Genomic DNA, 57,671 nt, shown 5'->3' with positions numbered 1-57,671 from the left:
CGACGGGCACCAGACCCACCGCGGGACGCGCCCTGCCGGGGCGCGCGGAGCGGCGCAGGCTCGCCCGTAAGGTGAAACGGCGCCGCCGCCGCTCCGCGATGACGGAGATCCCACTCCTGATCACCGTGGCGCTCCTGATCGCCCTCGTACTGAAGACCTTCCTCGTCCAGGCCTTCGTGATCCCCTCCGGATCCATGGAGCAGACGATCCGGATCGACGACCGGGTGCTCGTCGACAAGCTGACGCCCTGGTTCGGCTCCCGCCCCGAGCGTGGCGACGTCGTCGTGTTCAAGGACCCCGGCGGCTGGCTCCAGGAGGAGACAGAGGTACCCCAGGACGACCCCGTCGTCGTCAAGCAGGTCAAGCAGGCCCTCACCTTCATCGGGCTGCTGCCGTCCGCCGACGAGCAGGACCTGATCAAGCGCGTCGTCGCCGTGGGCGGCGACACCGTGAAGTGCTGCGACAAGGACGGGCGCATCGTCGTCAACGGCGTACCGCTGACGGAGCCGTATCTGAATCCGGGCAACCCGCCGTCGACGCTCGACTTCGAGGTGAAGGTGCCGGCGGGGCGGATCTTCGTGATGGGCGACCACCGGTCGAACTCGGCCGACTCGCGCTTCCATCTCGACGAGGAGTTCCGCGGCACCGTCTCGGAGGACGAGGTCGTCGGACGGGCCGTCGTGATCGCCTGGCCGCTGGGCCACTGGCGGCGTCTGGAGGAGCCGGAGACGTACGCCTCGGTACCGGACGCGCGCGCCGCACCGACCACGGCGCTCGGCCCGTCGAATAGTGTGTCCTCTCAGGATCCGAACGGAATAATCCTGCTCCCGACCCCTGCGGAACTCCCGCTCGTTATGGGAGTAGTGGGCCTGCTCCGTCTCCGGAGCGGGCAGTTGCACGGAGTGAGGAGTGGATGTGGGGGATTTGGCCGTCGGCGCACGATCCGGACACGGTGAGCCCGAGGACAGGCCCGAGCAGCTCGCCGAGCCTTCCGTCGGTTCTGCCGGTTCCGCCGCGGAGACCCCATCCGCAGGGGCGTACGCAGAGACGAAGGACCACACGGTGGAGCGGCCGGACAGCGAACCGGACGACGACGGGGCTTCGAACGTGCGGAAGCAGCGTTCCTTCTGGAAAGAGCTGCCTCTGCTGATCGGTATCGCGCTGCTGCTCGCGCTGCTGATCAAGACCTTCCTGGTGCAGGCGTTCTCGATCCCCTCTGACTCGATGCAGGACACCCTGCAGCGTGGCGACCGGGTGCTCGTGGACAAGCTCACGCCGTGGTTCGGCGCGGAGCCCGAGCGCGGCGAGGTCGTGGTCTTCCACGACCCGGGCGGCTGGCTCGACAGCACGGAGGCGCCCGAGCCCAACGTGGCGCAGAAGTTCCTCAGCTTCATCGGCCTCATGCCGTCGTCCGAGGAGAAGGACCTCATCAAGAGGGTCATCGCGGTCGGTGGCGACACGGTGGAGTGCAAGAAGGGCGGCAGCGTCCAGGTCAATGGGAAGGCGCTGGACGAGAAGTCGTACATCTTCCCCGGGAACACCGCCTGTGACGACGAGCCGTTCGGACCGATCAAGGTGCCCGACGGCCGGATCTGGGTGATGGGCGACCACCGGCAGAACTCGCTCGACTCCCGCTACCACCAGGAGCTGCCCGGTCACGGCACAGTCTCCACCGACGAGGTCGTCGGCCGCGCGATCGTCATCGCCTGGCCCCTCGACCGGTTGGCGACACTTCCGGTGCCGGACACGTTCGACCAGCAGGGCCTCAACGCGGCGGCCGTCGCGACGGCGGCTGCTCCGCCCGTGCTCGGCGTAGCCGGCGCCCTGCCGCTGGTGTTCTGGCGCAGGCGAAGGCTGACCGGCGGCCGTACCGCCGGGTAGGGTGCCGTCCCAGATCGCCGATCCGGCGATGATCATTCTCCGGAACGGGGGACGGCTGGGATGAGCGGGACAGGACGTACGAACGGCGGCCACGGCCGCCTCGGCAGTGTGCTGTCGGGGCTGGCCGTGGCCGTCGGCTGTGTGCTCTTCCTCGGCGGTTTCGTCTGGGGAGCGGTGGAGTACCAGCCCTACACGGTGCCGACGGACTCGATGGACCCGACGGTGAAGGCCGGCGACCGGGTCCTGGCGCAGCGGATATCCGGCGACGAGGTGCGGCGCGGCGATGTCGTGGTCTTCAAGGACGCGCAGTGGGGCGACATGCCGATGGTGAAGCGGGTCGTCGGTGTCGGGGGCGACAAGGTCGCCTGCTGCGACGACAAGGGGCGCCTGAGCGTCAACGGGAAGTCGATCGAGGAACCGTATGTGGGGCGGATGCCGGGCGGGCTCGCGTCGACCACCGGCTTCGGGGCGACGGTCCCGAAGGGACAGCTGTTCCTGCTCGGTGACGAGCGCAGTGGCTCGCTCGACTCGCGGGTTCACCTCCAGGACCAGGGGCAGGGCTCGGTGCCGCGCTCGACGGTGACGGCGCGGATCGACGCCGTCGCGTGGCCGCCGGGCGGCCTGATCGAGCGCCCGGACGCGTTCGCGGCGCTGCCCGGCGGGGTGTCGGAGCCGGGGCCCGTGACGTTGGTGCTGGGCTCCGTGGTCCTCGGTGCGCTGCTGATCCTGGGCGGCGCGGCGTACGGGCCGGTCGCACAGCGGCTGAGCCGACGGCGGCGTACGGGGCCGACGGGGCGGACCGACGGGGAGGTGTCGACCGTTGCCCGGTGACGCGCTGCGGAAGGTCTCGCGGGTCGTGCTGCTCGACCCGGACGATCGCATCCTGCTGATGCGCGGGTACGAGCCGGACGACCCCGCGAACAACTGGTGGTTCACGCCCGGCGGCGGCCTGGAGGGCGACGAGACGCGGCAGGAGGCCGCGCTGCGTGAGCTGGCCGAGGAGACGGGCATCACAGAGGTCGAGCTCGGGCCGGTGCTCTGGCGCCGTACCTGCTCCTTCCCGTTCGACGGACGGCGCTGGGACCAGGACGAGTGGTACTTCCTGGCACGTACGGCGCAGACCGAGACCAGCGTCGAAGGGCTGACGGAGCTGGAGCGGCGCAGTGTCGCGGAGCTGAGGTGGTGGACCTCCGCCGAACTGTCGACGGCCCGTGAGACGGTGTATCCGACCAGGCTCGCCGGGCTGCTGCGCACGCTGCTCGACGAGGGTCCTCCGGGTGCACCGGTGGTTCTCGCCTCTGAAATCGTCTAGGGGCGCACGGGGCCGGAGCACAATAGGGGGACGTACGGCTGAAGGGGAACATGCCATGAGCGCCGAGGACCTCGAGAAGTACGAGACCGAGATGGAGCTGAAGCTCTACCGGGAGTACCGCGATGTCGTCGGTCTTTTCAAATACGTGATCGAGACCGAGCGACGCTTCTATCTCACCAATGACTACGAGATGCAGGTGCACTCGGTGCAGGGCGAGGTCTTCTTCGAGGTCTCGATGGCGGACGCGTGGGTCTGGGACATGTACCGGCCGGCCAGGTTCGTCAAGCAGGTGAGGGTGCTCACGTTCAAGGACGTGAACATCGAGGAGCTGAACAAGAGCGATCTGGAGCTGCCGGGCGGCTGATGAGGGTGGCGTGTGCCGATCAGGGCGGCGCGGTTGGCGTGGGCGGTGTGGGGGCTGGGCTGGCTGGGGTTTTCGTGGCGGTTGCGGCCTGTGTGACTCCTGGTGTGCTGGTGGGTGACGGAGTTATCCACAATCGGTGAGTTGTCCACAATGATCCGCCCGCTTCTGGTCTTCGCCTCAGAGTCGGTGCCGGAGGTGGTGCCGACATGAACGCGACGGGGGCACTCGGGCGGTACGGCGAAGGGCTGGCCGCGCGGCGGCTGGCGGCGGCGGGAATGACCGTGCTGGACCGCAACTGGCGGTGCGGCAGGACGGGCGAGATCGACATCGTCGCCCGCGACGGCGACGTGCTGGTCGTCTGTGAGGTGAAGACCCGCCGGGGAGGCTCCTTCGAGCATCCGATGGCAGCGGTGACGCCGGTGAAGGTGGACCGGCTGAGGCGCCTCGCGGCCTGCTGGCTGGAGAAGAGCGGCGGACCGCCCCCGGGCGGTGTGCGTATCGACCTGGTCGGGGTGGTGCTGCCCAGACGCGGCGCTCCGGTGGTCGAGCACGCCCGAGGGGTGGCCTGATGGGATTCGCGCGTGCGTGCTCCGTGGCGCTGGTGGGTGTCGAGGGCGTGGTGGTGGAGGTCCAGGCGGATCTCGAACCGGGCGTCGCGGCCTTCACCTTGGTCGGGCTGCCCGACAAGAGCCTGGTGGAGAGCCGGGACAGGGTCAGGGCGGCGGTGGTGAACTCCGGCGCGGAGTGGCCGCAGAAGAAGCTCACGGTGGGCCTCAGCCCCGCCTCCGTACCGAAAAGCGGATCCGGATTCGATCTCGCTGTGGCCGTCGCCGTGCTGGGAGCGGCCGAGCGCATCGAACCGCGGGCCATCGCCGACCTGGTGCTGATCGGTGAGCTGGGGCTCGACGGCAGGGTCCGTCCGGTACGAGGCATCCTCCCGGCCGTTCTCGCGGCCGCCGAGGCCGGCTACCACCAGGTGGTCGTGCCGGAGCAGACCGCGGGCGAGGCGTCCCTGGTGCCGGGGGTGTCCGTGCTCGGCGTACGGAGCCTGCGCCAGCTCATCGCCGTACTGACCGGTGAAACAGTGCCGGAGGAGCCAACGGTCAGCGACGAGGGGCGTCCGGATCCCATGCTCGCGGGCCTGATGGTGCCCGGCGCCGGGGTGGGGACGGGACTGGCTCCCGGCTTCGGCCGGCAGGGCACGCACCGCCCGGACCTCGCCGACGTGGCGGGACAACGGGGAGCCCGGACAGCCCTGGAGGTCGCTGCGGCGGGCGGACATCACCTGCTCCTGCAAGGGCCGCCGGGCGCGGGCAAGACGATGCTGGCCGAGCGGCTGCCCGCACTGCTCCCGGCGCTGACGCGACAGGAGTCCGTCGAGGTCACGGCGGTGCACTCGGTCGCCGGGATCCTGCCGCCCGGCGAACCTCTCGTACGTACGGCGCCCTACTGCGCACCGCATCACTCGGCGACCATGCAGTCCCTCGTCGGAGGCGGCAACGGGCTGGCGAGACCGGGCGCGGTCTCCCTGGCACACAAGGGTGTGCTTTTTCTGGACGAGGCGCCGGAATTCTCCGGCAAAGCTCTCGACGCGCTGCGCCAGCCCCTCGAATCGGGACAGGTCGTCATCGCGCGCAGCGCCGGAGTCGTACGGCTGCCCGCCCGCTTCCTGATGGTCCTCGCCGCCAACCCGTGCCCCTGCGGACGCCACACCCTGCACGGCGCCGGGTGCGAATGCCCGCCCTCGGCGATCCGCCGCTACCAGTCGCGTCTGTCCGGCCCCCTGCTCGACCGGGTCGATCTTCGGGTGGAGGTCCAGCCCGTGCACCGCGCGGATCTCATGGGCCAAGGCGGCAGGGGCGAGACGACGGAGGTCGTCGCCGAGCGGGTCGCGCGGGCCCGGCTGCGGTCGGCCCAACGGCTCGCGGGGACGCCATGGACGGTCAACAGCGAAGTGCCCGGTCATGAACTCCGTACCCGGTGGCTCACCGCACCCGGAGCTCTCGACGCCGCAGAGCGGGACCTCGAACGGGGACTGCTCACGGCCCGCGGTCTGGACCGGGTCCTGCGAGTCGCGTGGACGGTCGCGGACCTCGCCGGACGGGACCGTCCCGACGGCCGGGACGTGGGTCTGGCGCTGGAACTGCGCACCGGCATCGCCCGCGGCGCCGTGGCCACGATCGGAGAGGTGTCATGACCGCGGGGGTCGACGCCGACGAGCGACTCGCGCGGGCCGCCCTGACACGAGTGCTCGAGCCCGGCGACGAGAACGGCGGGCGGTGGCTGCGCGAGTACGGCGCCCGAGGGCTGATGGATCTACTCACCTCCCCCGCCAGGAGCAACGGCGAGGCCCTGGGGGAGGTCGGTCCACGCCGTATCAGCGGCCTCCGGGCGCGCGCGACGGCAGCGGCCCCCGATCGAGACCTGTCGGTCATCGCCGGGATCGGCGGCAGGTTCGTGTGCCCGGGAGACCAGGAGTGGCCGACACAGCTCGACGACCTGGGCACGGCACGCCCCATCGGGCTGTGGGTGCGCGGCAGGCCCGACCTGAGGCTCTGGTCCCTGCGCTCCGTCGCCATCGTGGGAGCCAGAGCCTGCACACCGTACGGGGCGCACATGGCGGGGAGCATCGCCTCCGGCCTGGCCGAGCGGGGCTGGGTGGTGACATCGGGCGCGGCGTACGGCGTCGACGGAGCCGCTCACCGGGGCGCACTCGCCTCCGGTGGCGCGACCGTCGCCGTCCTGGCCTGCGGAGTCGACGTGGTCTATCCGCCCGGACACGCGGAGCTGGTGCGCCGCATCGCCGAACAGGGCCTGGTCGTGGGGGAGCTGGCGCCCGGTGATCACCCGACCCGCAGCAGGTTCGTCCTCCGTAACCGGGTGATCGCCGCGCTCACGCGGGGGACGGTCGTGGTGGAGGCCGAGTACCGAAGCGGCTCGCTGGTCACCGCGCGCAGCGCACAGCGGCTCGGGCGGTTCACCATGGGAGTGCCGGGCCCGGCGACGAGCGGACTCTCGGCCGGGGTGCACGAACTGCTGCGAGGCGAAGGCGTGCTGGTCACGGACGCCGCCGAAGTGGCGGAACTGGTGGGGGACATGGGCGATCTCGCACCCGCCCGGCGCGGACCCGTCCTGGCCAGAGATCTGCTCGATCCTCTCGGCAGACGGATTCTCGACGCGCTCCCCGGTCGCGGCGCCCTCGTTACGCGGGACGTCGCGCGGGAGACCGCGACGACGGCCGACGAGGCCCTCGGCAAGCTGTACGAACTTCACTCCCTCGGGTTCGTACAACGGCACGGTGACGGCTGGCAGTTGACGCCGCGGACCACAAGCGCGGACGGTACGCGGCGAGCCGGTACTTGACCTGGGGCATTCGGGTGAAAAGGTGAGACAGGTGACCATCCCAGCTCTCCCGGCGGTGCGACAGCGGCCGATACGCGCGGTGTAGGCGGCGGTTCGCGACCTCGCGGCGCCGGCCCGGCCGTGCCTGTTCGGACAGGCGCTCTCCCCGTCTTCTCGCGCGCCGCGACCGCGCTGTCACGCTACGCTCACCAGGAATCCGGCCCAGACGTACTTTCCCTCACTTCACGGCAGAACGGCTCAAGGCAACGCATGCCCCAGCACACCTCCGGGTCCGACCGCGTGGCGGCGCCACCCCCGGCGCCCCCAGCGGCCCGCGGCGAAGTGCGACCCTCCGCCCCCTCGGCGCTCGACACCTTGTGGCGGTCGTACAAGTCCACGGGTAACGAGCGGCTGCGTGAACAGTTGATCCTGCACTACTCGCCGCTGGTGAAGTACGTCGCCGGCCGGGTGAGTGTGGGACTGCCGTCCAACGTCGAGCAGGCGGACTTCGTCTCCTCCGGGGTGTTCGGGCTCATCGACGCGATCGAGAAGTTCGACATCGAGCGGTCGATCAAGTTCGAGACCTACGCGATCACGCGTATCCGCGGCGCGATGATCGACGAACTGCGCGCGCTGGACTGGATCCCGCGCTCCGTACGCCAGAAGGCCAGGGCCGTCGAGCGTGCCTACGCCACCCTGGAGGCGCAGTTGCGGCGCACCCCCTCGGAGAGCGAGGTGGCCGCCGAGATGGGCATCGCCGTCGAGGAACTGCATGCCGTCTTCAGCCAGTTGTCGCTGGCGAACGTCGTGGCGCTGGAGGAGCTGCTGCATGTCGGCGGGGAGGGCGGCGACCGGCTCAGCCTGATGGACACGCTGGAGGACACGGCGGCGGACAACCCCGTCGAGGTCGCCGAGGACCGCGAACTGCGCCGGCTGCTCGCCCGCGCCATCAACACCCTTCCCGAGCGCGAGAAGACCGTGGTCACGCTCTACTACTACGAGGGGCTCACGCTGGCGGAGATCGGCAACGTCCTCGGTGTCACGGAGAGCCGCGTCAGCCAGATCCACACCAAGTCCGTGCTCCAGCTCCGCGCCAAACTCGCCGACGCGGGACGCTGAATCGTCACTGCCCCGCCTGCGCGAGCGGTCTCCGCCGTAGAGTGGGCGCGTGCCCAGGATTCGAGCGGCCTCCGTGGCCGAGCACCGGACCATGCAGCGCGGCGCCCTGCTTGACGCCGCACGCTCCCTCTTGTCCGAAGGCGGCACGGAGGCGCTGACCTTCCCCGCCCTCGCCGAGCGCACCGGCCTCGCCAGGTCGTCGGTCTATGAGTACTTCCGCTCGCGCGCGGCCGTTGTCGAAGAGCTCTGCGCCGTCGACTTCCCTGTCTGGGCCGCCGAGATCGAATTCGCCATGGCGGAGGCGCCGACCCCCGAGAGCAAGATCGAAGCGTACGTACGCAAGCAGTTGAGCCTCGTCGGCGACCGCCGCCACCGCGCGGTGGTCGCCATCTCCGCGAGCGAACTCGACGCGGGCGCCCGGGAGAAGATCCGGGCGGCGCACGGCGGCCTCATCGCGATGATCGTCGAAGCCCTCGGGGAACTGGGCCACGAGCAGCCGAGGCTGGCCGCGATGCTGCTCCAGGGCGTGGTGGACGCCGCCGTGCGGCGGATCGAGTTGGGCGCGGCCGAGAACCCCGTGGTGATCGCCGAGGCGACGGTGTCCATGGTGCTCCAGGGCGTACGCGGTACCTGACGCCCGTACGACTCTGCTGCCGCACCCACGCGGCGGCCGCCAGCAGGGCCACGGCGTGCAGGGCGTCCCCCGCCGCCGCCGCGGCGGCGGTCTCCTCGGCCACGATCGCCGCACTTTCTGGGAGATCTTCCGGCAGCGAGGGCGGTCGCGATCCTGTCGGCGCGTCCGTGGAAGTCGGCTCGGGGACCCCGAACACCGGCAGCAGGCGCGCCGGGCCGCCGTCGAGCAGATTGTCGGGTAGCAGGGACAGCGGGTCGAGATAGGTCTCGCCCCGCAGCAGCCCCCAGTGCAGACAGCCGCCCGCGCAGTGGAACGGGCCCGGTCCCAGGACGGCCACGACCTGGCCCGCCGCCACCTCGTCGCCCTCGGCGACAAGGGCCGTCACCGGTTCGTAGGTGGTGCGCAGCGGCGGCTGTCCGGTGCCGGTGAGCGTGATCGAGAGCACGCCGCGTCCGGCCACCATGCCGGTGAAGGACACGCGGCCGGGGGCGGCAGCGCGGACGAGGGTGCCCGCGGGGGTGGCGATGTCCACTCCCCGGTGGCCGGGGCCGTACGGCGAGGCGGGCGGCTCCCACCCCCGTACGACGGTCGGCCGCGGCCCCACCGGCCAGGCCCGGTCGCCGCTGACGCCGTTGGCGGCAGCACCGTTACCGGTCCCGTCGCCCGTGGCGGTGTCGGAGGCGGCACCTTTACTCCCTCCGGGAGCGGCCGTGGTCGCCTCGGAGCGGGCGTCGGCGCCCGTACCCACCTCCTCGTCGTCCGCCGCCCGCGCGTCGGACGAGGGGGCGAACAGGGCGGCCGCCACCACCCCCGCGAGCGCGGCGACACCGGCGCGGACGCACAGGGAGATGAGCCGCCGCCGACCCCGGCGGCCGGGTCGGGCGGAGACGCGGATGAGTAGTTCGTCGACAGTGATCATGCGGCTCACGCTGCCGCAGTCGGCCGATTCAAGTGGATCATGCTCGGATCCTGTGGATAACCGGGCCATTGTGTATATCTCCGTCACCCTCGCACTCCGTCGCCGGGCGCTGTGCGGGTCCCGTACACTTCCTGTGGCGATCCGGGTCACCGGATCGACTTCGCACGCCCCGCCGCCGGCCTTCTCGCCGGTGTCCGCGCTTCTCGGTCCCTAGTGGCAAAGCGTTCCGGGGCGTCAGGCGCGACCGCCGTCCGGCGGACGCGACAACCGAGTACCTCAAGGAGTACGGCCATGGCCGTCGTCACGATGCGGGAGCTGCTGGAAAGCGGCGTCCACTTCGGTCACCAGACCCGTCGTTGGAACCCGAAGATGAAGCGCTTCATCTTCACGGAGCGCAACGGCATCTACATCATCGACCTGCTCCAGTCGCTGTCGTACATCGACCGCGCCTACGAGTTCGTCAAGGAGACCGTCGCGCACGGCGGCTCCATCATGTTCGTCGGTACGAAGAAGCAGGCCCAGGAGGCCATCGCCGAGCAGGCGACGCGCGTCGGGATGCCGTACGTCAACCAGCGCTGGCTGGGCGGCATGCTCACCAACTTCTCCACCGTCTACAAGCGCCTTCAGCGTCTGAAGGAGCTCGAGCAGATCGACTTCGAGGACGTGGCCGCCTCGGGCCTCACCAAGAAGGAGCTCCTGGTCCTCTCGCGCGAGAAGGCCAAGCTGGAGAAGACCCTCGGTGGTATCCGCGAAATGCAGAAGGTGCCCAGCGCCGTCTGGATCGTCGACACCAAGAAGGAGCACATCGCCGTCGGTGAGGCGCGCAAGCTCCACATCCCGGTCGTCGCGATCCTCGACACCAACTGCGACCCCGACGAGGTCGACTACAAGATCCCGGGCAACGACGACGCGATCCGCTCCGTCACCCTGCTCACCCGCGTGATCGCCGACGCCGTCGCCGAGGGCCTCATCGCCCGCTCCGGTGCCGCCACCGGCGACTCCAAGCCGGGCGAGAAGGCCGCCGGCGAGCCCCTCGCCGAGTGGGAGCGCGACCTCCTCGAAGGTGACAAGAAGGCCGACGCGGAGAAGTCCGCCGACGCCGACGCGGCCCCGGCCGACGTCCAGACCTCCGCCGAGACGGAGAAGGTCGCCGACGCCGAGCAGGCCGACGAGGCCGCCGCTCCGGCCGAGGCCCCCGCCGCCGAGGTCACCGAGGCTCCGGCCGCGGACGCCGACAAGGCCTGACCTCAAAGGTTCGGTTGCTGACGGCGGGGGCCACGGCCCCCGCCGTCCACCCGTAGATCTTCGACTTCCGAGAGAGACTTACAGACATGGCGAACTACACCGCCGCTGACGTCAAGAAGCTCCGCGAGCTCACCGGCGCCGGCATGATGGACTGCAAGAAGGCCTTGGTCGAGGCCGACGGCGATGTCGACAAGGCCGTCGAGGTACTCCGCGTCAAGGGCCAGAAGGGCGTCGCCAAGCGCGAGAGCCGCAGTGCCGAGAACGGCGCGGTCGTCTCCCTCGTCTCCGACGACAACACCTCCGGTGTCCTGCTGGAGCTGAAGTGCGAGACGGACTTCGTCGCCAAGGGTGACAAGTTCCAGGCCGCCGCCAACGCGCTGGCCGCGCACGTGGCCGCGACCGGCCCCGCCGACATCGAGGCACTGCGCGCCTCCGAGATCGAGCCCGGCAAGACCGTCCAGGCATTCGTCGACGAGGCCAACGCCAACCTCGGCGAGAAGATCGTCCTGGACCGCTTCGCCCAGTTCCAGGGCGACGGCAGCTACGTCGGCACGTACATGCACCGCACCATGCCCGACCTCCCGCCGCAGGTCGGCGTCCTGGTCGAGCTGGACAAGGGCAGTGCCGACGCCGCGACGGCCGCCGCCGTCGCCAAGGACGTCGCGCAGCACATCGCCGCGTTCGCGCCGAAGTACCTCACCCGTGAGGACGTTCCGGCCGACGTCGTCGAGAACGAGCGCCGCGTGGCCGAGGCCACCTCCCGCGAGGAGGGCAAGCCCGAAGCCGCGCTGCCCAAGATCGTCGAGGGTCGCGTCAACGGCTTCTTCAAGGAGGTCACCCTCCTCGACCAGCCGTTCGCCAAGGACAACAAGAAGTCCGTCAAGAAGGTCCTGGACGAGGCCGGTGTCACGCTGAAGCGCTTCGCGCGCATCCGCGTCGGCGCCTGACGTTCCGGTCATCGTCCCGGGGCCGAGCACCCGGGACAGCGCAGTCGTACGCGATCGACGGTGGACCCCGCTAGGGTCTACTGCAGCCGCCGGCCGAACACGCGCCGGACGGCCGCAGATCTGACGAGGAGGCCATTGCCGCTAGGGACACAGACCCACCGGCAATGGCCTTCTTCGTATGTGCACGAGGAGATCCCCATGAACAAGGGCGCGGACGCCACCCAGTCCACCGACGACAACAGCGACCCCGGCAAGAAAGCCGGGCGCTTCATGCTGAAACTGTCCGGTGAGGCGTTCGCCGGCGGGGGAGCGCTCGGCGTCGACCCCGACGTCGTACACGCCATCGCCCGCGAGATCGCCGCCGTCGTGCGGGACGGGGCGCAGATCGCCATCGTCATCGGCGGAGGCAACTTCTTCCGCGGCGCCGAACTCCAGCAGCGCGGCATGGACCGGGCCCGCTCCGACTACATGGGCATGCTCGGCACGGTCATGAACTGCCTTGCCCTCCAAGACTTCCTGGAGAAGGAAGGCATCGACTCGCGCGTGCAGACCGCCATCACCATGGGGCAGGTCGCGGAGCCCTACATCCCGCTGCGCGCCGTGCGGCATCTGGAGAAGGGACGCGTCGTCATCTTCGGCGCGGGCATGGGGATGCCGTACTTCTCCACCGACACCACCGCCGCCCAGCGCGCCCTTGAGATCGACGCCGAAGCGCTGCTGATGGGCAAGAACGGCGTGGACGGGGTGTACGACTCCGACCCCAAGACCAACCCCGACGCGGTGAAGTTCGACGCGCTGGAGTACGGCGAGGTGATCACCCGCAACCTCAAGGTCGCCGACGCCACTGCCGTCACTCTCTGCCGCGACAACGCGCTGCCGATCCTTGTCTTCGAACTCCTCACGGAGGGCAATATCGCGCGCGCCGTCAAGGGTGAGAAGATCGGCACGCTCGTGAGCGACCAGGGCACCCGGGCCTGAACTCGGGCTGCCCCGCACGGGGATGGACAAAGCCCTGCCGGTCGGACACCGTGCAGGAAAGAAGACGCGACGCAGGTTCCGCCGGCCCTGTAAGCACACCGGGCCCACTCAAGACACGCAGGAGCAAGTGGTGATCGAAGAGACCCTCCTCGAAGCAGAGGAGAAGATGGAGAAGGCCGTCCTGGTCGCCAAGGAGGACTTCGCCGCGATCCGCACCGGTCGTGCGCACCCGGCGATGTTCAACAAGATCGTGGCGGACTACTACGGTGCGCTGACCCCGATCAACCAGCTGGCCTCGTTCTCGGTGCCCGAGCCGCGTATGGCCGTGGTGACCCCGTTCGACAAGAGCGCGCTGCGCAACATCGAGCAGGCCATCCGCGACTCCGACCTCGGGGTGAACCCGAGCAACGACGGAAACATCATCCGGGTGGTGTTCCCCGAGCTCACGCAGGACCGCCGCAAGGAGTACATCAAGGTCGCCAAGACCAAGGCGGAGGACTCGAAGATCTCGATCCGCTCCGTGCGCCGCAAGGCCAAGGAGACGATCGACAAGCTGATCAAGGACGGCGAGGTCGGCGAGGACGAGGGCCGCCGCGCCGAGAAAGAGCTCGACGACACCACGGCGAAGTACGTCGCCCAGGTCGACGAGCTGCTCAAGCACAAGGAAGCCGAGCTGCTCGAGGTCTGATGAACGACTCTTCCTGGGGGGCCCCGCCGACCGCCGGCTACTGGGGACCGCCTGACCAGGGGGCTGCCCCGGCGGGTCCCGCATACGATGAGCTTGACGCACAGCAGACTCGGCCCATGCCCATCGTGCCCGACGTACCCGCGAACGGCGGGGCCCAGGATGACGACCGGGGGGCTGCTCGGCCGGGCGGCCCCCTGTTCCGTGACGAAACGCCGCAGGAGCCCATGTCCGCCACTCCGCCACCTCCTCCGAAGAAGCGGGCGGGCCGCGACCTGCGTGCGGCCATAGGGGTCGGTGTGGGGCTCGGCGCGGTGATCGTGGCATCCCTCTTCATCGTGAAGGCCGTGTTCATCGGCGTCATAGTGGTCGCCGTCGTCGTCGGGCTGTGGGAGCTGACCTCCCGTCTCAACGAGAAGAAGGGCATCAAGGCGCCTCTCGTCCCACTCGCGGTCGGTGGCGCCGCGATGGTCGTCGCCGGCTACGTACGGGGCGCGGAAGGCGCCTGGGTCGCGACCGCGCTCACGGCACTCGCCGTGCTCGCCTGGCGCATGACGGAGCCGCCCGAGGGCTATCTCAAGGACGTGACGGCGGGCGTCTTCGCGGTGTTCTACGTGCCCTTCCTCGCGACGTTCGTCGCGATGATGCTCACGGCGGACGACGGCGCGCAGCGCGTCCTCACCTTCCTGGTGCTGACCATCGTCAGCGACACCGGGGCGTACGCGATCGGCTGGCGCTTCGGCAGCCACAAGCTGGCGCCGCGCATCAGCCCCGGCAAGACCCGTGAAGGTCTCTTCGGCGCAGTGGGATTCGCCATGGTGGCGGGCGCACTGTGCATGCAGTTCCTCATCGACGGCGGCACCTGGTGGCAGGGCCTGCTGCTCGGCCTCGCCGTTGCGGCCAGTGCCACGCTGGGTGACCTGGGCGAGTCGATGATCAAACGGGACCTCGGGATCAAGGACATGGGCACGCTGCTGCCCGGTCACGGCGGCATCATGGACCGCCTCGACTCGCTCCTGCCGACGGCACCGGTCGTGTGGCTGCTGCTGGTGGTGTTCGTCGGCTCGGGCTGAGCCGTATCCGTACCGGTTACCCTGGTAAGGCCCGCCGTCCTGGACGGCGGGCCTTACTGCGCTCCGCGGTCGCGGAGCCCGTCACATGAGGTCTCCTGGCACCGGCAGCGTGCCCGCGTCCCTCCCGCGGTCGGCGGGGAACACCGGCCTCGTCGTACCGAGGAGAAAACAGCTCATGGCACCGCCCAATCCCGGAGAACTCACCTTCGTCGCGCCCCGTGGCGCCAAGAAGCCGCCGAGGCACCTCGCCGACCTCACACCGGAGGAGCGCCGCGAGGCCGTGGCGGCGCTGGGCGAGAAGGCGTTCCGTGCCAAGCAGCTCTCGCAGCACTACTTCGCGCGGTTCGCGCACGACCCCGCCGAGTGGACGGACATCCCCGCCGCCGCACGCGAGAAGCTCGCCGCGGAGCTGCTGCCCGACCTGATGTCCGTGGTGCGGCACATCTCCTGCGACGACGACACCACCCGTAAGACGCTGTGGCGGCTGCACGACGGCACGCTCGTCGAGTCCGTCCTGATGCGCTACCCGGACCGCGTCACCATGTGCATCTCCTCGCAGGCCGGCTGCGGGATGAACTGCCCGTTCTGCGCCACGGGGCAGGCGGGTCTCGACCGCAACCTGTCCACGGCGGAGATCGTGCACCAGATCGTGGACGGCATGCGCGCGCTGCGCGACGGTGAAGTTCCCGGCGGCCCCGCGCGGCTGTCCAACATCGTCTTCATGGGCATGGGTGAACCGCTCGCCAACTACCGCCGCGTCGTCGGGGCGATCCGCCGGCTGACCGACCCCGAGCCGGACGGCATCGGACTCTCGCAGCGCGGCATCACTGTCTCGACGGTGGGCCTGGTGCCCGCGATGCTGCGATTCGCCGACGAGGGCTTCAAATGCCGCCTCGCCGTCTCGCTGCACGCGCCCGACGACGAGCTGCGCGACACCCTCGTGCCGGTCAACACCCGTTGGAAGGTGCGGGAGGTGCTGGACGCCGCCTGGGAGTACGCGGAGAAGTCCGGCCGCCGGATCTCCATCGAGTACGCCATGATCCGCGACATCAACGACCAGGCGTGGCGGGGCGATCTGCTGGGCCGGCTGCTCAAGGGGAAGCGGGTGCACGTCAATCTGATCCCGCTCAACCCGACTCCCGGATCCAAGTGGACGGCCTCCCGCCCGGAGGACGAGAAGGCATTCGTCGAGGCGATCGCGTCCCACGGGGTGCCGGTGACGGTGCGTGACACCCGCGGTCAGGAGATCGACGGGGCGTGCGGTCAGCTGGCGGCGACGGAGCGCTGAGCGCGGCGAAGGGCCCCGACGGGGCCCATGTACGCTGGGTTCGAACGAATTACATATTCCGACAGGGGAGCGCCACAGCGCTGAGAGTGCGGCAGAGGCTCGGACGAGCCTCACGGTCGCAGACCCTCTGAACCTTGCCCAGGTCATTCTGGGTAGGAAGTTCGGACATCACTCAAGCTGTTGCGCCCTGCCCTGCTCCGGTCCGCCGGTGCGGGGCAGGGCCGCGTCTTCTCCTGGACATCCCAGGAGGAATTCAGTGCGTACCACGAAGAGAATGGCGGCCGGCGCCCTCGCCGCCGCGCTGGGCGTCTCCGGGCTCGCCGCGTGCGGCGGCGAGTCCGACGACTCCACGTCGTCGGACGGCGCGAAGTCCAAGAATGTGACGCTGGTCGCCCATGACTCGTTCGCCGCCTCGGACTCCGTACTGAAGGAGTTCACCGAACAGACCGGTTACACCGTCAAGGTGCTGAAGAGCGGCGAGGCGGGCGAGGCGCTCAACAAGGAGATCCTCACCAAGGGTGCGCCGCAGGGCGACGTCTTCTTCGGCGTCGACAACACCCTGCTCTCCCGCGCCCTCGACAACGGCCTGTTCACGCCGTACGAGGCGAAGGGCCTCGACCAGGTCCGCGCCGACGTACGGCTCGACGACGCCAAACACCGTGTCACGCCCGTCGACACCGGCGACATCTGCGTCAACTACGACAAGAAGTACTTCACCGACAAGAAGCTGGCCCCGCCGCAGTCCTTCGCCGACCTGACGAAGCCCGCCTACAAGGACCTGCTCGTCGTCGAGAACGCGGAGCAGTCCTCACCCGGCCTCGGCTTCCTCCTCGGCACCGTCGCCGCGTACGGGGACGACGGCTGGCAGGGCTACTGGAAGCAGCTCAAGGCCAACGGCGTCCAGGTGGTCGACAGTTGGGAACAGGCCTACAACGAGGAGTTCTCCGGCTCGGCGGGTGGCAAGAAGGCCAAGGCGGAGCGCCCCCTCGTCGTCTCGTACGCGTCGAGCCCGCCCGTCGAGGTCCTGTACGCCGACCCGCAGCCCAAGGAGGCGCCGACCGGCGTCGCCACGGGCACCTGCTTCCGGCAGATCGAGTTCGCGGGACTGCTCCAGGGCGCGAAGAACGGGGCGGGTGGCAAGGCCCTGCTGGACTTCCTGGTGAGCAAGACCTTCCAGGAGGACATGCCGCTCAACATGTTCGTGAATCCGGTCGTCGACGGTGCGAAGCTGCCCGCGCTCTTCACCGACCACGGCGCCGTGGTCGACAAGTCGGAGACCGTGGCCCCGGAGAAGATCGCCAAGAACCGTGACGAGTGGATCCAGTCGTGGTCCTCACTCGTCGTCAAGTAGTCGCGAAGGGCGCCTTGGAGGGCGACACGACCACGCGTACGGACGCGGGGCCGGTCGTCCGGGGCCCGGGCGGAGGGGCGGGGCGAGGACGGGGCCGGGAGGCGGGCGCCGCGGTGCGCGCCGCACGGCGACGGGGCAGCGTCGTACGGCTCTGCCTCATGGCCGTCCCCGTCGCGTTCTTCGCGGTCTTCTTCGCGTACCCCGTCACGGCGATCGTCGCCCGCGGGCTGAAGGTGGACGGCTCCTGGCACTGGGGCCGGTTCGGGGACGTGCTGAGCCGGCCCGACATCCGCCAGGTGCTCTGGTTCACGACGTGGCAGGCCGCGGTCTCCACCGCCCTCACTCTGCTGATCGCGCTCCCCGGTGCCTACGTCTTCGCGCGCTTCGAGTTCCCCGGCAAACAACTCCTGCGCGCAGTCGTGACCGTGCCGTTCGTCCTGCCGACCGTCGTCGTCGGCACGGCGTTCCTCGCGCTGCTGGGGCGCGGCGGCCCGCTCGACGAGCTGTGGGGTGTCCGGGCGGACACGACGGTGTGGGCGATCCTTCTCGCGCATGTCTTCTTCAACTACGCGGTGGTCGTCCGCACCGTGGGCGGCCTCTGGGCGCAGCTCGACCCGCGTCAGGAGGAGGCCGCGCGGGTGCTCGGCGCCGGCCGGCTCGCGGCGTGGTGGCGAGTGACGCTGCCCGCGCTCGGCCCCGCGGTCGCCGCCGCGGCGCTGATGGTCTTCCTCTTCACGTTCACCTCCTTCGGCATCGTCCAGATCCTGGGCGGCCCGGCGTACTCCACCCTGGAGGTGGAGGTCTACCGGCAGACCGCGCAACTTCTCGACCTGCCCACCGCCGCCGTCCTGACGATGGTGCAGTTCGCCGCTGTCGGCGCGATTCTGGCGCTGCACGCCTGGACCGTACGCAGGCGGGAGACGGCCCTGAAACTGGTCGACCCCGCCCTGACGGTGCGCAGGCCGCGCGGAGCCGGCCAGTGGGCGCTGCTCGCCGGCGTGCTCGGCACCGTCCTCCTGCTGATCCTGCTGCCCCTCGGCGTACTGATCGAGCGGTCGCTCGACGGCCCCGCCGGGTACGGCTTCGACTACTACCGAGCGCTCCGTTCGGTGGAGGCGAGCGGCGGCACCTTCCTCGTACCGCCCCTGGAAGCGGTCTGGAACTCCCTGCGGTACGCCTTGACGGCGACGGTCATCGCCCTAATCGTGGGCGGGCTGGCCGCCGCCGCTCTCACCCGACGGGCGGGGCGCCTCGTACGTGGCTTCGACGCGCTGCTGATGCTCCCGCTCGGCGTCTCCGCCGTGACCGTCGGCTTCGGGTTCCTGATCACGCTCGACAAGCCGCCGCTGGACCTGCGGGCGTCGTGGATCCTGGTGCCGCTCGCCCAGGCGCTGGTCGGCGTCCCCTTCGTCGTACGGGTGATGCTGCCCGTACTGCGCGCCGTGGACGGGCGGTTGCGGGAGGCCGCGGCCGTTCTCGGGGCCTCGCCATTGCGTGTGTGGCGGGAGGTCGATCTTCCGATGGTGCGGCGGGCGGTACTGGTGGCCGCCGGATTCGCCTTCGCCGTCTCGCTGGGTGAGTTCGGTGCCACGGTCTTCATCGCGCGACCGGACCGGCCGACGCTGCCGGTGGCGGTCGCCCGGCTGCTGGGGCGGCCCGGTGATCTCAACTACGGGCAGGCGATGGCGCTGAGCACGGTGCTGATGGTGGTGTGCGCCGTGTCGCTGCTGGTGCTCGAACGTATCCGTACCGACCGCTCCGGAGAGTTCTGATGGCCCTGCTCACTCTTGAGGACGTGACCGTGCGATTCGGGCGGCGTACGGCGCTCGACGCGGTGGATCTGGAGATCGCCGCACACGAGATCGTCTGTGTGCTGGGGCCGAGCGGCAGCGGCAAGTCAACCTTGCTGCGCGTCGTCGCCGGGCTTCAGCCGCCGGACGCGGGACGGGTGTTGCTGGAGGGGGCCGACCAGGCGGGGGTGCCGGTGCACCGGCGCGGCGTAGGGCTGATGTTCCAGGACCACCAGCTCTTTCCGCAGCGTGACGTCGGCGGCAACGTCGCCTTCGGAATGCGCGTGCGTGGCGAATCGCGCGGCGAACAGCGGCGACGTGTCGACGAGTTGCTCGATCTGGTCGGCCTGCCGGGCGCCCAGAGCCGCGCCGTCGCTGCGCTGTCCGGCGGCGAGCAACAGCGCGTGGCACTGGCGAGGGCGCTTGCCCCTCGGCCCCGGCTGCTCATGCTCGACGAGCCGCTCGGTCAGCTCGACCGGAGTCTGCGCGAGCGCCTGGTCGTGGAACTGCGCGGCGTGTTCGGCCAGTTGGGTACGACGGTGCTCGCCGTCACGCACGACCAGGGCGAGGCCTTCGCGCTCGCCGACCGGGTCGTGGTGATGCGTGACGGACGCGTCGCCCAGACCGGCACGCCGGTGGAGGTCTGGCAACGGCCGGCGTCCGCCTTCGTGGCGCGCTTCCTGGGCTTCGACAACGTCGTGGCGGCCACCGTGGACGGTGACACCGCCGACACGCCCTGGGGCAAGATCCCGGTGCCCGACGCCTCCCCCCAGGGCTCACGCGCGCTGTTGGTGCGTCCCACCGGGGTACGGCTCGGCGCCCCCGAGGACGGACTGCGCTGCACCGTCGGGGCCCGCACCTTCCGCGGCAGTCACGTCGCCGTCCTGCTGCGCCCCGAGGACGGGCCGGAGATCGAGGCGGAGTGCGGCCTCCGCGACGTACCCGACGAGAGTGCGAGGGTCGGGGTCTCCTTCATCGCCGAGGACGTGGTGGTCCTGGACGAACGGGAGCCGGACTCGACCGACGTCGCGAAGGGCGAGGCCCCAACGGGCGACAACGGGGCGCACTGACGCGACCTCACCCGGTGCGCGCCGGGTCGGTCAGCTGGAGAGCCGGGCCAGGGCCTCGGGGACCTCGGCCACCGAGTCGACGAGCGCGATGCGTGATTCCATCGAGCGCTTCCGCGCCAGCGACGTGAGCAGCGGCCAGGCCGGCAGCCGCTCCGTCCAGTGCGTGCGGTCGACGAGGACCATGGGCGTCGGCTCGCCACGTGACTCGTAGTAATTCGGCGTCGCGTTGTCGAAGACCTCCTGGACGGTGCCCGCAGCGCCGGGCAGGAAGACGACGCCGGCGTTGCAGCGGGCGAGCAGACCGTCCTCGCGGGTCGCGTTGGCGAAGTACTTCGCGATGTGGCCCGCGAAGGCGTTCGGCGGTTCGTGGCCGTAGAACCACGTGGGGATACCCACGGAGCCGTCGCCCCCGGGCCAGCGGCCCCGTACCTCGAAGGCGGCGCGCGCCCAGTCGGAGATCGACGGGCTGAACGACGGTGTCTTGGCGAGGATTTCGAGGGCCTCGTCCAGCATCTCGTCGGGATGCGGGGCCGCGTACGCGCCCAGGTTGGCGGCCTCCATGGCACCGGGGCCGCCGCCGGTCGCGACGGTCAGCCCCGTACGGGCCAGGTCGCGGCCGAGGCGGGCCGCTCCCGCGTACGCGTCCGTACCGCGCGCCATGGCGTGGCCGCCCATCACGCCGACGACCCGTGCGCCAGCGAGATGTTCGTCCAGGGCATCCGAGATCGCGTCGTCGTGGACCGACCGCAGCATCGAGGAGAGTATGTCGCCGTCGGCCTTGGTGCGCTGAAACCACTCGTAGGCGAGCGCGTCCGGCGTCGCCTCGTACCCGCCCTCGTCCAGCCTCTCGAAGAGTTGCTCGGGCGAGTAGAGCAGGCCCCGGTACGGGTCGAACGGGAGATGCGGGACGGGCGGGAATACCAGGGCCCCGTCGCCCCGTATCTTCGCCGCGGCGTCGGGCGCCATCGGGCAGCCGAGGAAGACCGTTTCGGAGGTGTCGGTGGACAGCAGGGCGAGCGTACGGCCCGTCAGGTCGACCGACTGGACCCGGAAGCCGCTGAGCGTCCCGCCCAGGATCACCTGGTCGAACTCGTCGAGGGATTCGATCTCGCGATCCAGGCCGTCCGCCCGGTGCTCCCAGGGTCCCTGGGGGCTCTGCGCCGCCGCCTGTTGTGCTTCATGTCCGTCGTGTCCCGCGCCGTTCGCCATGCGGACACGATAGGCCCCCGTTCGGACAGGGAGCCTGAGTTCGGGAAGGCGGCCGGTTCAGCCGGTGAGCGGTACGGCGGCCAGCGCGGCGATCATCCACGTCAGCGGTCCGAATACGGCGAGCAGCGCTCCCGCCCTCAGCGCCGCCGCGGTACGCAGGAGCCCCGTGGGCGCGCCGACCCGTACCATCGCGGCCGTCGTGTCTGTGCGGGCGTGCTTGGCCTCCAGGACCGCCATCAGCAGCGTCGCGACGGTGCAGCCCACGACAAGTGTGGCGCCGAGGCCGGTGAGCGGCCCGAACGGGCGCTCGTCGCCGGGGCCGTACAGCGCCGCGGCGGCGAATCCGCCGGAGATCACCGCGCAGACCACGCCGAGCGGTCGGCCGATCCGCACCGCCTCGTCCATCAGGATCCGCCCCGCGAGCAGTCGCGTCGCACCGGGGCGCAGCATTTGGAGGAGTTGGCCGCAGAGGTACGCGATGCCGGGACCGGCGAGGGCCAGGCCCAGCGCCGTCAGTGACCAGCCGGCCAGGACACCGGCCGGGCTGCCTTCGAACCGTCCCGGCATCGGCAGGGGCGATCCGGAATCGGCTCTGCTCGCGTAGGTCTCGACGGCGAGCCCCGCCGCGGTGAGTGCGACGCCCCAAGGGAGCCCCGACGGTGCGGGCTTGGGCGTCGCGGGCAGTTCGCTATCGGTGTGTTCGGCCCGCCCCGTCGTACGCGGACGCAGGGCGAGTCCGGTGGCCGCGCCGGCGAGGACAGGTACGACGGCGAGCAGCGTGAGGGCGGCGGCCAGGGGCAGCGGCTGTCCCGCGCCGAGCAGATCGGCCGCGGCACCGTCGAAGGGGAGCCCCGTGATGTCGCCACGCAGGTGAAGGAAGAACAGCAGCGCCACCATGCTGCCGACGGTGCAGGAAAGAGTGGTCGACGCGGCGGCGAGCGCGGTGAGTTGAGCCGGGCCGAGGCCGACGGCGGAGAGACCGGAACGTGGCCGGGTGCTCGGGTCCGCACGCGCTACGGCGACCGCGAACTGCAGCGTCGCGGCGAGCGGGAGCACGCACCACAGCAGCCGCAGCAGTGATCCGGAGGGGTGGTTCACGGCCCAGCCCAGGGTGCACAGGAGGAGGAAGCCGACCCCCGCCGACGCCGCGGCCACCAGCAGCCTGCGCAGCAGGACGAGGGGGTGGCTGCCACGGGCTAGACGGAGAGCGAGCACGCTGCCTGGCCTTCCGCCTCGGTCGGCCGCAGGGCGCCCACGCGGTGGCCGTCGACCAGGGTGACGATGCGGTCGGCGAGCGTCGATACCTCGTCATCGAGGGTGGCGAGGATGACGGTGATGCGGTGCGAGCGCGCCGCGGTCGTCAACGTGCGCAGGACCTGTGCGCGCTCGGCGGCGTACAGCGGCGCTGTCGGCTCGTCGGCGAACAGTACGGAGGGCGTGCTGACCAGGGCGCGGGCGACGGCGACGCGTTGGCGCTGCGACTGGAGCAGGGCGTGCGGACGCTTGCCGGCGCACATACCGACGTCGAGCCGCTCCAGCCACTCCATGGCCGCCGCCTTCGCCGCGCGGCGGGAGGAGCCGCGCAACAGCAGCGGCAGGGCCGCGTTCTCCCACGAGGTGAGCTCCGGGACCAGGACCGGATCCGAGTCGATCCATCCGAAACGGTCGCGCCGGAGCCGTTCACGCAGCGACGGGGGCATCGTGTGGACGGCGGTGCTGTTGAACCAGACCTCGCCCTCCTCCGGGACGAGCTGACCCGAGAGACAGCGCAGCAGGGTCGTCTTGCCACTTCCGCGCGCGCCGGTGACGGCGAGGATCTCTCCCTCGCGCACACCGAGCGAGACGCCGCTGAGCGCGGGTGAGCCGTTGTGCGAATGGTGCAGGGAACGCGCCCAGAGCACGTCGTTGTCCGGCGGGGCAACCATGGCGTACACCTCGGTTCGGATCAGGCTCGGTTCAGAGATGACGTACCGCGCCCCGTCCGGGGGAACGAAGGCGAAGCCGATCGGTCACTGCACCGTAAAGATCGCGAACGAGGAGCGCGGACAGCACGCGGCCCGGGTGCCCCCTTTGCACTCGAACGGGGGCACCCGGGCCGTCATGAGGATCAGGCGCGGGTACGGCACCTACGGGGCGGCCCGCGGCACCCGGTAGGTGCCGTACGCCGCCCCGTACGCTGCGGGGATCAGAGCTTCGTCCAGGCCTCCGTCAGCACTGTGCGCAGGATCTGCTCGATCTCGTCGAACGTCGACTGGTCGGAGATCAGCGGCGGCGCGAGCTGTACGACCGGGTCGCCGCGGTCGTCGGCGCGGCAGTACAGCCCGCTCTCGTACAGAGCCTTGGAGAGGAAGCCGTAAAGGACGCGCTCCGTCTCCTCGTCCGTGAACGACTCCTTGGTGACCTTGTCCTTGACGAGCTCGATGCCGTAGAAGAAGCCGTTGCCCCGTACGTCGCCGACTATCGGCAGGTCGTGGAGCTTGCGCAGCGTCGAGAAGAAGGCGTCCTCGTTGTCCAGCACATGCTGGTTGAGGCCCTCACGCTCGAAGATGTCGAGGTTGGCCAGGCCGACGGCCGCGGAGACCGGGTGGCCGCCGAAGGTGTAGCCGTGCAGGAAGGTGTTGTCACCTTTGTAGAAGGGCTCGGCGAGACGGTCGGAGATGATGCAGGCGCCTATCGGTGAGTAGCCCGACGTCATGCCCTTCGCACAGGTGATCATGTCCGGTACGTAGCCGAACTTGTCACAGGCGAACATCGTGCCGACCCGGCCGAACGCGCAGATGACCTCGTCCGAGACGAGCAGCACGTCGTACTGGTCGCAGATCTCGCGGACCCGCTGGAAGTAGCCCGGCGGGGGCGGGAAACAGCCACCGGCGTTCTGCACCGGCTCCAGGAAGACGGCGGCGACCGTGTCCGCGCCCTCGAAGAGGATCTGCTGTTCGATCTGGTCGGCGGCCCAGCGGCCGAAGGCCTCCGGGTCGTCGCCGTGCAGCGGGGCGCGGTAGATGTTGGTGTTCGGCACCTTGCGGGCGCCGGGGACCAGCGGCTCGAACGGGGCCTTCAGGGCCGGCAGCCCGGTGATGGACAGCGCCCCTTGCGGCGTGCCGTGGTAGGCGACGGCGCGCGAGATGACCTTGTACTTGGTGGGCTTGCCCGTCAGCTTGAAGTACTGCTTGGCGAGCTTCCAGGCGGTCTCGACCGCCTCGCCGCCGCCGGTGGTGAAGAAGACCTTGTTGAGGTCCCCGGGCGCGTAGTTGGCCAGTCGCTCGGCAAGCTCGACCGCCTTCGGGTGGGCGTAGGACCATACGGGGAAGAAGGCGAGTTCCTGAGCCTGCTTGTAGGCGGTCTCGGCCAACTCGTGGCGCCCGTGGCCCGCGTTGACCACGAACAGGCCGGAGAGGCCGTCCAGGTAGCGCTTGCCCTTGTCGTCGTAGATGTAGGTGCCCTCACCACGCACAATGGTGGGCACGGGTGCGTTCTCGTACGACGACATGCGGGTGAAATGCATCCACAGGTGGTCGTAAGCGGTTTTGGAGAGGTCCTTGCTCACGGCTATCGGGTTCCCCACATGTAGGTCTGCTTCTTCAGCTTGAGGTAGACGAAGCTCTCGGTGGAGCGCACGCCGGGGAGCGCGCGGATCCGTTTGTTGATGACGTTCAGCAGGTGGTCGTCGTCCTCGCAGACGACCTCCACCATCAGGTCGAAGGAGCCCGCGGTCATCACCACGTACTCGCACTCGGCCATCTCCGTAAGCGCGTCGGCCACGGAGTCGAGGTCGCCCTCGACGTTGATGCCGACCATCGCCTGGCGCAGGAAACCGACGGTCAGTGGGTCGGTCACGGCAACGATCTGCATGACCCCTTGGTCGAGCAGCTTCTGGACGCGCTGGCGTACGGCCGCCTCGGAGAGGCCGACGGCCTTGCCGATCGCGGCGTAGGGGCGCCGTCCGTCCTCCTGAAGCTGTTCGATGATCGCGAGGGACACGGAGTCGATCGTCGGCGACGATCCGTTGCCGTGCCCGTTCCTGGGGTCTGCGCTGCGACTGGCCACGCGCTCACTGTGCACCGCGCCTCGTCTGTCTCGCAACCCTCGAGCGATGAAATTCGTTGTGTAAGGGTCAGGATATGACTGAATCCGAAGTTAGGAGGGGTCGGGCCTGTCGAAAGCGTCGGCGGAACGCTTAAGGTGGGGTGTCTCACCCATCGGACATCCGGCATGACTTCTGTAAGGAGGGGTGGCAGTGACCACCGAGCTGCGCCGTCTGCGTAACTACATCAACGGGGAGTTCCGGGACGCGGCCGACGGACGGACCATCGAGGTGGTCAACCCGTCCACGGGCGAGGCTTACGCCACGTCCCCGCTTTCCGGCCAGGCCGACGTCGACGCCGCGATGGAAGCCGCCGCCGCGGCCTTCCCTGCCTGGCGCGACACCACCCCGGCCGAGCGTCAGAAGGTGATGCTCAAGATCGCGGACGCGATCGAGGAGCGCGCCGAGGACCTGGTCGCCGCCGAGTCGGAGAACACCGGCAAGCCGCTCGAGCTGACCCGGACCGAAGAGATCGGGCCGATGGTGGACCAGATCCGCTTCTTCGCGGGTGCGGCGCGCATGCTCGACGGCCGCTCGGCCGGCGAGTACATGGACGGTTTCACCAGCATGGTGCGGCGTGAGCCCGTGGGCGTCTGCGCGCAGGTCGCGCCGTGGAACTACCCGATGATGATGGCCGTCTGGAAGTTCGCCCCGGCGCTCGCCGCGGGCAACACCGTCGTACTGAAGCCGTCGGACACCACCCCCGCCTCCACACTGCTGATGGCGGAGATCATCGGCGCGATCGCGCCCAAGGGCGTCTTCAACGTCATCTGCGGCGACCGCGACAGCGGTCGCACGATGGTCGAGCACGCGACTCCGGCGATGGCCTCGATCACCGGCTCCGTACGGGCCGGGATGCAGGTCGCCGAGTCCGCATCCAGGAGCCTCAAGCGCGTGCATCTGGAGCTGGGCGGCAAGGCGCCCGTCGTGGTCTTCGAGGACCTCGACAGCGAGGCGATCGCCAAGGCCGTCGAGGAAATCTCGGTGGCCGGCTTCTTCAACGCCGGGCAGGACTGTACGGCGGCGTGCCGCGTCCTGGTGCACGAGTCGATCCACGACGAGTTCGTGACGGAGCTGGCCAAGGCCGCCGCCGGTACCAAGACCGGTGCTCCTGATGACGAGGACGTGCTGTACGGGCCGCTGAACAACGCCAACCAGTTGAAGCATGTCTCGGGCTTCATCGAGCGGCTGCCGGCCCATGCCAAGGTCGAGGCGGGCGGTCACCGGGTCGGCGACAAGGGGTACTTCTACGCGCCGACCGTCGTCTCGGGGCTCAAGCAGGACGACGAGATCATCCAGAACGAGGTGTTCGGGCCGGTCATCACCGTCCAGTCGTTCACGGACGAGGCGCAGGCGCTGGAGTACGCGAACGGGGTCGAGTTCGCCCTCGCGTCCTCGGTGTGGACGAAGGACCACGGGCGCGCGATGCGCATGTCCAAGAACCTGGACTTCGGCTGCGTGTGGATCAACACGCACATCATGCTGGTCGCGGAGATGCCGCACGGCGGCTTCAAGCAGTCGGGCTACGGCAAGGACCTGTCGGCATACGGCTTCGACGACTACACGCGCATCAAGCACGTGATGACATCGCTCGACGCGTGAGATACGAGGGCTGACGCATCGGATCGACGGGTCGGTCGCCGCGAGGCGACAGGCTCGTCGACCCGTCAACTCGCGCACACGTCGCCCGAGTTGCTTTCCCCGGGGCGGGGCACGGACACGCTGGTGGTCCGTGCCCCGCCCCGTCTGTCGTGGGCCGCGTCTGAGAGGGTCGCGAACATGACCGAGATACACGTCCACGGCGAACGGGTGGGCCCCGCCGTGACCCTGGGGCTGCTGGTGGCCTGGGCTCTGCACGATGCCGAGGAACTGGCCACCGGGCCCCGTTGGATCAGCGAGAACCTGCCCGCGCTGCGGGAGCGGATCCCCGGCGTGCCGGAGCCGGTGTGGAGTGCCATGGCCGCCGTCGAGCCACGCGAGTTCGCCGTGGCCGTCGGGATAATGGCTGCCTTCGTCGGCTCCGCGGCCCTGGCGGGGCACCGTACGGGGGGCCGGTCCGGCTTCTACCAGGGGCGCTGGACGGATTCGGACTGCACGGTCTGGTGCATCTCGCCCAGGCCGCCGCCGTACGGGGGTACACGCCCGGGTCCGTCACGTCCCCGCTGATCGTGGTGCCGTTCACGCTGTGGGCGCGGGGGCGGCTGCGGCGGGCCGGGGTGCTGAAGCCGGCGCGGGCGCGCGACATCGCCTTGGGGCTGGCCGTAGCCGGGGGTGCCACCGCGATCTCGCACGCCGTCGCGCGCGGGGTGGTCGGGGGCCGCTGAACTCCGGCCCCGTTCGTGGCGGTTGGGGCGAGTCGGCGCCGGGAAGCCGGGCCCTCGGCGGCGGGGGCGCGCCGCCCCGTCCGGTCCCGCCCGCCCCTGCCCCGTCCTGGCGCCGACTGCCCCCGCCGTCCCTACGTCTCCAACTGGTCCGGTCGACCGGTGCGCAGCAGTTTCGCGAGCGTGTCGATGCGGTTGGTGGTGATCGAGTCGACTCCCGCCGCGACCAGGCGTCGCATGCTCCGCCCCGTGTCCGCCGTCCAGGCGGAGACCAGCAGCCCGTCGCGGTGTACCCGCTCCGTCAGCTCCCGACTCACCAGGCCGAAGCGGTAGTTGAGCCAGCGGGGCCGTACCGCGTCGAGCAGTACGGGGCGCGGCGGGGACAACGACTGCCACGTCATCGCGATCTCGGCGCCCGGGTCGGCGTCACGCACGGCGAGCATCGCATCCGCGCCCGCGCAGTAGTACACCCGCTCTGCCGCGCCGCATTCGCGCACCGTCCCTACCACCGCGCGCACCGTCGCCGCCGTGGCGCCGGGCAGATCGATCATGAGACGCGCGTCCCCCACCGGCTCCGGCGCCAGCAGAACCTCTTGAAGCGTCGGCACGCCGCCCCGTGTCAGGGTGCGCACCTCGGCGTGGGTGACGTCCGCGAGCGCCCGGTCATGCCCCCAGAGCCGTTTCAGCGAGGAGTCGTGCAGCAGGACGGGCACCCCGTCGCGCGTGACCCGTACGTCGATCTCCACAGCGTCCGCGCCCCGTTCCAGGGCGGATCGGACCGAGGGAAGGGTGTTCTCGCGGACTCGGTACGGATCTCCTCGGTGCCCGACGGCCACGACGGAGCGCAGCAGCGCGTCGCCGATACCGTCGCCGACACCCTCGGAGGCGCCCCGTGCGGCCGTCACGTGGCGAGCCACTGCGCGGTGTACGTGTCGATCTCGGCGGTCAGCCGGTTCTTGCCGGCCTGGTCGAGGAACGACGCCTCGACGGCGCCCTTCGCGAGCCCCGCCACCCCCCGCTCGTCCAGTTCCAGCAGTCGTGCCGCGACCGCGTACTCCTTGTTGAGGTCGGTGCCGAACATGGGCGGGTCGTCGCTGTTGACCGTCACGAGTACGCCCGCGGAGACGAGCGTCCTGATCGGGTGCAGTTCGATGTCGGTGACCGCCCGCGTGGCGATGTTGGAGGTGGGGCAGACCTCCAGAGGGATGCGGTTCTCGGCGAGGTACGCCATCAACTCCGCGTCCTGGGCGGAGCTGATGCCGTGACCGATCCGTTCGGCGCGCAGCTCCTTCAGCGCGTCCCACACCGTTCCGGGCCCCGTCGTCTCACCGGCGTGCGGTACGGAGTGCAGTCCCTCGGCGATCGCCCGGTCGAAGTGGGGCTTGAACTGGGGCCGCGGTACGCCGATTTCCGGCCCGCCGAGACCGAAGGACACCAGACCTTCGGGACGGAGGTCGACGGCGAGCCGCAGGGTCTCGTCCGCGGCCTCCAGGCCGGCCTCGCCGGGGATGTCGAAGCACCACCGCAGCACGACTCCGAATTCGGACTCCGCCGACTTGCGGGCGTCCTCGATCGCCTCCATGAAGGCCTCGGCGGGGATGCCGCGCCGGGTCGAGCTGAAGGGGGTGATCGTGAGCTCCGCGTAGCGGATGTTCTGCCGGGCCATGTCGCGTGCGATCTCGAACGTCAGCAGCCGGACGTCCTCCGGGGTACGGAGCAGGTCCACGACGGAGAGGTAGACGTCGATGAAGTGCGCGAAATCGGTGAAGACGAAGTAGTCGGCCAGCGCCTCGGGGTCGGTCGGCACCTTGGATCCGGGGTGCCTGGCCGCCAGTTCGGACACGATACGGGGCGAGGCCGAGCCGACGTGATGGACATGCAGTTCGGCCTTGGGCAACCCTGCGATGAAGGGATGAAGGTCGGTCATCGGATCCTCCGCGTACTGAGCGGCGGCGGAAAGGGTGCCGCCGTCCGCCGGGCAGGACGTCCCCCTGCCCAGGGCTTTACCGGTCGGGAGCCATCGTAGGCGGGGCGGGCAGCGCGCTCGGCGGAGGCCTTAGCATGACGGAATCACGATGGGGGAGGACCATGTCAGACAGCAGCGCGCAGCCACCGGGCGCCAACGAGCCGAGCGATCCGTGGGCGCCGCCCGAGCGCCGGGTGCCGTTGGACAAGCCGGCGCAGGCGTCGAGCCCCGTCCAGGACCAGCCGCCGTTCACGCCTGTTCACGACCAGTCGACCGTCACGTCGATGCCCATCGCGGGGCCGCAGCCGGGCGCCGCCGGCGCCCCGGGCACCGGGCCCGTCTCCGGAGCCGTACCGCCGCCGCCGATAGCCCCCGGGGGGCCGGCCCCGACCACTTCCGGTCCGTACGGCTACCCGAGCGCGCCCGTGGCCACCCCGTATCCCGGCGCCTCCTATCCCGGATACCCGGGATACCCCGGCTATCCGGGATACGGCCAGGGCGGCTGGCAGCCCGGCCCGGCGAACGGCATGGGTGTCGCCGCGATGACGCTCGGCATCCTTTCGATCTGTCTGTTCTGCCTGTACGGCGTCGTCGGCATCGTCCTGGGCGTCCTCGCCGTGATCTTCGGCGTCGTCGGCAGGAAGCGTGCCGAGCGGGGTGAGGCCACCAACGGCGGTCAGGCGCTCTCCGGAATCATCATGGGCACCATCGGGATCGTCATCGGGGCGGTCGTCATCGGTCTGATCGTCTGGGGGATCACCGACGCGATCAATGACGACAACAACGACTACGACTACGACAGCGGCACCGACGGCTACTCCGCCATGCTTCTCGTGGACGCCGACCACTGATCCCGCCGGGACCTGATACGCCCCGCTCGGCCCGGCGGTCGGTGAGGCGTCCAGCAGACGGCCGTCGAGGCGTCAGGCCCCCGCCGCCTCCGTACGGAGCCGTTCCCGCGCCTCCATCAGAGCGAAGCCCAGCAGATTGATCCCGCGCCAGCGCGCGGGGTCCTGCGCCCTCTCGTCGTCCGCGGCCAGTCCGATGCCCCAGATCCGGTCCATCGGGCTGGCCTCGACGAGGACCCGGTCGCCGGTGCCCAGCAGGTAGTCGCGCAGCCGGTCGTCCTGCCGGAACTTGTGGACGCTGCCTTCCACGACGATGCCGGACCGCGCGCGCTCCCACGCCCCGTCGTCGAACCCCCGCACCAGCCGCCCGGCCTTCTTCGCCAACGCCGGACCGGAGGCGGTCAGAGCCTTCCGCTCGGCCTCCGCGTCGTCGAAGAGCCGGGCCTTGGCCGCCATCATCCAGTGCTCCGCCGTGGCGTACTCCACCCCGTCGACCGTGAACGGTGACTGCCACCACTGGCTGAGACAGCTCGCGCCGATGACGCCGTCGCGCCGCGGGGCGTGCCCCCAGAAGTGCAGATACTTGAATCTCTCGCCGTGACCCGTACGGTCGATCAGCTCGGCAACCGTGATCATCCCCATGCACGCGAGTCTGGCAGCCACCACTGACAGTCCGTATGCGGATCAAGGCGATGCGGCGACACATGGTCAACCGATTCCGTCGCGTAACCAAAAGGCAACAACGGAATCACTTGTTGGACGCCCCGTGCTCTGTCAGTATCGGCACTCAATTCAAGCCAGAACAACGGTCACGGCGTCGGAACGACTGGGGCGACAGCCGGAATACGGAGGGCGCCATGGGCAACCGCTTCCCCGCACGGGAGCGTTTCGCGGACGGTGCGCAGTTCATCGACGGGCGGCTGCGTCCCGGCACCTCGGGCCGTACGCAGGCCGTGATCGACCCTGCGACGGGCGAGGAACTGCTCACGTACGAACTGGCGGGCACGGCCGATGTCGACGCGGCCGTCGCCGCGGCGCTCGCGGCGTATCCGGGCTGGGCCGGCGCCACTCCGGGTGAGCGTTCCGACGCGCTGCACCGTTTCGCCGCCGTACTCGCCGATCGGGCCACGGAATTCGCGGAGGCCGAGTCGGCCCAGTGCGGCAAGCCGATCAAGCTGTCCACGGAGTTCGACGTTCCGGGGACCGTCGACAACGCCGCCTTCTTCGCGGGCGCGGCCCGTCATCTGGAAGGCGCGTCCGCGGGGGAGTACAGCGGCGACCACACCTCCTACGTACGACGCGAGCCGATCGGCGTGGTCGGCTCCATCGCCCCCTGGAACTATCCGCTCCAGATGGCCGCCTGGAAGATCCTTCCGGCGGTCGCCGCGGGCAACACGATCGTGCTCAAGCCCTCCGAACTGACGCCGTTCACCTCACTGATGTTCGCTCAGGCGGCGCAGGAGGCGGGCATCCCCGACGGCGTGATCAACATCGTCAACGGCGCGGGCGCCGACGCGGGGGAGCGCCTCGTCGGCCACCCCGACGTCGTCATGACCTCCTTCACCGGCTCCACCGCCGTCGGCAAACGCGTCGCCGAGATCGCCACGGCCACCGTCAAGCGGCTGCATCTGGAACTCGGAGGCAAGGCCCCGTTCCTGGTCTTCGACGACGCCGACCTTGAGGCCGCCGTCCAGGGCGCCGTCGCGGGCTCGCTCATCAACACGGGGCAGGACTGTACGGCCGCCACCCGCGCCTACGTCCAGCGTCCGCTCTACGACGCCTTCGTGAGCGCCGTAGCGGCACTGATGGAGACGGTGCGCCTCGGCGACCCGTTCGCCCCGTCGACCGACATGGGGCCGCTGATCTCGCACGCGCACCGCGACCGGGTCGCCGCCATCGTCGACCGGGCGCGCGGATACGCCCGCGTCGTCACCGGCGGCAGCGCGCCGGACAGCAACGATCTGGACGGCCACGATCTGCACGGTGACGCCCCGGAGGGCGGCCACACGGCGCGCGCCGGCCTCGCCGACGGCGCGTACTACCGGCCCACCCTCGTCGTGGACGCCGCCCAGGACAGCGAGATCGTCCAGTCGGAGATCTTCGGCCCCGTCCTGGTCGTCCTGCCCTTCGACTCCGACGACGAGGGCATCCGCCTCGCCAACGACACCCCGTACGGCCTCGCGGCATCCGTCTGGAGCCGCGACGTGTACCGCACGGGGCGCGCCACCCGTGAGATCAAGGCCGGCTGCGTCTGGGTGAACGACCACATCCCGATCATCAGCGAGATGCCGCACGGCGGCTACAAGTCGAGTGGTTACGGAAAAGACATGTCGGCGTACTCGTTCGAGGAGTACACACAGGTCAAACATGTGATGTACGACAACACCGCGGCCGTCAGGAAGGACTGGCACCGCACGATTTTCGGGGACCGTCTCTAACTCTCGTCACCCTCTCCTCACCCGAAAGGGCACCGCCCATGGAGCAGTACGAGCCCGACCGTCTCTCGGCGGCCCAGATAGCCGCGACGCGTCGCAGCCTCAGCAACGGCAGAGGCGCGCTCAGCCGCCGTTCGCTGCTGCGTGCCACGGGCGCCGGGGCGCTCACGATCGGCGGCGCGGCAGGACTCGCCGCCTGCGGGATCCCGCCCGCGAAGAGGGAGAGCGACGGCCCGGCGTCCACCGACCACTCGGCGAAGGAGAAGCGCGTCGTCTTCTCCAACTGGACCGAGTACATGGACGTCAGCGAGAACGAGAAGGGCTATCCCACCCTGGAGGCGTTCACGAAGCGCACCGGGATCCAGGTGAAGTACACGGCGGACATCAACGACAACGTCGAGTTCTTCGGCAAGATCCAGCCGCAGCTCGCGGCCGGCCAGGACACGGGGCGCGATCTGATCTGCGTCACCGACTGGCTCGCCGCCCGCATCATCCGGCTCGGCTGGGCGCAGAAGCTCGATCCCGCCAACTTGCCCCACGCGTACGCGAATCTCTCCCAGCAGTTCCGCTCGCCCGACTGGGATCCGGGGCGCGCCTACACCTACCCGTGGACCGGTATCCCCTCCGTCATCGCCTACAACATGAAGGCGACGGGGGGCCGCAAGGTCGAGTCCGTGTCGCAACTGCTCGACGACCCGGACCTCAAGGGGCGGGTGTCGTTCCTCTCCGAGATGCGCGACTCCATCGGGCTGACCCTGCTCGACATGGGCAAGGACCCGGCGTCGTTCTCCGACGACGACTTCGACGGCGCCGTCGCCCGCATACAGAAGGCCGTCGACAAGAAGCAGATCCGCCGCTTCACCGGCAACGACTACACGGCGGACCTCAGCAAGGGCGACATCGCGGCGTGCGTCGCCTGGGCCGGTGACATCGTGCAGCTCCAGGCGGACAACCCGGATATCCAGTTCGCCATCCCGGAGACCGGTTACATGATCTCCAGCGACAATCTGCTGGTACCGGCGAAGGCACGGCACAAGACCAACGCCGAGAAGCTCATCGACCACTACTACGAGCTTCCGATCGCCGCGCAGCTCGCGGCGTACATCAACTACGTCTGCCCCGTCGAGGGTGTCCGTCCGGAACTCGCGAAGATCGACGAGTCGATGGCGTCCAATCCGCTGATCCTCCCGGACGCGGCGATGGCCTCGCAGTCCCACGCCTTCCGCTCACTGAGCAGTGAGGAAGAGACGGCGTACGAAGAGAAGTTCGCCAAGCTCATCGGCGCCTAGGCCACCGGCTCACCGGCTCACCGCTTCACCGGGCCGTACGGCCGCAAGGGCCCCAGAGGCCCCGTCCGCTCCGCTCCTCTCCTCCCAAGCCCCCGGGATCGTTACCCATGACTGAGACCGCATCCACCGACCGGGGCGGCGACGACGTCCGCCTCACCGGGATAAGCAAGTCGTACGGCTCCTTCCACGCCGTGAAACCCCTCGACCTCACCGTGCCCCAAGGCTCCTTCTTCGCCCTCCTCGGTGCCTCGGGCTGCGGCAAGACCACCACGCTGCGGATGATCGCCGGCCTGGAGGACCCCACCACCGGATCGGTCTTCCTCGGCGACCGGGACGTCACCGGCCTGCCGCCGCACAAGCGCCCCGTCAACACCGTCTTCCAGAGCTACGCGCTCTTCCCGCACCTCGACATCTACGAGAACGTCGCGTTCGGCCTGCGCCGTCGGGGCGTCAAGTCGGTGAAGAAGCAGGTCGGCGACATGCTCGACCTCGTGCAGCTCAGTGACTACGCGAAGCGCAAGCCGCACCAGCTCTCCGGCGGGCAGCAGCAGCGCGTCGCCGTGGCCCGCGCGCTGATCAACCATCCGAAGGTGCTGCTCCTCGACGAGCCCCTCGGTGCGCTCGACCTCAAGCTGCGCCGCCAGATGCAGCTGGAGCTCAAGCGCATCCAGACGGAGGTCGGCATCACCTTCGTGCATGTCACGCACGACCAGGAGGAGGCCATGACGATGGCCGACACGGTCGCCGTGATGAACGCGGGGCGGGTCGAGCAACTGGGCGCGCCGGCCGAGCTGTACGAGAATCCGCAGACCACCTTCGTCGCCAACTTCCTCGGCACGTCCAACCTCATCGAGGCCGAGGTCGCTGAGAAGACCGGCGACGAGCTGGTGGTGACGTCGGCGGGCGTGAAGCTGAGGCTGCCCGCCGACCGCTGCACGGCGCGGGTGCCGGACGGCGGCCGGCTGCTCGTCGGCGTGCGCCCCGAGAAGATCTCCCTCGCGCACGCCGACGACGAGGGCTCCATCCCCGCGGGCCGCAACCGGATCACCGGGCGCATCGTCGACTCCAGCTTCATCGGGGTCTCGACCCAGTACGTCATCGACAGCCCCGTATGCGCGGAGTTGGAGGTGTACGCGCAGAACATCGAGCGCGACGGCAGGCTCACTCCCGGGGCCGAGGTGGTCCTGCACTGGAACCCCGCGCACACCTTCGGACTCGACGCGGACCAGGACATCGACGCGGGCGTCAAGACGGTGGACGAGGAGGGGTCGTGACCGCCACGGCAGCACCACCGGCGCCGCCCGCACCACCGGTCACCGACGCGGCAGTACGCAAGGTTCCGCGCCGCAAACGCCTCGTCCCGTACTGGCTGCTGCTGCCCGGAATCCTGTGGCTGCTGGTCTTCTTCGCGCTGCCGATGGTGTACCAGGCGTCGACCTCCGTACAGACGGGCTCCCTGGAGAAGGGTTTCGAGGTCACCTGGCACTTCCAGACCTACTGGGACGCGCTCCAGGAGTACTACCCGCAGTTCGTGCGCTCCCTGCTGTACGCGGGCACCGCCACCGTCCTGTGTCTGCTGCTCGGCTACCCACTGGCGTACCTCATCGCCTTCAAGGCCGGCCGCTGGCGCAACCTCATGCTGGTCCTCGTCATCGCCCCGTTCTTCACGAGCTTCCTGATCCGTACGCTCGCCTGGAAGACGATCCTGGCGGACGACGGCGCCGTGGTCGGCGCACTGGACGCCCTTCGGGTGCTGGACGTGACCAGCTGGCTCGGCTGGACGGCGGACGACCGCGTCCTGGCCACGCCCATGGCCGTCGTCTGCGGCCTCACGTACAACTTCCTGCCGTTCATGATCCTGCCGCTCTACACCTCGCTGGAGCGCATCGACGGCCGGCTGCACGAGGCGGCCGGAGACCTCTACGCGAGGCCCGCGACGACCTTCCGGAAGGTCACCGTGCCGCTGTCCATGCCGGGCATCGTCTCCGGCACGCTGCTGACCTTCATCCCGGCGAGCGGCGACTACGTCAACGCCGAGCTGCTCGGCTCCACCGACACCAAGATGGTCGGCAGCGTGATCCAGAGCCAGTTCCTACGCGTGCTCGACTATCCGACGGCGGCGGCTCTCTCGTTCATCCTCATGGCGGTCGTGCTGGTCGTGGTCACCGTCTACATCCGCCGTTCAGGGACGGAGGACCTGGTCTGATGCGCTGGATCCGACGCAATGTGGTCGTCGTCGCGGGCCTGCTCACGCTCGCGTACATGATCCTGCCGAACCTCGTCGTCATGGTGTTCTCCTTCAACAAGCCGAAGGGGCGCTTCAACTACACCTGGCAGACGTTCTCGCTGGACGCCTGGAAGGACCCGTGCGGCGTCGCGGACCTCTGTGGATCGCTGACGCTCTCGTTCCAGATCGCCGTCTGGGCGACGATCGGGGCGACCGTACTCGGCACCATGATCGCCTTCGCGCTGGTCCGCTACCGCTTCCGGGCGCGCGGCGCGATCAACTCGCTGATCTTCCTGCCGATGGCCATGCCCGAGGTCGTGATGGCCGCCTCGCTGCTGACCCTGTTCCTGAACATGGGGGCGGAGTTGGGCTTCTGGACCGTCCTCATCGCCCACATCATGTTCTGCCTCAGCTTCGTGGTGACGGCCGTCAAGGCGAGGGTCATGTCCATGGATCCGAAGCTCGAGGAGGCGGCGCGCGATCTGTACGCGGGGCCGGTGCAGACCTTCGTACGGGTCACCCTGCCGATCGCCGCACCGGGCATCGCCGCGGGCGCGCTGCTCGCCTTCGCCCTCTCGTTCGACGACTTCATCATCACCAACTTCAACGCCGGTTCGTCCGTCACCTTCCCCATGTTCGTCTGGGGATCGGCACAGCGCGGCACACCGGTGCAGATCAACGTCATCGGGACAGCGATGTTCGCCGTCGCGGTACTGATGGTGATTGGCGGCCAGCTGGTCAGCAACCGGCGCAAGAAGGCCGCGACACCCTGAGCAGGACCTGAAGGAGATGGAAGACATGGCCCCTGGAGCCATGCGTACAGCAGCCGCCTCACTCGCCGACGCGCAGCCCGTCGCCTACTGGCTCGACGATCCCGGCAAGCCGGGCGCGGTGCCCGCGCTCGCGGGCGACGAACGCTGCGACCTGCTCGTCGTCGGCGGCGGCTACAGCGGCCTGTGGACCGCGCTCCTCGCCAAGGAGCGCGACCCGCGCCGCGACATCGTCCTGATCGAGGGCCGTGAAGTTGGCTGGGCCGCCTCCGGCCGTAACGGCGGCTTCTGCTCCGCCTCCCTCACCCACGGCTTCGCCAACGGTCTCGGCCGGTGGCCCGGCGAGCTGCGGGCGCTGGAGGACCTCGGCGAGAGCAATCTCGACGGTATCGAGTCGGCCGTAGAGCGCTACGCCATCGACTGCGACTTCGAACGCACCGGTGACATCGCCGTCGCCACGGAGCCGCACCAGGTCGAAGACCTGCGCGAGCTGTACGACGCGGCGACCGCGGCCGGCTTCACCGGTCTGGACCTCCTGGACGCAGAGGCGGTCCGCGCGGAGGTCGACTCGCCGACGTTCCTGGGCGGCCTGTGGGACCGGCGCGGCGTCGCCATGCTGAACCCGGCCAGGCTCGCGTGGGGGCTGAAGCGGGCCTGTCTCGACCTCGGCGTACGGATCTACGAGAACACGCCCGGTCTCGAACTGGCCCGCTCCGGCCCCGGTATGGCCGTCCGCACGCCGTACGGGCGCGTCATGGCCCGTCACGTCGCGCTCGGCACGAACGTCTTCCCGTCCCTGGTGCGGCGCGTGCGGCCGTACACGGTGCCCGTCTACGACTACGCCCTGACGACCGAGCCTCTTACCGAGGACCAGCTCGGCGCGCTCGGCTGGAAGAAGCGGCAGGGGCTCAGTGACGGCGCCAACCAGTTCCACTACTTCCGGATCACCGCGGACAACCGCATCCTGTGGGGCGGCTACGACGCGATCTATCCGTACCGAGGGCGCCTCGACGCCGCCCTCGACCACCGGCCGGAGACCTATCTCAAGCTCGCCTCGCACTTCTTCGAGTGCTTCCCTCAGTTGGAGGGCCTGCGGTTCAGTCACGCGTGGGGCGGGGCCATCGACACCTGCTCGCGGTTCTCCGCCTTCTTCGGTACGGCGCACGGAGGGCGTGTCGCGTACGCCGCCGGGTACACCGGTCTCGGCGTCGGCGCGACGCGCTTCGGTGCCGACGTGATGCTCGATCTGCTCGCGGGGGAGCCGACGGAGCGGACGGAGCTTGAGATGGTCAGGACGAAGCCTGTGCCGTTCCCGCCGGAGCCGGCCGCGTGGGCCGGGATCGGGCTCACCAAGTGGTCGCTCGCCCGCGCGGACGCGAGGGGCGGGCGGCGCAATCTGTGGCTGAAGGCCATGGACCGGGTGGGGCTCGGCTTCGACAGCTGACGCCCGACCCTGCGTGGCTCGGTGGTGATGTGATCCACATCACCACCGACTGCCGCCTCGAACTCGCGTAATGATCCGGCGCGACCTCCCTCTCCCTCTGTGGACGCACTGTCCGGCAACGTGGAGCGGAGGCCGCATGATGACTGACTCGGGGGCGCACCCGGGGGCGAGGACCGCGCTGGAATGGCTGGCGTCGGTGGCGCCCGATCCCGACGCCTGCCGCTGGGAATGGGAGCGGAACCCGCAGGGGGTCGCTCTCCTGCCCGCCGGGAAGCGCTGGGATGTCCTGATCCTCCCCGGTGAGCTGGGGTGTCCGGCGCTCGACGTGCTGAACCGCCTCGTGGACCGGGCGGGCCCCGTCCTGGCCGATTTCGGCGACGCGCGCCTCGGATTCTTCGTGCCGCCGGGCACCGTCGCCCGCTGGATCGGTACGGGGGTACGGGGCGCGGGCGGCGGCACCTGGATCGTCGTCCCGTATCCGGGGCGAACCGGCGGTGGCGTTCGCTGGCTGGTGCCGCCCGACGGCTCCGGCACGCTCACCGATCCGCTGTTGCTTGAACTGGCGATGCACGAGGCGGCGGCCGGGATCGCGGGGGGTGTCGGTGGCGACGGCGCGGACGGTGAAGGCGGGGGTGGCGGTCGCGACGACTGAGGGGCTGGGGGCATTGGGCTGCGGGCGGCACCAGGTCTTGACAAGCTGATTGGTCTGGACCATGTTGTGCCCCGGCTCGGTCACTCAATTCCGCCACGCCCGGAGGCAGTTGTGGAACGCAACAGACGACCTTCTCGGTACTCCAGATTTGTGGCCGCGCTCGCGGCCGCCGTGCTTACCGCGGCCGGTCTCGTCGTGTCCGCCGAGACGGCGCGCGCGGCCGACGCGGACGTCGCCACCAACGGCGGCTTCGAATCGGGCCTCACCGGCTGGAGCTGTACGGGCGGCAGCGGCGTGATCGTCAGCACCCCCGTGCACGGCGGCACTTCCGCGCTGAAGGCCACGCCGGCGGGCAGCGACAACGCGAAATGCACCCAGACCGTCACGGTCCGGCCCGACTCGGCGTACACGCTGAGCGCCTGGGTCCAGGGAAGCTACGTCTACCTCGGAGCCGCGGGCACCGGCACCACGGACGTCTCAACTTGGACCCCGTCCGCGCCGAGTTGGCAGAAACTGACCACCTCGTTCCGCACCGGTCCGGCCACCACGTCGGTAACCCTCTACACGAACGGCTGGTACGGCACCCCGGCGTACCACGTCGACGACCTCAGCCTTGTCGGACCCGGCGGAGAGACGGGCCAGCCGCCCGCCGTCCCCGCGGGGCTCAGAGCCTCCACGGTCACCGCGTCGTCGGTCGGCCTCGCATGGTCCCCCGTCGCGGGCGCGACCGGCTACACGGTGCACCGTGACGGCGCCCCGGACGTGAACGTCACCGCCACGTCGACCACCGTCACCGGACTCAGCCCGGCGACCGCCTACAGCTTCCAGGTCTCGGCGACCAACGCCGCAGGCCGCTCCGCGCGCTCCACGGCCATCACCGCCACCACCCAGACCGGCGGCGGAGGCGGCAACGGGGCGGACCTCCCCGCCCACGCCCTGGTCGGCTATCTCCACTCCAGCTTCGCCAACGGCTCCGGCTACACCCGCATGTCCGACGTGCCCGCCTCGTGGGACGTCATCAACCTCGCCTTCGGCGAACCGGCATCGGTCACCTCGGGCGACATCCGCTTCAGCCTCTGCCCCGTCGCCGAATGCCCGAACGTCGAATCCCCCGCCGAGTTCAAGGCCGCCATCAAGGCCAAGCAGGCCGCGGGCAAGAAGGTCCTGATCTCCATCGGTGGGCAGAACGGTCAGGTGCAGCTCGCCTCGACCGCCGCGCGCGACGCGTTCGTCAGCTCCGTATCCAAGATCATCGACGAGTACGGTCTCGACGGCCTCGACATCGACTTCGAGGGGCACTCGCTCTCCCTCAACAACGGCGACACCGACTTCCGCAACCCCACCAGCCCCGTCATCGTCAACCTGATCTCCGCCGTGAAGAGCCTCAAGGCCAAGTACGGGGCGGACTTCGTCCTCACGATGGCGCCGGAGACGTTCTTCGTACAGCTCGGCTACCAGTTCTACGGATCAGGCCCCTGGGGCGGCCAGGACCCGCGCGCCGGGGCGTACCTCCCCGTCATCCACGCCCTGCGCGACGACCTCACCCTGCTGCACGTCCAGGACTACAACTCCGGGCCGATCATGGGGCTCGACAACCAGTACCACTCGATGGGCGGCGCCGACTTCCACATCGCGATGACCGACATGCTGCTCACCGGCTTCCCGGTGGCCGGTGACACCACCAAGGTCTTCCCGGCGCTGAACCCGGGCCAGGTGGCCATCGGACTCCCGGCGTCGTCGCAGGCGGGCAACGGCCACACCACGCCGTCGGAGGTGAACAAGGCCCTGGACTGCCTGACGAAGAAGACGAACTGCGGGTCGTACCAGACACACGGCACATGGCCCGCGCTGCGCGGGCTGATGACGTGGTCGATCAACTGGGACCGCTTCAACCAGTGGGAGTTCTCGCGGAACTTCGACACCTACTTCGGAGGCTGAGCCGACCGCGTCGATCCGATCGGGCCCCACGCCCTACCGGCCGTCCGCCCCCGTGCCGGCGGCCCCGCGGTTGTCGATCCACCGCAGGGCCGCCACCAACAGGGCCAGCAGCATGCCGCAGAGCAGCCAGCTGCCGAGGACGTCCAGCGGCCAGTGGTAGCCCCGTAGCACCAGTCCGATGCCCGTCGCCGCACTGAGCACCACGGCGACGGGCATCGGCCACGCGCGCCCCGTGCCGCGCCCTGTAAGGGGACTCAGCAGCAGCGCGGCGCCGCAATAGGTGACCATCGCCGTCGCCGTGTGACCGGACGGGTAGTAACCGGAGTCCACCGTGAGCGGCCCGGCGCGGTCGGTCCACAGTTTGAGCGGCATGACGAGCACCGGAACGGCGACCATGGCCAGCGCGACCGCCACCGCTCGCGCACGGTGCCCCCGCCAGGCCGCGAACCCGACCGCGACGGCCAGAACGGGCACGGCGACCGGCAACCCGCCGAGATCGGCCAGCAACTCCGTCAGCCAGGTGGGGCCGTGCCCGAAGGCCCCGCGGCCCAGGCGCTCGTCGGCGTGACGGAGCGGCCCACCGGCGACGACCTGCCAGGTGACGAGTGCGAAGAGGACGGCGCAGAGAGCGAACACTGCGAGGGGAAAGAACGATCCGAAGGGGCCGGCGGAGCCGAGGCGCCCGGAGAGGAATGTCGGCCGCCCCGGAACAGGGGGGGTAGTTCCGAGACGGCCGCCGGGACCGGGTCGCCGCGCGCCCCGGGGGGTTTGGGGCGGGCGGCCGTCCGATCGGTGAGGATTTCCGGAGCTGGATGCTCCAGTGCGCCCGAAGACGCGACCAAGACGGTGCTGGGGACGCGCCGCCGTGGGATCGCCCGCAGTCTCCTGCGAGCGGGGTGTTTCTTTCATCTGCCGAAACCGTACGTCAGGGCCGTGAGGTCCGACAGCGGGAAGGTGAACCCGCCATCGGCCCCGCACAGCTTCTTCACAGGCCCCGCCCCGTGACCCGCACCGTACGGGGCGGTGGAGCCCTTCGTACGGAGGCGGCTCCGACGGACGGTCAGAGTCCGGCGAGCGCCTGCTCCAGAATGTCCAGGCCCTCCGTAAGGAGATCCTCACCGATCACCAGCGGCGGCAGGAAGCGGAGCACGTTGCTGTACGTGCCGGTGGTGAGCACCAACAGCCCTTCCATGTGGCACGCCTTGGCCAGAGCGGCCGTCGCCTCCGGGTTCGGCTCCTTGGTGTCCCGGTCCTTGACCAGTTCCAGCGCGAGCATCGCGCCACGGCCCCGTACGTCGCCGATGACGTCGAACTTCTCGGCCATCTCCTTGAGGCGAGGCTTCATGATCTCCTCGATGCGCCTGGCCTTCGAGACGAGGTCCAGCTCGCGCATCGTCTCGATGGCACCGAGCGCGGCGGCGCAGGCCACCGGGTTTCCGCCGTACGTACCGCCGAGGCCGCCCGAGTGCGGGGCGTCCATGATCTCCGCGCGGCCCGTGACTGCGGCGAGCGGCAGGCCGCCCGCGATGCCCTTCGCCGTGGTGATCAGGTCCGGTACGACGCCCTCGTCCTCGCACGCGAACCACTGCCCCGTCCGGCAGAAACCGGACTGGATCTCGTCGGCCACGAAGACGATGCCGTTGTCCTTGGCGAACTTCGCGATCGCGGGCAGGAAGCCCTTCGCCGGCTCGATGAAGCCACCCTCGCCGAGCAGCGGCTCGATGACGATCGCCGCGACGTTGTCCGCGCCGACCTGCTTGCTGATCTCGTCGATGGCCTGGGCGGAGGCCTCAGCGCCCGCGTTCTCCGGGCCGGTCGGCCAGCGGTAGCCGTACGCCACGGGGACGCGGTAGATCTCCGGGGCGAACGGACCGAAGCCGTTCTTGTACGGCATGTTCTTCGACGTCAGCGCCATCGTGAGGTTCGTACGACCGTGATAGCCGTGGTCGAAGACCACGACCGCCTGGCGCTTGGTGTAGGAGCGGGCGATCTTCACGGCGTTCTCGACGGCTTCGGCGCCCGAGTTGAACAACGCGGACTTCTTGGCGTGATCCCCCGGGGTCAGCTCGGCGAGCTGCTCACAGACCTCCACGTAGCCCTCGTACGGCGTGACCATGAAACAGGTGTGGGTGAAGTCGGCGAGCTGGGCGGTGGCGCGGCGTACGACGGCCTCCGCCGAGGAACCGACGGACGTCACGGCGATCCCGGACCCGAAGTCGATGAAGCTGTTGCCGTCCACGTCCTCGACGACGCCGCCACTCGCGCGGGCGGCGAAGACGGGCATCACGGACCCCACGCCGGCGGCGACCGTGGCGGTACGGCGGTTCTGCAGCTCCAGCGACTTGGGGCCGGGGATCGCGGTGACGACGCGCCGCTCCTGCGGGATTGCGGTCATGAGGGGCTCCTGGGGGTGGTTCCGGACGCTACGTGTCTCGCGTTCTCGCATCTGCCTTCACTTCGCAGGCTAGGGGCGGAGGAGGGCGGCGGGCATGCGCCGTTCGGGAGTATCGGGGGCGTGTCGTTGTCCGCCACGGACATACGGGGCCGATGGACCGTTTCAGCTCGCCGATGGGCGGGCGATCAACACTCCGTACGGCCGGAACGGTGAACTCCCCCTGCGTGGGCACTAGATTGAGGCGTGTACTGAGCGGACCTGGCTGGTCAGGGGACAGGGGTTCATGAACACCGACGGCACGCACGACTCACGAGGCACACGAGCCAATCCCGTGCCACGTCCGGCAGGGCCACCGCCCCAGCCGTCCACGCCGCCGCCGTCGGCCCCACCACCCGCCGCCCCCTCGGCATCGCCCGTCGTCCCGCCCGCGGCCTCCGCCCCGTCGGGGCACGACGTCCCGCCCGCGTCCCCGGCGCCGCCGCCCTCGCCGGCCCACGCGCCCGCCCCGGGCATCGGCGCGTCCGTGGCCGACTGGCTGCGGATCCCCCGGCCCCAGGCGGAACCCGGCATCTGGCGCCTCGGCCACCGTCCGCGCCCGCCGGAGCAGCCCGAGCAGGTACCGGCCCGTCAGCTGTTCAGCGGCGCTCTCGTCGCCTACCTCTGCGGCTGGCTCGTCTGGTCACTGCTCTGGAACGGCTATCTGGGCGGGTGGTGGATCTTCGGCGACAGGTGGTGGCTGCTGCCGATTCAGTGGTTGACCCCCGAGAGCTGGCGGTCGAGGGACAGCGCCAACGTCGAGCTGTACGTCGTGGCGAGCTATCTGTACTACGCCCTCGTCATCAGCCTGCTCGCCGTCGGCTTCGGCAGGATCGGCAACTGGAACGAGGTCTGGCGGCGCTACGGGGTGCCACTGTGGCCGCTCTTCGTACTACTGCCGGGCTTCTGGCGCGAGATGCCGCGCACCGTCGACTGGCTCACCACGGTGTCGAACATCTACTACGTGCTGCTCGTCGCCGCCGTGATCGCGGTCGTCGGACGCGTCGGCACGTGGCCTCCCGTACGACGGCGCCTCGGGACGGTCACCTCCGACGAGCCGCCCCCGCCGCCGACCGCCGAGGCCGACCCCGCCGAGTGGCCCGAACTGCGCGCCGCCGGACTCACCGAAGCCGCCGCCAGGCTCGCCGAAGCCGTGCGGCGCGGCACGCTCAGCGACGTCGACTACGCGCGGATCCGCCGCGCCTGGCAGGGCGTCCGTACCCGGCCGGAACGGCTGCCCGCCTTCACCGACACCGTCCGCGCCCACGGGGCGGGCGCCTGCGCCCACCCTTCCGGTGTACGTGACCTGCCGCTGCGTACCGCGAGCCACGACCTCGCCACCGGGCAGGTCAGGATCGGCACCGCCGCCGACCACCCGCGCAATCCCTACGCGCGGCGTACCACCGGCGTCGCCCTGGAGCCCGGGCTGCTCGGCACGTCGCTGCTGGCGGTCGGCCCCGCGGGCTCCGGCAAGACGGTCAGGCTGGTCCGCCCCGTCGTCGAGTCGCTCTGCCTTCAGGCGCTCGCCAACCGCGCCGCCGTCGTCGCCGTCACCGCCTACGGGGCGGCGCTCGCCCCCGACGACTCCTTCGACCTCGTGATCGCCGTCGGCCGCCCGGAGGCCGGCCACGACCTCGATCTCTACGGAAGCGCCGACGACCCCGACGAGGCCGCCCGAACGCTGTCGGAGGCCCTCGTGGGGGATCTGGCGGCCGGTCTGCCCGGCGGCGACAGCCGCAGGGCAGCCACCGCGCTCGCCCAGCTCATCGGCCCCTACCGCAGCGTCCACGGGTGTTTCCCCGCCGTCCCGGAACTGCGGGAACTGATCGGCGGCTCCCCGGCGGCCGTCCAGGCACTACGGAACGAGCTGGAGACGTCCGCCGCCCCCGGTGCCGCCGCCCAACTGCGCGAGCTCGACGCGCGAGAGCGGCAGTCGGCGCGCGGCGACGACATCGGCGTGCTCCTGGCCGAACGGCTCGCTTTCCTCGACCGGCCCGCCTTCGCCGACTTCTTCCGTACGGACGGCAGCGGCCGGTCCTTCTCGCTGCGAGCCATCGAGCATCCACTGAGGGTCAGGATCGACCTGCCCGAACGGGGCCACGCCGAGGCGTCACGGATCATCGCCCGGCTCCTACTCGCCCAGTTCACGGACGCCGCGCTCACCCGCGCCGACCGCTCCCTCTTCGCCTGCCTGGTCCTGGACGACGCGACGTACACCGTGACGGGCGACTCCGTACGCGCAATCCAGCGGCTCCGCTCGGCGAACGCCGGAGTGGTCCTGGCGCTGCGCACCCTGGAAGACGTTCCCGACCCGCTGCGCGGCCCCCTCCTCGGCGCCGTGGGCTGTCGCATGGCGTTCTCCGGGCTCGGCCCGTGGGACGGCGGACGCTTCGCGGAGAGCTGGGGCACCGAGTGGGTCCAGACCCGCGACGTCACCAACCGACAGATCATCTCCGACGAGCCGCTCACGAAGGCCGTGCACTTCATGCGGCGACTCGTGACCGGCAAGGCGGCCACAGCCGAGGCGGTCACGGTGCGGGAGGTGGAGCGTGAACGCTGGTCGGCCTCCGAACTGGCCCATTCCGTGCCGGCGGGCCACGCCGTGCTGTCGCTGACCACGGTCGGCGGAGAGCACGTGCCGCCCATGCTGGTGGATCTGCGTACCTGAGCGCACAGAGCCCACGTACAGGCGGGGCGGGGTCCAGGTACGTAGGCGACGCCGGCGGCGCGGCTCCCGTGCGCTGTACCGCGTACCGGTCGCCGTGACCTGACTCGTACCCCTGTTCTCATACACTCTGGCAGAATTGGTGCAAGCCGTTCTACGAGACGGCGAAAACGTCCGCTCGCCCTCTTCATGAAGGTCCTACGGTCCACCATGCCGCCCACCCTCGCCTCGCTCATCCAGCATTCGGCGCTCAAGCTCACCGTGCGCGCGGGGGAGGACCGGCTCGATACGCCGGTGCGATGGGCCCATGTCAGTGAACTGGAAGACCCGGTGCCGTACATGGACGGGGGCGAACTGCTGCTCGTCACCGCCGTCACGCTGCACGCCGAGGACCCCGACGCCATGCGGCGCTACGTACGGCGCCTCGTCGGCGCGGGCGTCGTAGGACTCGGCTTCGCCGTCGGCGTCAACTACGAGGACATCCCGGACGCCCTCGTCGACGCCGCACGCGCCGAAGGGCTGCCGCTGCTCGCCGTGCCGCGCCGCACCCCCTTCCTGGCCATCAGCAAAGCCGTCTCGGCGGCCATCGCGGCGGATCAGTACCGGGCGGTCACGGCGGGCTTCGAAGTGCAGCGAGAACTGACCCGTGCGGCGCTCTCCGAAGGCCCCGCCGCGCTGCTGGCCCGGCTTGCCGCGCACATCGACGGCTGGGCCGCGCTCTACGACGCCACCGGCGCCGTGATCGCCGCCGCGCCCGACTGGGCCGCCCGCCGCGCCGCCCGCCTCACACCCGAGGTGGAACGGCTCCGGAAACGCCCCGCGCCCGCCAGCGCCGTGGTCGGCGATCCGGACGACCGGGTCGAACTCCAGTCGCTGGGCAGCGGCAGGCGAGTACGGGGCGCGCTCGCCGTCGGTACCGGGGCGGCGCTGGGCACGGCGGAGCGGTACGCCGTGCACTCGGCCGTCGCCCTGCTGACGCTCACCACCGAGCGCTCACGCGCGCTCCAGGAGGCCGAGCAGCGCCTCGGCTCGGCGGTGCTCCGGATGCTCCTCTCAGGACAGCCCGACCACGCGCGGGCAGTGGCGGGAGATCTGTACGGAGGGCTGCTGGACGCCCCCTTCCGGCTGCTCATCGCGGAACCGGCCGAGGTGGCGCCCGAGCCCCGCGATCCGGCCACCGCCCATCCACTCCAGTCGCTGACCGACTCGCTGGAGGCGTCCGCGGCGCACGGAGGGGAGGCGGTGCTCGCCGTGCCCGACGGAGAGGAGCGGCTCGTCGTGCTCGCGGCGGACGCGGGCGCGGTCACCGCCGCCTGCGAGACGTACAAGGAGCAGGAGGCGGAGGACGCCGGGGTCGTCATCGGTCTCTCGGCCCCGACGGGGCCGATCGCGGCCGCCGGCGCGTACAAGCAGGCCAAGCAGTCCCTGTCCGTCGCGCGCCGACGGGGCCGCGCGTTGGTGGAGCACGAGGAGTTGGCGGCCGGCTCGCTGCTGCCCCTCCTCGCCGACGACGCCGTGCGGGCCTTCGCCGACGGCATGCTGCGCGCGCTGTACGAACACGACGCCAAGGGGCGCGGCGACCTGGTGGAATCCCTCAGGGCCTGGCTCTCGCGCCACGGTCAGTGGGATGCCGCCGCGGCCGATCTGGGCGTCCACCGGCATACGCTGCGCTACCGCATGCGCCGTGTGGAGGAGATCCTCGGCCGCACGCTGGACGATCCGGACGTCCGGATGGAGCTCTGGCTGGCTCTGAAGGCCACCTCGGCGACACCGCCTTCGGCGCCCTGAGGCTCGGGCGCCCCCACCGGGGCTGACCCCGGCCCTCGGTTGACCGAGTGCCACGCGAACCGGCCGACGATCGCGGGCGGCGCGCTCGTCGGCCCCAACTGCCGCGACGTGTTCGGCACTTGCCGGGAACGGCCTCCGGGAACCGACGGGCAGCCCGGTCCGCTCAGGGGCGGTCGACGCCGTTCGATGGGTCGGTGAAGCGGCGCCCCCGACCGCGGGTACGACAAACCGTCACAGCCGGCACCTCCCACCACTCCACCCCGGACAAATCATGTCCGCGGCCCGTGCCCCTACGGTGGGAACAGAACTCCACCACTTCGGAAGGGCCGGGACTCGCAATGCCGAACGAAACCGTGGCAGCCACCCATGCCTTCTGGCTCGCCGGACGCCAGGCCACCGGTGAGGAGACCTTCGACGTCACCTCCCCGTGGGACGGCCGGCTCGTCGGCAAGGTCGCCGTCCCGACAGAGGCCCAGGTCGAGGAGGCCGTCGCCGCCGCGTACGCCGTGCGCGACGAATTCGCCGCGACGCCGGCGCATGTCAGGGCAGCCGCGCTCGACCACGTCTCGCGGCGTCTGGTCGAGCGCACCGAGGAGATCGCCCGTCTGATCTCCGCGGAGAACGGCAAGCCCATGAAGTGGGCACGCGGCGAGGTGGGCCGCGCCGTCTCGGTCTTCCGTTTCGCGGCCGAGGAGTCCCGCCGGTTCAACGGCGGCGAGGCGCAGCGACTCGACACCGACGCTGGCGGCACCGGCCGCCTCGCCCTGACCCGCCGCTTCCCGCGCGGCGTCGTCCTCGGCATCGCGCCGTTCAACTTCCCGCTCAATCTCTGCGCCCACAAGATCGCCCCGGCCATCGCCGTCGGCGCCCCGATCATCCTCAAGCCCGCCCCGGCCACGCCGCTCTCCGGCCTGCTCATCGGCGAACTGCTCGCCGAGACCGAGCTGCCGGCCGGTGCCTGGTCGGTGCTGCCCGTCGCCAACGACCGGATGCCCACCCTCGTACAGGACGAGCGGCTGCCGGTGATCTCCTTCACCGGCTCCGACAAGGTCGGCTTCGCCATCATGGACTCGGTGCCGCGCAAGCACTGCACCCTCGAACTCGGCGGCAACGGTGCGGCAGTTGTCCTCGCCGACTACGCGAGCGAGAAGGATCTCGACTGGGCGGCGACCCGGATCGGCACCTTCTCCAACTACCAGGGCGGCCAGTCCTGCATCTCGGTACAGCGCGTCGTCGCGGACGCGTCCCTGTACGAGCGCCTCGTACCGAAGATCATCGCCGCCGTCGAGGCGCAGGTCACCGGAGACCCGTCCGACGACACCACGGACGTGGGCCCCCTCGTCAGCGAGGACGCCGCCAAGCGCGTAGAAGCCTGGGTGGACGAGGCCGTAGGGGCAGGAGCGCGTCTCCTGGCCGGTGGCAAGCGTGACGGTGCGTCGTACGCGCCCACCGTCCTCGCCGACGTCCCGGCGGACGTCACGATCTCCTGCGAGGAGGTCTTCGGCCCCGTCCTCACCCTCACCCGTGTCGACGGCGAGGACGCGGCGTTCGAGACGGTGAACGACTCCAAGTACGGCCTCCAGGCAGGCGTGTTCACCCACGACGTGCAGGCCGCCTTCCGTGCCCACCGGGCGCTCGAGGTCGGCGGAGTGATCGTCGGTGACGTCCCCTCCTACCGAGCCGACCAGATGCCGTACGGCGGTGCCAAGCAGTCCGGTGTCGGCCGTGAGGGCGTCAGGTACGCGATGGACGACTACACGTACGAGCGCGTGATGGTCTTCACCGGCCTCGCCCTCTAGAGAAGCGAACGCAGTACGAGGAAGGCCGGGTCCGCCGCGCGGCGGACCCGGCCTTCCTCGTGTACGCGTACGGCACCTTTCCGCGGCCCCGACGGTGCGCGCCAGGACTGGCTACACCCTCCGTATTGGGGTAGATACGGACGAGTAGTACCGGCCGGTACCTTTCCCACCGGGGCGGCATGAGAACGCCCTGGCCGGTCGGGCCCATCGACCCGACGTTCGCGGCGAGGTGAGTTCCCGATGTCCGCTCCATCCGATTCATTCGACACGGCCCAGGTCCCGGAGCCCAAGGTCTCCGAGCGGGAAGCGCGACGGGTGGCCGAGGCCGCCCGCGAGCAGGGCTGGCGCAAGCCGAGCTTCGCCAAGGAACTGTTCCTCGGCCGTTTCAGGCTCGATCTCATCCACCCCCACCCCGCACCCCCGGCGGAGGACGTACGGCGCGGAGAGGCCTTCCTGGCCACGCTGCGCGACTTCTGCGAGACGAAGATCGACGGTGCGCGGATCGAGCGCGAGGCGCGGATCCCTGACGAGGTCGTCAACGGCCTCAAGGAACTCGGCGCCTTCGGCATGAAGATCGACAGGAAGTACGGCGGCCTCGGCCTCACCCAGGTGTACTACAACAAGGCGCTCGCCGTGGTCGGCATGGCGAACGCGTCGATCGGCGCGCTGCTCTCCGCCCATCAGTCGATCGGCGTACCGCAACCGCTCAAAATGTTCGGCACCCAGGAGCAGAAGGACACCTTCCTGCCGCGCCTCGCCCGTACCGACATCTCCGCCTTCCTGCTGACCGAGCCCGACGTCGGCTCCGACCCCGCGCGGCTCGCCACCACGGCGGTGCGCGACGGCGACGACTACGTCCTGGACGGCGTCAAGCTGTGGACGACAAACGGCGTCGTCGCCGACCTCCTCGTCGTGATGGCCCGCGTACCGAAGTCGGAGGGGCACAAGGGCGGCATCACCGCCTTCGTCGTCGAGGCGGACTCGCCGGGCATCACGGTGGAGAACCGCAACGCCTTCATGGGCCTGCGCGGCCTGGAGAACGGCGTCACCCGCTTCCACCAGGTAAGGGTCCCGGCGGCGAACCGCATCGGCCCCGAAGGCGCGGGGCTCAAGATCGCCCTCACGACGCTCAACACCGGCCGCCTGTCGCTGCCCGCTATGTGCGTCGGCGCCGGCAAGTGGTGTCTCAAGATCGCCCGCGAGTGGACGGCGGCGCGCGAGCAGTGGGGCAAACCGGTCGCGCACCACGAGGCGGTGGGGGAGAAGATCTCGTTCATCGCGGCGACGACGTTCGCCCTGGAGGCCGTGGTCGACCTGTCGTCCCAGATGGCCGACGAGGACCGCAACGACATCCGTATCGAGGCGGCGTTGGCCAAGCTGTACGGCTCCGAGATGGGCTGGCTGATGGCGGACGAACTGGTCCAGATCCGCGGCGGACGGGGCTTCGAGACGGCGGACTCGCTGGCAGCCCGCGGCGAACGCGCCGTCCCCGCCGAGCAGGTCCTGCGCGACATGCGGATCAACCGGATCTTCGAGGGCTCCACGGAGATCATGCATCTGCTGATCGCCCGTGAGGCGGTCGACGCACACCTGGCGGTGGCCGGCGACATCATCGACCCCGACAAGACGCTGTCCGACAAGGCGAAGGCCGGGGCGCAGGCGGGCGCCTTCTACGCGCGCTGGCTGCCGAAGCTGGTCGCCGGTCCCGGCCAACTTCCCGGTTCCTACGCGGAGTTCCACCCCAAGGGTCATCTGGATCTCGCCGCGCACCTGCGCTATGTGGAGCGGACGTCGCGCAAGCTCGCCCGCTCGACCTTCTACGCCATGTCGCGCTGGCAGGGCGGGATGGAGACCAAGCAGGGCTTCCTCGGCCGCATCGTGGACATCGGCGCCGAACTGTTCGCGATGAGCGCGGCGTGCGTACGGGCCGAGATGCTGCGCTCCACCGGAGAGCACGGCCGCGAGGCGTACCAGCTCGCCGACGTCTTCTGCCGACAGTCCCGGATCCGTGTCGAGGAGCTGTTCACGCGGCTGTGGTCCAACACCGACGACATCGACCGCAAGGTCGTGAACGGTGTGCTGGCCGGCACCTACACCTGGCTGGAGGAGGGCATCATCGACCCCAGCGGCGACGGGCCCTGGATCGCCGACGCCACACCGGGTCCCTCCGAACGGGAGAACGTCCACCGGCCGATCCGCTGAGCCACCGGCCACTGGCCACCGGCGACCGCGAGCCGAGTGCGTCCGGCGGCCCCGACGGGGCGGGTCCCACCGGTCCGCCTCGTCGCCACGAAGGAACCACCGGGCCGCGTCCTCCTTACGGAAGACGCGGCCCGAGGCTCCACGGCGGACGGGGAGCCGTCTCAGCCGGCCGTGCGCCGACTCAGTTGAACGGGTCGAGCGTGAGGTACGCCTGCCGCGGGTCGCCGTCGTGCACCAGCGACTCGTGCGCGCCGACGTCGTCGAAGGCGAAGGCGTACGCCTTGCCGTCGACCATCTGCGCGTGAATCATCCGGGCGTAGTGGTTGGTCACGGCGTCCTTGTAGAAGTTCGCCGAACTGGCGTCCGGCTGGTTGGGGTTGCTCAGCAGCGTGGAGCGGTTGAACCCCGCGCACAGGGTGCGTGAAATCGGACCCCGTACTTGGTCGTTGGGAGCGTCGAGCAGCTTGTAGCAGCCGAAGATGCTGTCGGCGTCGGGCTTCTGGAACGAAGTGACCACCGCACCCGAGGTGTTGGTGAAGTTCATGGTGTTGCCGGAGACCCTGCCGGTGTACTTGACCGCCGGCTGGTTCGCGAACGGGGTCACCGTGAGTGGGGAGTTGGCGTACTTCGCCCACACCCGGTCGATGTAGTCGTTCAGGACACCGGCCGGCAGCGCGCCCGACGCGATGCCGTGACCGGGCGCGAGAGCCCGCAGGACGGTGCCGTCCGACCGGGTCTGGATCAGGCCCGCCCAACCGCCCGGCTGGCCTCTGAGAGCGTTGAAGAAGCCGTTGTAGCCCCCCGGCTTCAGATGGCCCGTGGTCTTGGTGGTCCCGTTGGGGGCCTTGACGCCGACCGCGTACGGCGCAGAGAACATGTCGACCTGGGTGCTGTTGATCCACAGACCGGAGTCGTTGAGCGTGTACTCCGACCAGTTGAAGAGGATGTTCCTGTTCGGGTCGTTCGGATTCTGTACGGCGGGCTGGACCAGACCGCCTGTCGTCAACTTGAAGACGAGCTTCTGACCGTACGAGAAGTAGACCCGCCCGGAGAACTTCGGCAGTTGGATCGTCATGCTCTGGCCCGGAGGCGGTCCGGCGATCGAGGCGTCCGGCGCCGGGGTCGGCGGATTGCCGCCGCCGGGCCAGGCGTGGAAGGTGCCGTTGGAGTCGGCCCAGCCCTGCCGGCCGGACGACAGCTCCGTACCGAGGTTGTAGATGTAGACCTGTTCACCTCGGCCGGAGTTGTTGGTGATGGTGAACGGAATGGTGTTGGGGACCGCGGCCTCGGCCGGGGCCACGGTGCCGAAGGCCGTGAATCCGGTGGCGAAGACCACCGCGGCGGCCAGGGAAGCCAGCAACTTGCGTATCGCAGGCACTCGCTCTTCCTCCTCGTCAGGTAGATCCCAGTGGGGACGGTGGGGGGCGGAATCTGACGTACGGACGCCGCCGGTGAGGCGGGTGTGCCTGAAGGGCCGACAGCCGGAACCGGGAAGCGGGGACGGGGAAACCGGAAGGGAGCGGGCCTTCAGGTACAGACCTTTCTGAGAGCGCTCTCAGAATTGCGCCACTCGTGAGGCGTGTCAATGCGGATGCCGCAACTCGCCGAAGATGTCTTGAGTCGATCGCATCGACCGCACCGTCCCCGCTCGGTGCGCGTGTGACCCGGGCCGCCCGCATGCAGCACAATCGGGCCTCGACATGGCCGCACGGGGCACCAGCCGCGCTATGGACCGACGAACAAGCGATCAGAAGAAGCGATCAACCGACGATTGGGGCAGGCATGTTCGGGGCGGGGAACGAGGGACGGCCCGGCGGCCGACGCGCACGGCTGCGCCGCACGGCGGCGCTCGCGCTCGTCGGCGCCGTACTGACCGGAGCGGCCGCCTGCGGCGGCGACGAGAAGGGCGACGGCGACAAGGGCGGCCAGGAGACGGGAGCGGACGGCAAGGCGCCCGCCTCGAGCCCCGTCGCGGAGCCGGGCGACTCAGGCGACTCAAGCGACTCGGCCGGCTCGGGCGGCACCGGGGCGCTCGGTCAACGCGACCTCACGGCCCTCGCCTTCACCGACGGCGAGAAGATCGGCAAGTACACCGCCGGCGAGTTCACCCTCGGGGCGCCGCTCGGCGAGGACTACACCGCCGACCCCGCCACCTGCCAGCCCCTCGTCAGTCTCGCGAAGGGCGCCACCGCCTTCGATCCGGCGTCCGAAGTCCACCGCAACGTCGACGTCGCGGAGGAGATGCTGGGCACGACCGTCGCCGTACAGCTCCGCTCCTACAACGGTGACGGTGCGGCCGGCGTCATGAAGGCCCTCGCCACGGCAGGCAAGGAATGCGCGGGCGGCTTCGTCGAGAACCGCGCCGTCGCCAAGGGGCAGTACCTGAAGGTCGAGTCGGCCAAGGCGCCCGACCACGGCGACGAGGCGCAGGCGTACCGCTTCACGATCCTCGACGTGAAGGGCACGCTGAAGCTGTACGAGTACCTCACCGTCGTACGCTCCGGCACCACCACCCTCTCCTTCCGTGCCGACATCACGGACACGAAGGACATCGGCAAGGTGCCGGACGAGGTCATCTCGGCGCAGTGGAAGAAGTTCGAGGCGGGCTCGAAGGGCTGAGGCGGTGGTTCGGCGACGGCCCGGGGACTGTCCCCGCGCCCCGTTTTCCTCCCGCGCTGTCCGCGCCGCGCCCGGATGCGGCAAGAATGGGGCCATGAGCGACAGTCCAGCCCCCCTCGCCGACCCCCATATCGCCTTCGACGTGTCCGAAGGCCGCCGGGACGTCGTCGTCCTCGGCTCCACCGGGTCCATCGGCACGCAGGCGATCGACCTCGTCCTGCGCAACCCCGACCGCTTCCGTGTCACCGCGCTGTCCGCCGCCGGCGGGCGGGTCGGACTGCTCGCCGAACAGGCGCGACAGCTCCGGGTCCGCACCGTCGCGGTCGCCCGTGAGGACACCGTGCCCGCGCTGCGCGAGGCGCTCGGTGCGGAGTACGGCTCCGAGCCGCTCCCCGAGATCCTGGCGGGGCCGGACGCCGCCACCGACGTCGCGACGTCCGAGTGTCACACGGTGCTCAACGGCATCACCGGATCCATCGGCCTCGCGCCGACGCTCGCCGCCCTCGAAGCGGGCCGTACGCTCGCCCTCGCCAACAAGGAGTCGCTGATCGTCGGCGGCCCGCTGGTCAAGGCGCTCGCCAAGCCGGGGCAGATCATCCCGGTCGACTCCGAGCACGCGGCGCTCTTCCAGGCCCTCGCGGCGGGCACCCGCGCCGATGTGCGCAAGCTGGTCGTCACGGCCTCCGGAGGCCCCTTCCGCGGCCGTACGAGGGCCGAGCTGGCCCACGTCACCCCGGACGACGCCCTCGCTCATCCCACCTGGGCGATGGGCCCCGTGATCACGATCAACTCCGCCACCCTCGTCAACAAGGGGCTGGAGGTCATCGAGGCGCATCTGCTGTACGACATCCCGTTCGAGCGCATCGAGGTCGTCGTCCACCCTCAGTCGTACGTTCACTCGATGGTGGAGTTCACCGACGGTTCGACCCTCGCGCAGGCCACGCCGCCCGACATGAGCGGCCCGATCGCCGTCGGCATCGGCTGGCCGGTACGCGTGCCGGACGCCGCACCCGCCTTCGACTGGTCGACGGCTTCGACCTGGGAGTTCTTCCCGCTCGACACCGAGGCCTTCCCGTCGGTGGGACTCGCCCGGCATGTCGGATCGCTGGGTGGCACGGCTCCGGCGGTGTTCAATGCCGCCAACGAAGAGTGTGTGGAGGCGTTTCTCGCGGGGCGGCTGCCGTTCAACGGCATCATGGATACCGTCACCGAAGTCGTCGCCGAGCACGGCCGGCCCGCCAAGGGAACCTCGCTCACCGTGGCCGACGTCCTCGAAGCGGAGACCTGGGCGCGCGCCCGGGCCCGCGAAATGGCAGAGAAATTCGGCGAAGAACAGCCAGCGGAGGCTCGCGCATGACGATCCTGTTGACAGTCCTCGGCATAGTGATCTTCGCCGTGGGGCTGCTCTTCTCCATCGCGTGGCACGAATTGGGTCACCTGTCGACGGCCAAGTTCTTCGGTATCCGCGTGCCGCAGTACATGGTCGGTTTCGGTCCCACCATCTGGTCGCGCAAGAAGGGCGAAACCGAATACGGGATCAAGGCGATCCCGCTCGGCGGCTACATCCGCATGATCGGGATGTTCCCGCCCGGTGCCGACGGGCGTATCGAGGCGCGGTCGACCTCACCCTGGCGAGGCATGATCGAGGACGCCAGGTCGGCGGCCTTCGAGGAGCTGAAGGAGGGCGACGAGACCCGGCTCTTCTACACGCGCAAGCCGTGGAAGCGCATGATCGTGATGTTCGCGGGACCGTTCATGAATCTGGTTCTCGCCGTCGTGATCTTCATGGGTGTCGCGATGAGTTTCGGCTTCCAGACCCAGACCACCGAGGTGGCGGGCGTCCAGAAGTGCGTCATCTCTCAGAACGTCGCGCGTGAGAAGTGCGCGGCGGGTGATCCGGTGTCGCCGGCCCGCGCCGCCGGTCTCAAGGAGGGCGACAAGATCGTCGCCTTCAACGGACAGCGGGTCGAGGACTGGTCCGTGCTGTCGAACCTGATCCGCGAGACGATCGGCCCCGCCAGCATCACGGTGGAGCGCGACGGCAAGGAGCAGGTCCTCCAGGCGACGCTCGCGAAGAACATGGTGGCGCAGAAGAACTCCGACGGGGAGGTCATCCCCGACAAGTTCGTGCCCGCCGGGTATCTGGGCTTCGCCGCGGCGACCGAGATCATCCCGCTCTCCTTCGGAGACTCCGTCGACCGCATGGGCGACATGATCGTGACCGGAGTCGAGTCGATCATCGCGCTGCCCTCCAAGATCCCCGATCTCTGGAACGCGGCCTTCTCCGACGGTGACCGAAAGGACGACTCGCCGGTGGGCGTCGTCGGCGCCGCGCGGATCGGCGGCGAGGTGATGACGCTGGACGTCCCGGCGCAGAACCAGATGGCGATGATGCTGTTCCTGCTGGCCGGATTCAATCTCTCGCTGTTCCTCTTCAACATGCTGCCGCTGCTGCCGCTCGACGGCGGGCACATGGCCGGGGCCCTGTGGGAGTCCGTACGGCGCAAACTCGCCCGCATCTTCAAGAGGCCGGACCCGGGGCCGTTCGACGTGGCGAAGCTCATGCCCGTCGCGTATGTCGTGGCCGGGATCTTCATCTGCTTCACGCTGTTGGTGTTGATCGCCGACGTGGTGAATCCGGTCAAGATCATGTAGCTCGTCGGGGCGTCGCACCCTCACGCTTCGCGTGACGGGCGAACACACCGCGTCGTCCGAGCGGCAGCGGGTTTACGGCCGGGTGTCTCTTCGCACCCGGCCGTAAGCCTTTGGGGGGTTTGCCGGTAGCGATGTGCTCGTACGGCGGGGCGGTGGCGTAATCTCGATGACTGGAGCCCGCCGAACTCGGGACCACGATCCACACCTTGGGGTTGCACAGCAGATGACTGCGATTTCTCTCGGAATGCCGGATGTTCCGGTGAAGCTCGCCGACCGGAGGGTCAGTCGACAGATCCAGGTCGGTTCGGTGGCTGTCGGTGGGGATGCGCCG

The 57,671-nt window shown here is 70.0% G+C and carries 47 protein-coding genes, 2 pseudogenes and 1 riboswitch (1 of these 50 running past the window's edge); of the genes and pseudogenes, 37 read left to right on the top strand and 12 right to left on the bottom strand.

Annotated features, from left to right (window positions below; genetic code table 11):
• The 10 genes from lepB (ACFWHU_RS30030) to ACFWHU_RS29985 all read left to right on the top strand — a co-directional run.
• On the top strand, nucleotides 1-956 hold the 3' portion of the coding sequence (gene lepB / locus ACFWHU_RS30030; protein WP_385798542.1) for a signal peptidase I. It extends 49 nt beyond the left edge of the window; only the last 956 of its 1,005 coding nucleotides appear in the window; the start codon falls outside the window, past its left edge; the stop codon is at nucleotides 954-956.
• Nucleotides 925-1,881 carry a signal peptidase I gene (gene lepB / locus ACFWHU_RS30025; RefSeq protein WP_387228723.1) on the top strand — a complete coding sequence of 319 codons (957 nt, stop codon included), beginning with the start codon at nucleotides 925-927 and terminating at the stop codon, nucleotides 1,879-1,881. Before lepB (ACFWHU_RS30030) ends, lepB (ACFWHU_RS30025) begins: the two co-directional genes overlap by 32 nt.
• A gap of 60 nt (nucleotides 1,882-1,941) precedes the next feature.
• Nucleotides 1,942-2,712 (top strand): signal peptidase I, encoded by a 771-nt coding sequence (gene lepB, locus ACFWHU_RS30020; protein ID WP_387228624.1) that lies wholly within the window; start codon nucleotides 1,942-1,944, stop codon nucleotides 2,710-2,712.
• Complete coding sequence (locus tag ACFWHU_RS30015; protein WP_385798539.1) at nucleotides 2,702-3,193, top strand: NUDIX hydrolase; 492 nt, start codon at nucleotides 2,702-2,704, stop codon at nucleotides 3,191-3,193. Before lepB (ACFWHU_RS30020) ends, ACFWHU_RS30015 begins: the two co-directional genes overlap by 11 nt.
• A 55-nt stretch (nucleotides 3,194-3,248) precedes the next feature.
• Nucleotides 3,249-3,557: a DUF2469 domain-containing protein gene (locus tag ACFWHU_RS30010; protein WP_003965949.1), complete on the top strand. Its 309-nt coding sequence runs from the start codon at nucleotides 3,249-3,251 to the stop codon at nucleotides 3,555-3,557.
• A gap of 206 nt (nucleotides 3,558-3,763) precedes the next feature.
• Entirely contained in the window at nucleotides 3,764-4,126 is a 363-nt protein-coding gene (locus ACFWHU_RS30005) for a YraN family protein (RefSeq protein WP_078074837.1), read from the top strand.
• Nucleotides 4,126-5,754: a YifB family Mg chelatase-like AAA ATPase gene (locus ACFWHU_RS30000; RefSeq protein WP_387228622.1), complete on the top strand. Its 1,629-nt coding sequence runs from the start codon at nucleotides 4,126-4,128 to the stop codon at nucleotides 5,752-5,754. The genes ACFWHU_RS30005 and ACFWHU_RS30000 overlap by 1 nt, the downstream gene beginning before the upstream one ends.
• The gene (dprA, locus tag ACFWHU_RS29995; protein ID WP_387228620.1) at nucleotides 5,751-6,920 is read left to right on the top strand and encodes a DNA-processing protein DprA; all 1,170 of its coding nucleotides are present in this window, start codon (nucleotides 5,751-5,753) and stop codon (nucleotides 6,918-6,920) included. The genes ACFWHU_RS30000 and dprA overlap by 4 nt, the downstream gene beginning before the upstream one ends.
• 249 nt (nucleotides 6,921-7,169) lie before the next feature.
• Nucleotides 7,170-8,018 (top strand): RNA polymerase sigma factor WhiG, encoded by an 849-nt coding sequence (gene whiG, locus ACFWHU_RS29990; RefSeq protein ID WP_385798533.1) that lies wholly within the window; start codon nucleotides 7,170-7,172, stop codon nucleotides 8,016-8,018.
• Nucleotides 8,019-8,091: 73 nt separating this feature from the next.
• On the top strand, nucleotides 8,092-8,652 hold the full coding sequence (locus ACFWHU_RS29985; protein ID WP_385798705.1) for a TetR/AcrR family transcriptional regulator: 561 nt from the start codon (nucleotides 8,092-8,094) through the stop codon (nucleotides 8,650-8,652).
• A 310-nt stretch (nucleotides 8,653-8,962) separates the two neighbouring features.
• On the opposite strand, the pseudogene ACFWHU_RS29980 reads toward ACFWHU_RS29985, so the two are convergent.
• A pseudogene (locus tag ACFWHU_RS29980) lies at nucleotides 8,963-9,571 on the bottom strand (peptidoglycan DD-metalloendopeptidase family protein); the annotation flags it as partial.
• Nucleotides 9,572-9,862: 291 nt separating this feature from the next.
• Here ACFWHU_RS29980 and rpsB point away from each other — a divergent pair.
• From rpsB to ACFWHU_RS29935, 9 genes are all read left to right on the top strand, one after another.
• Nucleotides 9,863-10,816, top strand: coding sequence for a 30S ribosomal protein S2 (rpsB, locus tag ACFWHU_RS29975; protein ID WP_387228617.1), 954 nt, complete (start codon nucleotides 9,863-9,865; stop codon nucleotides 10,814-10,816).
• Between the two features lie 86 nt (nucleotides 10,817-10,902).
• On the top strand, nucleotides 10,903-11,763 hold the full coding sequence (gene tsf / locus ACFWHU_RS29970) for a translation elongation factor Ts (protein WP_385798529.1): 861 nt from the start codon (nucleotides 10,903-10,905) through the stop codon (nucleotides 11,761-11,763).
• A gap of 198 nt (nucleotides 11,764-11,961) precedes the next feature.
• Nucleotides 11,962-12,741, top strand: a complete 780-nt coding sequence (gene pyrH / locus ACFWHU_RS29965; protein ID WP_078074827.1) for a UMP kinase — start codon at nucleotides 11,962-11,964, stop codon at nucleotides 12,739-12,741.
• 130 nt (nucleotides 12,742-12,871) lie between these two features.
• The gene (frr, locus tag ACFWHU_RS29960; protein WP_078074826.1) at nucleotides 12,872-13,429 is read left to right on the top strand and encodes a ribosome recycling factor; all 558 of its coding nucleotides are present in this window, start codon (nucleotides 12,872-12,874) and stop codon (nucleotides 13,427-13,429) included.
• Nucleotides 13,429-14,499 carry a phosphatidate cytidylyltransferase gene (locus ACFWHU_RS29955; protein WP_387228613.1) on the top strand — a complete coding sequence of 357 codons (1,071 nt, stop codon included), beginning with the start codon at nucleotides 13,429-13,431 and terminating at the stop codon, nucleotides 14,497-14,499. Before frr ends, ACFWHU_RS29955 begins: the two co-directional genes overlap by 1 nt.
• Before the next feature lie 175 nt (nucleotides 14,500-14,674).
• Nucleotides 14,675-15,787, top strand: a complete 1,113-nt coding sequence (gene rlmN, locus ACFWHU_RS29950) for a 23S rRNA (adenine(2503)-C(2))-methyltransferase RlmN (protein ID WP_385798526.1) — start codon at nucleotides 14,675-14,677, stop codon at nucleotides 15,785-15,787.
• Nucleotides 15,788-15,840: 53 nt separating this feature from the next.
• Nucleotides 15,841-15,964, top strand: a riboswitch (TPP riboswitch).
• A 97-nt stretch (nucleotides 15,965-16,061) separates the two neighbouring features.
• Complete coding sequence (locus ACFWHU_RS29945; RefSeq protein ID WP_387228721.1) at nucleotides 16,062-17,138, top strand: thiamine ABC transporter substrate binding subunit; 1,077 nt, start codon at nucleotides 16,062-16,064, stop codon at nucleotides 17,136-17,138.
• 158 nt (nucleotides 17,139-17,296) lie between these two features.
• The gene (locus tag ACFWHU_RS29940; RefSeq protein ID WP_387228719.1) at nucleotides 17,297-18,910 is read left to right on the top strand and encodes an ABC transporter permease; all 1,614 of its coding nucleotides are present in this window, start codon (nucleotides 17,297-17,299) and stop codon (nucleotides 18,908-18,910) included.
• A 5-nt stretch (nucleotides 18,911-18,915) separates the two neighbouring features.
• Nucleotides 18,916-19,998: an ABC transporter ATP-binding protein gene (locus tag ACFWHU_RS29935; protein ID WP_387228717.1), complete on the top strand. Its 1,083-nt coding sequence runs from the start codon at nucleotides 18,916-18,918 to the stop codon at nucleotides 19,996-19,998.
• A 30-nt stretch (nucleotides 19,999-20,028) separates the two neighbouring features.
• On the opposite strand, the gene ACFWHU_RS29930 is transcribed toward ACFWHU_RS29935, so the two are convergent.
• From ACFWHU_RS29930 to ACFWHU_RS29910, 5 genes are all read right to left on the bottom strand, one after another.
• Nucleotides 20,029-21,207: an LOG family protein gene (locus ACFWHU_RS29930; protein WP_387228611.1), complete on the bottom strand. Its 1,179-nt coding sequence runs from the start codon at nucleotides 21,205-21,207 to the stop codon at nucleotides 20,029-20,031.
• Nucleotides 21,208-21,264: 57 nt separating this feature from the next.
• Entirely contained in the window at nucleotides 21,265-22,422 is a 1,158-nt protein-coding gene (locus tag ACFWHU_RS29925; protein WP_387228609.1) for a hypothetical protein, read from the bottom strand.
• Nucleotides 22,404-23,132: an ABC transporter ATP-binding protein gene (locus ACFWHU_RS29920; RefSeq protein ID WP_387228607.1), complete on the bottom strand. Its 729-nt coding sequence runs from the start codon at nucleotides 23,130-23,132 to the stop codon at nucleotides 22,404-22,406. Before ACFWHU_RS29920 ends, ACFWHU_RS29925 begins: the two co-directional genes overlap by 19 nt.
• A gap of 260 nt (nucleotides 23,133-23,392) precedes the next feature.
• Nucleotides 23,393-24,772, bottom strand: coding sequence for an aspartate aminotransferase family protein (locus ACFWHU_RS29915; RefSeq protein ID WP_385798518.1), 1,380 nt, complete (start codon nucleotides 24,770-24,772; stop codon nucleotides 23,393-23,395).
• Nucleotides 24,757-25,269 carry an Lrp/AsnC family transcriptional regulator gene (locus ACFWHU_RS29910; protein ID WP_078074818.1) on the bottom strand — a complete coding sequence of 171 codons (513 nt, stop codon included), beginning with the start codon at nucleotides 25,267-25,269 and terminating at the stop codon, nucleotides 24,757-24,759. The genes ACFWHU_RS29915 and ACFWHU_RS29910 overlap by 16 nt, the downstream gene beginning before the upstream one ends.
• 175 nt (nucleotides 25,270-25,444) lie before the next feature.
• Between ACFWHU_RS29910 and ACFWHU_RS29905 the strand changes: the two genes are divergently transcribed.
• On the top strand, nucleotides 25,445-26,893 hold the full coding sequence (locus tag ACFWHU_RS29905) for a gamma-aminobutyraldehyde dehydrogenase (protein WP_385798515.1): 1,449 nt from the start codon (nucleotides 25,445-25,447) through the stop codon (nucleotides 26,891-26,893).
• 177 nt (nucleotides 26,894-27,070) lie between these two features.
• Nucleotides 27,071-27,615: pseudogene (locus ACFWHU_RS29900) on the top strand (HXXEE domain-containing protein).
• Between the two features lie 131 nt (nucleotides 27,616-27,746).
• Here ACFWHU_RS29900 and ACFWHU_RS29895 read toward each other — a convergent pair.
• On the bottom strand, nucleotides 27,747-28,460 hold the full coding sequence (locus ACFWHU_RS29895; protein ID WP_387228714.1) for a glycerophosphodiester phosphodiesterase: 714 nt from the start codon (nucleotides 28,458-28,460) through the stop codon (nucleotides 27,747-27,749).
• Between the two features lie 53 nt (nucleotides 28,461-28,513).
• Entirely contained in the window at nucleotides 28,514-29,539 is a 1,026-nt protein-coding gene (locus ACFWHU_RS29890) for an adenosine deaminase (protein ID WP_387228604.1), read from the bottom strand.
• Between the two features lie 161 nt (nucleotides 29,540-29,700).
• Between ACFWHU_RS29890 and ACFWHU_RS29885 the strand changes: the two genes are divergently transcribed.
• Nucleotides 29,701-30,429 (top strand): hypothetical protein, encoded by a 729-nt coding sequence (locus ACFWHU_RS29885; RefSeq protein ID WP_387228602.1) that lies wholly within the window; start codon nucleotides 29,701-29,703, stop codon nucleotides 30,427-30,429.
• Between the two features lie 72 nt (nucleotides 30,430-30,501).
• Here the strand turns inward: ACFWHU_RS29885 and ACFWHU_RS29880 are convergent, their stop codons facing one another.
• Nucleotides 30,502-31,062: an NADAR family protein gene (locus tag ACFWHU_RS29880; protein ID WP_387228712.1), complete on the bottom strand. Its 561-nt coding sequence runs from the start codon at nucleotides 31,060-31,062 to the stop codon at nucleotides 30,502-30,504.
• 221 nt (nucleotides 31,063-31,283) lie between these two features.
• On the opposite strand from ACFWHU_RS29880, the gene ACFWHU_RS29875 reads away from it, so the two are divergent.
• The 8 genes from ACFWHU_RS29875 to ACFWHU_RS29840 all read left to right on the top strand — a co-directional run bounded on the left by ACFWHU_RS29875 (nucleotide 31,284) and on the right by ACFWHU_RS29840 (nucleotide 41,181).
• Nucleotides 31,284-32,864: a gamma-aminobutyraldehyde dehydrogenase gene (locus ACFWHU_RS29875; RefSeq protein WP_387228600.1), complete on the top strand. Its 1,581-nt coding sequence runs from the start codon at nucleotides 31,284-31,286 to the stop codon at nucleotides 32,862-32,864.
• 38 nt (nucleotides 32,865-32,902) lie between these two features.
• A complete protein-coding gene (locus tag ACFWHU_RS29870) occupies nucleotides 32,903-34,150 on the top strand; it encodes a PotD/PotF family extracellular solute-binding protein (protein ID WP_385798505.1) in 1,248 nt (415 codons plus the stop codon).
• A 107-nt stretch (nucleotides 34,151-34,257) separates the two neighbouring features.
• Nucleotides 34,258-35,424 (top strand): ABC transporter ATP-binding protein, encoded by a 1,167-nt coding sequence (locus ACFWHU_RS29865; protein WP_387228598.1) that lies wholly within the window; start codon nucleotides 34,258-34,260, stop codon nucleotides 35,422-35,424.
• Nucleotides 35,421-36,356 carry an ABC transporter permease gene (locus ACFWHU_RS29860; protein ID WP_387228595.1) on the top strand — a complete coding sequence of 312 codons (936 nt, stop codon included), beginning with the start codon at nucleotides 35,421-35,423 and terminating at the stop codon, nucleotides 36,354-36,356. The genes ACFWHU_RS29865 and ACFWHU_RS29860 overlap by 4 nt, the downstream gene beginning before the upstream one ends.
• A complete protein-coding gene (locus ACFWHU_RS29855; RefSeq protein ID WP_385798499.1) occupies nucleotides 36,356-37,150 on the top strand; it encodes an ABC transporter permease in 795 nt (264 codons plus the stop codon). Before ACFWHU_RS29860 ends, ACFWHU_RS29855 begins: the two co-directional genes overlap by 1 nt.
• A 25-nt stretch (nucleotides 37,151-37,175) precedes the next feature.
• Entirely contained in the window at nucleotides 37,176-38,591 is a 1,416-nt protein-coding gene (locus ACFWHU_RS29850; protein ID WP_387228591.1) for an NAD(P)/FAD-dependent oxidoreductase, read from the top strand.
• Nucleotides 38,592-38,730: 139 nt separating this feature from the next.
• The gene (locus tag ACFWHU_RS29845; RefSeq protein WP_387228710.1) at nucleotides 38,731-39,243 is read left to right on the top strand and encodes a hypothetical protein; all 513 of its coding nucleotides are present in this window, start codon (nucleotides 38,731-38,733) and stop codon (nucleotides 39,241-39,243) included.
• A gap of 111 nt (nucleotides 39,244-39,354) precedes the next feature.
• Nucleotides 39,355-41,181 carry a chitinase gene (locus ACFWHU_RS29840; RefSeq protein ID WP_387228589.1) on the top strand — a complete coding sequence of 609 codons (1,827 nt, stop codon included), beginning with the start codon at nucleotides 39,355-39,357 and terminating at the stop codon, nucleotides 41,179-41,181.
• A 33-nt stretch (nucleotides 41,182-41,214) separates the two neighbouring features.
• Here ACFWHU_RS29840 and ACFWHU_RS29835 read toward each other — a convergent pair whose 3' ends face one another.
• Nucleotides 41,215-41,817, bottom strand: a complete 603-nt coding sequence (locus ACFWHU_RS29835; protein WP_387228587.1) for a phosphatase PAP2 family protein — start codon at nucleotides 41,815-41,817, stop codon at nucleotides 41,215-41,217.
• A gap of 424 nt (nucleotides 41,818-42,241) precedes the next feature.
• Nucleotides 42,242-43,576, bottom strand: coding sequence for a 4-aminobutyrate--2-oxoglutarate transaminase (gene gabT / locus ACFWHU_RS29830; protein WP_359811639.1), 1,335 nt, complete (start codon nucleotides 43,574-43,576; stop codon nucleotides 42,242-42,244).
• A gap of 283 nt (nucleotides 43,577-43,859) precedes the next feature.
• Between gabT and ACFWHU_RS29825 the strand changes: the two genes are divergently transcribed.
• The 4 genes from ACFWHU_RS29825 (at nucleotide 43,860) to ACFWHU_RS29810 (ending at nucleotide 52,066) form a co-directional block, all read left to right on the top strand.
• Nucleotides 43,860-46,280, top strand: coding sequence for an ATP/GTP-binding protein (locus ACFWHU_RS29825; RefSeq protein ID WP_387228585.1), 2,421 nt, complete (start codon nucleotides 43,860-43,862; stop codon nucleotides 46,278-46,280).
• A gap of 207 nt (nucleotides 46,281-46,487) precedes the next feature.
• Nucleotides 46,488-48,065, top strand: coding sequence for a PucR family transcriptional regulator (locus ACFWHU_RS29820; RefSeq protein ID WP_387228708.1), 1,578 nt, complete (start codon nucleotides 46,488-46,490; stop codon nucleotides 48,063-48,065).
• A gap of 353 nt (nucleotides 48,066-48,418) precedes the next feature.
• The gene (locus ACFWHU_RS29815) at nucleotides 48,419-49,864 is read left to right on the top strand and encodes an aldehyde dehydrogenase family protein (protein WP_387228705.1); all 1,446 of its coding nucleotides are present in this window, start codon (nucleotides 48,419-48,421) and stop codon (nucleotides 49,862-49,864) included.
• Nucleotides 49,865-50,104: 240 nt separating this feature from the next.
• Complete coding sequence (locus ACFWHU_RS29810) at nucleotides 50,105-52,066, top strand: acyl-CoA dehydrogenase family protein (RefSeq protein WP_385802682.1); 1,962 nt, start codon at nucleotides 50,105-50,107, stop codon at nucleotides 52,064-52,066.
• Between the two features lie 181 nt (nucleotides 52,067-52,247).
• Here ACFWHU_RS29810 and ACFWHU_RS29805 read toward each other — a convergent pair whose 3' ends face one another.
• Nucleotides 52,248-53,444, bottom strand: coding sequence for a glycoside hydrolase family 64 protein (locus ACFWHU_RS29805; protein WP_385802680.1), 1,197 nt, complete (start codon nucleotides 53,442-53,444; stop codon nucleotides 52,248-52,250).
• Nucleotides 53,445-53,848: 404 nt separating this feature from the next.
• Here ACFWHU_RS29805 and ACFWHU_RS29800 point away from each other — a divergent pair, with 404 nt between their 5' ends.
• From ACFWHU_RS29800 to ACFWHU_RS29790, 3 genes are all read left to right on the top strand, one after another.
• A complete protein-coding gene (locus ACFWHU_RS29800; protein ID WP_387228583.1) occupies nucleotides 53,849-54,685 on the top strand; it encodes a hypothetical protein in 837 nt (278 codons plus the stop codon).
• Nucleotides 54,686-54,779: 94 nt separating this feature from the next.
• Nucleotides 54,780-56,042 (top strand): 1-deoxy-D-xylulose-5-phosphate reductoisomerase, encoded by a 1,263-nt coding sequence (gene dxr, locus ACFWHU_RS29795; RefSeq protein ID WP_385802676.1) that lies wholly within the window; start codon nucleotides 54,780-54,782, stop codon nucleotides 56,040-56,042.
• Nucleotides 56,039-57,340, top strand: coding sequence for a M50 family metallopeptidase (locus ACFWHU_RS29790; RefSeq protein WP_385802674.1), 1,302 nt, complete (start codon nucleotides 56,039-56,041; stop codon nucleotides 57,338-57,340). Before dxr ends, ACFWHU_RS29790 begins: the two co-directional genes overlap by 4 nt.
• Nucleotides 57,341-57,671 lie beyond the last annotated feature (331 nt).

Origin of the sequence: Streptomyces sp. NPDC060366 (genome assembly GCF_042725135.1) — a bacterium.
Lineage (GTDB): Bacteria > Actinomycetota > Actinomycetes > Streptomycetales > Streptomycetaceae > Streptomyces.
This window is presented reverse-complemented; position numbering and strand designations above follow the sequence as displayed.

Bases quoted from the DNA above. Each gene is read 5' to 3' on its own strand.
- rpsB (WP_387228617.1), top strand. From the start codon at position 9,863: ATGGCCGTCGTCACGATGCGGGAGCTGCTGGAAAGCGGCGTCCACTTC.
- ACFWHU_RS29885 (WP_387228602.1), top strand. From the start codon at position 29,701: ATGTCAGACAGCAGCGCGCAGCCACCGGGCGCCAACGAGCCGAGCGAT.
- ACFWHU_RS29855 (WP_385798499.1), top strand. From the start codon at position 36,356: ATGCGCTGGATCCGACGCAATGTGGTCGTCGTCGCGGGCCTGCTCACG.
- ACFWHU_RS29890 (WP_387228604.1), bottom strand. From the start codon at position 29,539: ATGACCGACCTTCATCCCTTCATCGCAGGGTTGCCCAAGGCCGAACTG.
- dxr (WP_385802676.1), top strand. From the start codon at position 54,780: ATGAGCGACAGTCCAGCCCCCCTCGCCGACCCCCATATCGCCTTCGAC.
- rlmN (WP_385798526.1), top strand. From the start codon at position 14,675: ATGGCACCGCCCAATCCCGGAGAACTCACCTTCGTCGCGCCCCGTGGC.
- ACFWHU_RS29865 (WP_387228598.1), top strand. From the start codon at position 34,258: ATGACTGAGACCGCATCCACCGACCGGGGCGGCGACGACGTCCGCCTC.
- ACFWHU_RS29825 (WP_387228585.1), top strand. From the start codon at position 43,860: ATGAACACCGACGGCACGCACGACTCACGAGGCACACGAGCCAATCCC.
- ACFWHU_RS29790 (WP_385802674.1), top strand. From the start codon at position 56,039: ATGACGATCCTGTTGACAGTCCTCGGCATAGTGATCTTCGCCGTGGGG.
- gabT (WP_359811639.1), bottom strand. From the start codon at position 43,576: ATGACCGCAATCCCGCAGGAGCGGCGCGTCGTCACCGCGATCCCCGGC.
- ACFWHU_RS29930 (WP_387228611.1), bottom strand. From the start codon at position 21,207: ATGGCGAACGGCGCGGGACACGACGGACATGAAGCACAACAGGCGGCG.
- ACFWHU_RS30010 (WP_003965949.1), top strand. From the start codon at position 3,249: ATGAGCGCCGAGGACCTCGAGAAGTACGAGACCGAGATGGAGCTGAAG.
- ACFWHU_RS29810 (WP_385802682.1), top strand. From the start codon at position 50,105: ATGTCCGCTCCATCCGATTCATTCGACACGGCCCAGGTCCCGGAGCCC.
- ACFWHU_RS29820 (WP_387228708.1), top strand. From the start codon at position 46,488: ATGCCGCCCACCCTCGCCTCGCTCATCCAGCATTCGGCGCTCAAGCTC.
- whiG (WP_385798533.1), top strand. From the start codon at position 7,170: ATGCCCCAGCACACCTCCGGGTCCGACCGCGTGGCGGCGCCACCCCCG.
- pyrH (WP_078074827.1), top strand. From the start codon at position 11,962: ATGAACAAGGGCGCGGACGCCACCCAGTCCACCGACGACAACAGCGAC.
- ACFWHU_RS30000 (WP_387228622.1), top strand. From the start codon at position 4,126: ATGGGATTCGCGCGTGCGTGCTCCGTGGCGCTGGTGGGTGTCGAGGGC.
- ACFWHU_RS29875 (WP_387228600.1), top strand. From the start codon at position 31,284: ATGGGCAACCGCTTCCCCGCACGGGAGCGTTTCGCGGACGGTGCGCAG.
- ACFWHU_RS29845 (WP_387228710.1), top strand. From the start codon at position 38,731: ATGACTGACTCGGGGGCGCACCCGGGGGCGAGGACCGCGCTGGAATGG.
- ACFWHU_RS29920 (WP_387228607.1), bottom strand. From the start codon at position 23,132: ATGGTTGCCCCGCCGGACAACGACGTGCTCTGGGCGCGTTCCCTGCAC.
- ACFWHU_RS29870 (WP_385798505.1), top strand. From the start codon at position 32,903: ATGGAGCAGTACGAGCCCGACCGTCTCTCGGCGGCCCAGATAGCCGCG.
- ACFWHU_RS29850 (WP_387228591.1), top strand. From the start codon at position 37,176: ATGGCCCCTGGAGCCATGCGTACAGCAGCCGCCTCACTCGCCGACGCG.
- tsf (WP_385798529.1), top strand. From the start codon at position 10,903: ATGGCGAACTACACCGCCGCTGACGTCAAGAAGCTCCGCGAGCTCACC.
- ACFWHU_RS29940 (WP_387228719.1), top strand. From the start codon at position 17,297: ATGGCCGTCCCCGTCGCGTTCTTCGCGGTCTTCTTCGCGTACCCCGTC.
- ACFWHU_RS29955 (WP_387228613.1), top strand. From the start codon at position 13,429: ATGAACGACTCTTCCTGGGGGGCCCCGCCGACCGCCGGCTACTGGGGA.
- ACFWHU_RS29945 (WP_387228721.1), top strand. From the start codon at position 16,062: ATGGCGGCCGGCGCCCTCGCCGCCGCGCTGGGCGTCTCCGGGCTCGCC.
- ACFWHU_RS29880 (WP_387228712.1), bottom strand. From the start codon at position 31,062: ATGATCACGGTTGCCGAGCTGATCGACCGTACGGGTCACGGCGAGAGA.
- ACFWHU_RS30005 (WP_078074837.1), top strand. From the start codon at position 3,764: ATGAACGCGACGGGGGCACTCGGGCGGTACGGCGAAGGGCTGGCCGCG.
- lepB (WP_387228624.1), top strand. From the start codon at position 1,942: ATGAGCGGGACAGGACGTACGAACGGCGGCCACGGCCGCCTCGGCAGT.
- dprA (WP_387228620.1), top strand. From the start codon at position 5,751: ATGACCGCGGGGGTCGACGCCGACGAGCGACTCGCGCGGGCCGCCCTG.
- ACFWHU_RS29800 (WP_387228583.1), top strand. From the start codon at position 53,849: ATGTTCGGGGCGGGGAACGAGGGACGGCCCGGCGGCCGACGCGCACGG.